Below are 55843 nucleotides of genomic sequence, written 5' to 3' on the forward strand. Positions count from 1 at the left end.
CGATCTCCCTGACCGCCGACAACATCAAGGACACGGTCGTCAAGGACGGCATGTACACGATCGATCAGATCTGCACGCCCAAGTACAAAGCCGCTTGTGAGAGGGCGGGACTCACCACGTAAACGCGGTCTACGCGTTCACCTCAAGACCTCTAGCGGTAGAGGGTCTGACCTCTAGCGCTAGAGGTCCCGACGCGCCCCAAGTTGGGGCCCTCTCTGGGACCTCTGTGGGACCTCTGACAACGACCGGCAACGACCAACGACGACCACCAACAACCGCTCAGCCGCAGGTCAGTTGGGCCTGCACCTCTCTGACCAGGGCCGAAAAACGGGCCCGCCAGACTCAGGGCAAGAAGAAGTAAGGACGAAGATCAGGCCTCTGAGCTGCGCTTACGGTGCAGATCGGGGGCCTTCGTTCAGGAAGGCCACGCGGCGAGAAGATCCGTCGGCCCGTATGCGGCATCGAGCCCCGTGCAGTCGGTTCCGCCGCGCGAGACCGCGACCACGGGCACCGGCTCGGGCGTGAGCGCCGCGCGATGGTGGTGCAGCGCGGCGAGATCGTGGCGGTCGAAGGGGGAATTCTCCAGCCACTTCACCGAGCCGACGAACAGCAACTCCTTGGCAATGGGCCCGCGGTCGGCCCCCACGATGTCGATCTCCACGTCGTTGGTGCGGGTCCAGTAGGCGCCGATTGCGGGTGCTGCGGGCAGCTTCGCATCAGGCAGTAGGCGCGCCAGGGCCTCACGTACGAGAGGTTCGACGGCCCGGCCGCGCCAACTGGTCCAGTTCTCGCGGATACGGCCCAGCGTCAGGTCTCCCCGGCCTCGTTCGATCTCCTCCATCGCCGGGCCGAGGAACCTCAGCCAGAAACGGAGGTAGGGATCCGCGACCCGGTAACGGCGGTCCTTCGAGGGGCGTGTGGACACGGGGAGTTCGGCCGCGATCACTCTCTTGTCCGTGAGTATCCCCAGCGAGCGCTGGAGGGGGGTCGCTCCGAGGCCGCCGGCTGCGCGGGCGATGTTGGTGAAGGTCCGCTCCCCGCTGCCGATCGCCGACAGCACCGCGCGCGCCTGCACCTGCTGCGGGAACTCCGCGGCAAGTGACCGCTCCGCCGAGACCAGCAGGGCCGATACCGGATCTCTGAGGGCCGCTGACAGGAAATCCCCCATCCCGCCGCCGTGCGGCCACTCCGCGCAGATCAAGGGCAGCCCGCCGGTGATCAGTGCCGCGTCGAATGCCGAGGCTGCATCGAGGCCCAGCATTCCGCCCACCTCGGCCGGATTGAGAGGGCCGAGTACCATCTCCCGTCCGCGCTGGTGGAACGGACGGCCATAGCTGTTCAGCGCCTCCATCATCGACAGGTCCGAGCCGATGAGGATCAGCAGAACCGGCTTGGTCTCCAGCGCCCTGTCCCAGGCCCGCTGCAACGTGCCCTCGAACGCACCCTCCGCATCCATCACGTAGGGCACTTCGTCCATGACCACCACGCTTGCCCGATCATTCGGCAGAGCCGCCGCCAGCACATCGAAGGCTGCATCCCAGCTTTCCGGGCGGGCCGAGGCCAGCAGGCCGGCCAGCGGCAGGCTCGATGACCGTGCGTCCTGACTGAGGCGCTCGAGATCAGCCCTCGGCGACGCTCCGGTGGCGGCGTAGAAGAGAAAAGGCGCGCCTGACCGCTCGGCGAAGCGCTCGACCAGCCGTGACTTCCCCACGCGGCGGCGCCCCCGGAGCATCACGCACCGCCCCGGCCGTTCCCCGTCGAGACCCGCTACCACCTTGTCCAACTCGCGGTCCAACGTCTGGAGTTCGCGTGTCCTGCCCACGAATTCGCCCACAGTGGTGTCCTCCATACGTCGCCACACCCAAGGAGATACGAGAGACTAACAACGATGTTACCAACATCAATGTTAGTAACTTGCTGGAGCTCCTCTCACGCGGTCATTCCGCCACGGCTATGTCGCCGTAGCGCCGCGCGACCTCGTGGAATGCCTCCTTGGGTTTGGACGCACCGTCGCCGGTCACCGCCATGACCCCGAAGCCGGCCTTGTCGAGGTCGAGACGAGGGTCGTCGTGATGCGGGAAGTCGGGCATGGCGAAGGTGAAGACGAAGCAGCCGTGCACGCCCTCCGTGTCGTACTGGTCGATGAGTTCACCGAGGTAGCGGGCCTGGACGGCCTCGTTGCGGGGGTGGTCGCCGCGGATGCGTGGGGGTGTGGCGAACCAGTTGACGATCCAGAAGGCACCGGCTCCCCGCTGGTCGGCTCCGGTGAAGGCACCGCACCCGAACTCGGTGATGACGACGGGCTTGTCGTGGTCGCGAACCAGGCTGCGCAGGCGGTCGATGTAGGTGGGGTGGTTACGGCCGGAGCGGTAGAGGCTGACGCCGACCAGGTCGAACAGCGACCAGTCGACGTGTTCCCACCCGGCCGCGGAGTAGGTGACCGGCCCGCCGAAGCGGCGCCGCGCGGTGGTCACGGCGGTGGTGAGCAGCTGGTGGAGCCGCCGGTCGATCCTGCGCCGCAGCACGCGGTGGAAACGCACGATGAGCTTCAGGCGCAGGAACGACCGAGGTCCGGGGACGATGCCGGGCACGGTGTGGGAGAACTCGCTTCCGACCAGGAGCGTCACCCGGTCCGGGTGTTCCAGGCGAAGTTCTTCGGCAGCCTCGGCGACTGTGTCCAGGTGCTCCAGGAGCTTCGGCTGAGGCAGTTCGGGAACGCTGGGCCGGATGTAGACGCTGAGACCGGTCTTGAGGGCGGTTCGGGCGGCATCGATCAACCGCTTCCCGTCGCCGCCGATGAGCATCACCGTGGTGCAATGCAGATTCCGGGCGATGACCTCCAGGTCCCGCCGCACATCATCGGTGCTTGCCTCGCCGACCAGGTAGGAGATGCCGCGGACGGTCAGCATGCGCTCGGCTCCTGTCGACGCGGGCGGTTGGCGGCCATGAGGAGAAGGGCGGCGACATCACGGAGCATCGCGGCGATGACCGCGTACCGCGGCAATGCGGCAGGAGCGGATAGTGCGGGCATGCGGATCCTTAGCGTGGCGGTTTGACGATCCGGGTCGTCATCGGTCCGTTCGACGCTAGAGACGCAGCCGACGGTCGGGCATCCGTCTTCCGTCCAGGAGCGCACGACTTCCGGCTAATAGTCCGCGGCACCCGTCGGCGCGCGACCTGACGTCTGGTCATGCCTGAGCAGCACAACGGCTCAGGCGAGCGAGTCGCTCGGCTCGACGCCGAGGCTCGTTAAGGCACTGGCGGCTGTGCCTGCCCCGCCGGACGTACGGGCTCAAGGCGCCGCCGTGGCCAGGCGGTGGAACGCCTGGGTGGTGTGGGGGTGGGCGAGTTCGTCCAGGAGGTGCCGCCACTCGGGGTCGGTGGCGGTGGGATGCGCCAGTTCCCAGGCCGTGAGCAGCGCGGTGAGGTCGCTCTCGCAGGGGGTCGCGGCCGGGGCGTCCTGAGCGGTGCTCGTCTGTGTGGACAGCGGCGCCTTCATGGGAGTTTCCTTCCGGCTGGGAGCTGTGAACCTCTGGGATTCGCTGGGTTCAACCATCCCGTTGCCCGCCTGCCGGAACCATGGAGCGCTCTACCGGATCGGGGGTGCAGGTGGCCGCACCCCGAGAGGGTCGTTCTCCCCCCTCTCACACCTCCAGCGGCACCGGATGGATCTCGTCGGCCTTGTGGCCGGTGCGTTCGTGGATGCGTTGGACCGCTTCGGCGGTGGGGGCCTCGGAGAGGCAATAGACCGTGCCGGACTCGGGGTCCGCCCACGCCTTCTCGAAGTGCACGTTCTCTTCTTGCTCTATGGCGAGGTCCGCCTGGTGGGCCTGCCTCAGCTGTTCCGCCGTGATGCCCTGCATTCCGTGGTGGACGTCCATGAAATGAGCCATGGCCTCGCACCTCCCTGCGCTGACGAGTTCGCCCGCCCCCTCTCCTCCATGCTGCGCCCGGACGGCCACGCGGGCGACCGCTCACGGAGGTCGTACGACGACCCGGACACCAGGCCGTCGTACGAACCGTACAAACTCAACCGCACTGGCAAGGACTGCCCGACTGGCAGCCGCACCTGCACCCCGCCCCGCAGCCGCACGCGGCGACGAGCGGGAGGCTGGTGATCTCGGCGGGCTGTTCCGTCTCGCGCTCCCGGGTGGGGTCTGGGGTGGTGGTGGGGGATTCGGCCATGGTCCCTCCTCGAAGGCTGATGCCTACGCCCATTGCAGGCCCCCACCGCCCGGCGCATCAACGGCGCACCGAGGCTCCCACGCATCGACCACGAATCCGTACGCCCGTGCCACAACCCCGTACGCCCGTGCCACAATCCCGCACGCCCCGCGAAACCCGACCCGCACGCCCCTACGCCCCGCAGCGGAGCGCTTACGCCCCCTCAACCCCCGTAGCCGGCTGGACGTCCGCCTGCAGCTCGTCCGCGTGCTCCCCCGTCACCAGGTACACCACCCGGTTCGCCACCGACACCGCGTGGTCCGCGAAGCGCTCGTAGTATCGGCCCAGCAGCGTGACGTCGACGGCCGTCTCGATGCCGTGCTTCCAGCGGTCGTCCATGAGGTGCTGGAAGAGGGCGCGGTGCAAGGTGTCCATCGCGTCGTCGTCCTGCTCCAGCTGAAGCGCGAGGTCGACGTCCTTCGTGACGATGACCTCCGCCGCCTTCGCCATCAGGCGCTGCGCGAGCTGGCCCATCTCGAGGATCGTGGCGTGCAGGTCGTGCGGGACCGCGCGCTCCGGGAAGCGGAGGCGGGCGAGCTTCGCGACATGCTGGGCGAGGTCCCCCGAGCGCTCGAGGTCCGCGCTCATCCGCAGGGACGTGACCACGATCCGCAGGTCCGTCGCCACCGGCTGCTGCCGCGCCAGCAGGGCTATCGCCCGCGCCTCGAGCTCGTGCTGGAGATCGTCGACCTTCTGGTCGCCCGCGATCACGGTCTCCGCCAGCTTCAGGTCGGAGTCGAGGATCGCCGTCGTGGCGCGCCCGATCGCCGACCCGACGAGCCGGGCCATCTCGACCAGGCCCTCGCCGATCGAGTCAAGTTCCTCGTGGTACGCGTCGCGCATCAGGATGTCCCTCTCTTACGTCAGCTTCCGGATCCCGTACACGGATCCCCGTACATGGGTTCCCATGCACGATTCCCCTGCGGGATTCCAAGGGGCTCGCGTACCCCACGCTCCCACGGTCCGGCTTGAACGCGTCCGTTTCCGCCCCCTCAAATGAACCATCCCTATCACCCAGGTGAACTATGAGCGACATGACCCCTCCCTGCGGGCATGCTTCCGGCGACTCCGCTCGGGGCAAGTGAACCGCCACGGTCTCCACGGTGAACTCTGGGCGACGAGTGTTCGAGCTGACAGTCTGGGCGCTGTAAGGGGGGCGTACGTCATGCCTAACCTGGAGCCATGGACGTGAACGCGGCGGTCGCCGCAGCGGCAGCGATCGCCGGTGTACTCACCGGCGTCATCGCCATGCTGGCGTTCCGCTGGAGCGAGCGCGAGCAGAAGCGGCCGACGCGCACGTCGCTGCACACGGACCCGGTGCTTCCGCCGGGCGTCGACACGGTCCTGTCCGTGCTCCGCTCCTCCGCCGTCGTGCTCGACGAGGCCGACGCCGTGGTCAAGGCCAGCTCCGCCGCGTACGCCCTCGGCCTCGTACGCGGCGGCAAACTCGCCGTCGAGCCCATGCTGCAGATGGCCCGCGACACCCGGCGCGACGGTGAGATACGGCAGGTCGAGCTGGACCTGCCACGCCGCGGCACCGGCCGCGGCGAAGCCCTCGCGGTGTCCGCCCGCGTCGCCCCGCTGGGCTCCCGCCTCGTACTCCTCCTCGTCGAGGACCTCACCGAGGCCCGCCGCATCGAGGCCGTACGCCGCGACTTCGTCGCCAACGTCAGCCACGAGCTCAAGACCCCCGTCGGCGCGCTCAGCCTCCTCTCCGAGGCGGTCATGGACGCCGCCGACGACCCGGAGGCCGTGGAACGCTTCGCCGGACGCATGCAGATAGAGGCCACCCGCCTCACCAACCTCGTCCAGGAACTCATCGACCTCTCCCGGGTCCAGAACGACGACCCCCTCGAGGACGCCGAAGCCGTACGCGTGGACGAACTCGTCGCCGAGGCCATCGACCGCTGCCGCCACCAGGCCGGCACCAAGCAGATCACCATGGCCGCAAATGTGGGGGGCGGGCCCGTAGGCACCTCGGATGAGGGTGGTGGTGGGCGACGGGCGGGAACCGCCGACCTGCAGATCTGGGGCAACCGCGGCCAGCTGGCCGCCGCCCTCGGCAACCTCGTCGAGAACGCCGTGAACTACTCGCCCGCCCGTACGCGCGTGGGAATCGCCGCGCGCCGGGTCCCCGCGCCCGGCGGAGACCTCATAGAGGTCGCCGTCACGGACCAGGGCATCGGCATCTCCGAGAAGGACCGCGAGCGCATCTTCGAGCGCTTCTACCGCGTCGACCCGGCCCGCTCCCGCCACACCGGCGGTACGGGTCTTGGCCTGGCGATCGTCAAGCACGTGGCCGCCTCGCACGGCGGGGAGGTCACGGTGTGGAGCTCCGAGGGTCAGGGCTCCACCTTCACCCTCCGGCTGCCGGAGGCGGGCGTGGCCCGCGACCGCGCGACCGACCACACGTCCGGACTCGCCGACGACGTCGACGCCGGGCAGCCCGACGGAACGACCACCGTCACATCCCCCACTACATCCCCGTACGAATCGCTTTCTGCCCCGGAGGTCCTTCCGTGACCCGAGTGCTCGTCGTCGAGGACGAGGAGTCCTTCAGCGACGCTCTGTCCTACATGCTCCGCAAGGAAGGCTTCGAGGTCGCCATCGCGACCACCGGGCCCGACGGCCTCGACGAGTTCGAGCGCAACGGCGCCGACCTCGTCCTGCTCGATCTGATGCTGCCCGGACTGCCCGGCACCGAGGTGTGCCGCCAGCTGCGCAGCCGCTCGAACGTCCCGGTGATCATGGTCACCGCCAAGGACAGCGAGATCGACAAGGTCGTCGGCCTGGAAATAGGAGCCGACGACTATGTGACTAAGCCCTTCTCCTCCCGCGAGCTGGTCGCCCGCATCCGCGCCGTACTGCGCCGCCGCGGCGAGCCCGAGGAGGTCACCCCCGCCGCACTGGAGGCCGGCCCGGTCCGCATGGACGTCGACCGCCACGTGGTCACCGTCTCCGGCTCCAAGGTCGACCTCCCCCTCAAGGAGTTCGACCTCCTGGAGATGCTGCTGCGCAACGCGGGCCGCGTCCTGACCCGTATGCAGCTCATCGACCGCGTCTGGGGCGCCGACTACGTCGGTGACACCAAGACGCTGGACGTCCACGTCAAGCGCCTCCGCGCCAAGATCGAGCCGGACCCGGGCGCGCCCCGGTACTTGGTGACGGTCAGAGGCCTTGGGTACAAGTTCGAGCCGTAGGCCGAACACCTCGCACGCTGAACACGACGAAGGGCGGGACCCCTGGAAAGCGGGGTCCCGCCCTTCGTGCATACGAGGATTCAGTACGTACGAGAATTCCGCAGCCCTACGCTGCTCAGTGCCCCGCGGCCGCGTCCCCGCCCCCCTCGGGAGCCGTGGGCGTCGCGCTCGGCGACGCGGCGTCCGTGGGGCTGCCCTGCCCGGTCCCGTCCGTACCGGCCTCACCGTTCCCCGGCTCGTTCGGCGTGGCGGAGGGGGACCCGCTGGGGCTCGGGCTACCGGACCCCTCGGAACCCGGCGCCTGAGGAGTCTCCGACGGGCCCCACTCGGCGTAGTAGCCCTCGGACGGGACGACGAACGCCCGCAGCTTCACCGCACCCGTCTCGCTGAAGGTGAAGGTGACCTGCTGCGCCTCACCGTCCTCCAGGGCCTCGCGGCCGCCGTTCAGTACGGCGGAGGCGTTGCCCTTGCCGCCGAGGATCACCGAGCCGTCGGCCGGCACCGTGATCGGGCCGGAACCCTCGGCGGGCCTGAGCGTGACGGGGTCCTTGACGCCCGCCACGCGGATCGACTCCAGCGTCTCGTCGCTGTTGCCGTTGTTGAACAGGGTCGCGGAGATCGCGGACGGGCCCGTCGACTCCGGGTCGGGCTGGGTGATCACCACGGCGTTCTGGATCTGGATGTCGCCCACGCTGGTCGCGGCGTTGTCCGGCCTGATCTCCAGCGACTGGGCGTTGCTTCCGGCGCCGCACGCGGCGAGCGAGGCGATCGAGAACGCGATGGCGGCGGCGGCGAGGGCGCCGCGTCGAAGGCTGCTGCTCACGGCGGCGGCAACTCCTTGAACGCAGGGGCGGCGGCCTTGTAAAGCCGCTCTAAGGTCGGTCAGCGGCCTCAGGTTACCGAGCCGCCCCCGCGCTCCCGCACCCGACCCGCCTCTACGGCTCTTCCGACGCCGCCGCGACCATCGCATCAGGGCGTGTTCTTCAGGCCACCGCGCAGCCGGCACCTCATGTCCCTCCGTGCACAAAGAGCACGCGACTCGATCTCAGCCACGTTGACAACATTTCCCATAAGGAATGCGATCGGGAGTCCGCAAGAGATCCGCCAGAGAATTGATCTTCAGCTTGTCGTGATCAATTCCGGAATCGTCTCGTACCCACCCCCGATCACCGAACGGAGTAGCCCAAGACTCACCTCCGGAAACCGACAAATCTGGACGTTCGGCCACGCGAGTAAGCCTTCGAAGGCTTGTAACGGGCGGGTTTCGCGCCCCGCGAGGAACGGCTCCGACCTGCGAATACCCCCTTGTCCCGCCCCCTCGAAGCACGTTCCTGTCGCTGTTGTCAAGCCCCGAGATGTGCCCTGACCTGCGAAAACGCCATTCAGAAGATGCGGTTCTCGTGTTACTCTGGATAGCCACGGAAGGGGTACCTGTCACATGACGTTCAAGGTTGGCGACACCGTGGTCTATCCCCATCACGGGGCCGCGCTGATCGAGGCTATCGAAACTCGTCAGATCAAAGGCGTGGACAAGACCTACTTGGTGCTGAAGGTCGCCCAGGGCGACCTGACGGTGCGTGTGCCAGCGGACAATGCGGAGTTCGTCGGCGTACGTGATGTGGTCGGTCAGGACGGGCTGGACCGGGTCTTCGAGGTGCTGCGCGCGCCGTATGCCGAGGAGCCCACAAACTGGTCGCGTCGTTACAAGGCAAATCTCGAGAAGCTCGCCTCCGGCGATGTCATCAAGGTCGCGGAAGTCGTCCGTGACCTGTGGCGTCGTGAGCGCGAGCGTGGACTCTCCGCCGGCGAGAAGCGCATGCTCGCCAAGGCTCGGCAGATCCTGGTGAGCGAGCTCGCCCTCGCGGAGAACACGAACGAGGACAAGGCCGAGGCCCTGCTCGACGAGGTCCTCGCGTCCTGACGCCCGTCACTCTCTGATCGCTTCCCGACCAGAGGCGAAGAAACGAGCGGTCCGGCGTAATTGATACTGCCGCGGTGCCCGATGACGTAGGTTCTGTCGCCGGGCGCTGCGGCATGCTCGTACCCAGAACACCGTACGACCGTAAGTCAGCGGCTGGGTAATGAATTTCCGGCCGCCGATACTGGGCGTGCCGGGCCCGGGCAGCTGGCTCAACCGGCTGTCACGGAAGGGTCCCCGGTCAAGGCGTCGCGCCCGGCACGCTGAGGCCATACCCATACGGGCCCGGTCGTCAAACCGGCGTCAACCGGCGGGTCAAACCGGTGCGTGCCGGGCGGCGTTCGCGAGCGCCGGATTGACGTCCGGCGGACGCCGGATCGACGACTGATGGGCGGCCGGGTCGAGGACCGGACCTGGCCGGGTACAACCGACAGGACCTGGCCGTACACAACCCGCACACACCCGTACGTACACACACCCGACAGGAACCGATGTCTGACGATTCACGCCGTTCCGGGGCCGGTACCGCGGCCGTGATTCCGGCCGCGGGCCGAGGCGTGCGCCTCGGGCCGGGCGCTCCCAAAGCGCTACGGGCGCTGAACGGCACTCCCATGCTCATTCACGCGGTACGCGCCATGGCCGCGTCGCGTGCCGTCTCGCTGGTCGTCGTCGTGGCGCCGCCCGACGGGGCCGCCGAGGTCAAGTCGCTCCTGGACTCGCATTCGCTGCCCGAGCGCACCGACTTCCTCGTCGTGCGCGGTGGCGAGACCCGGCAGGAGTCCGTGAAGCTCGGCCTCGATGTGCTGCCGCCCGGCATCGACATCGTGCTCGTGCACGACGCGGCCCGGCCGCTCGTACCCGTCGACACCGTCGACGCCGTCATCGAGGCGGTACGGGACGGAGCCCTCGCCGTCGTACCGGCGCTGCCTCTCGCGGACACCGTCAAGGAAGTCGAGCCGCGTACCGACGACTCGCCCGAGCCGGTCGTCGCCACTCCCGAGCGGGGGCGGCTACGGGCCGTACAGACTCCGCAGGGCTTTGACCGGGACACCCTGCTGCACGCCCACGAGACCGTGACGGACGGGGTCACCGACGACGCGAGCATGGTCGAGCAGTTGGGCAAGCCCGTCGTCGTCGTGCCGGGGCACGAGGAGGCGTTCAAGGTCACCCGGCCGCTCGATCTGGTGCTGGCCGAGGCGGTATTGGCGCGGCGGAGGGCGAAGGATGGCTTCTGAGACGCCGCCGCCGTTCGTGCTGCCGCAGGTCGGGATCGGTACCGACATTCACGCCTTCGAGGAGGGGCGGGAGTTGTGGTGTGCCGGGCTCAAGTGGGAGGGCGAAGGGGCCGGGCTTGCCGGGCACTCCGATGCGGACGTCGTCGCGCATGCCGCCTGCAACGCGTTGTTCTCCGCTGCCGGACTCGGTGATCTCGGGGCTCACTTCGGGACCGGGCGGCCCGAGTGGGCCGGGGCGTCCGGGGTTACGTTGCTCACCGAGGCGGCCCGGATCGTGCGTGCCGCCGGTTTCGCCATCGGTAACGTTGCCGTTCAGATCGTCGGGCCTCGGCCCAAGATCGGGAAACGGCGGGATGAGGCGCAGGAGTTGTTGTCCGGTGCGGTGGGGGCGCCCGTATCCGTCTCGGGCGCCACTACGGATGGGCTTGGGTTTCCGGGGCGTGGCGAGGGGTTGATGGCGGTCGCTACGGCGTTGGTCGTCCGCACTGGCTGAGCTGGGCGGTTTTCTTCCCCAGTCCCGCCGCTTCCCGAAACCGAGGGCTGCGCCCCCCGGGCCCCCTGCCTCCGGCGGGTGGGGCGCCATCCGCTCAAACCCCGAAGCGACACCCACTACCCTTGGACCCGTGACTATTCGCCTGTACGACACCAGCGCCCGGCAGATTCGTGACTTCGTCCCGCTCTCAGCGGGCTGTGTCTCGATCTACCTGTGCGGTGCCACCGTGCAGGCCGCGCCGCACATCGGGCACGTCAGGTCGAACCTGAACTTCGACATCATGCGCCGCTGGTTCGCGTACCGCGGCTACGACGTGACGTTCATCCGCAATGTCACGGACATCGACGACAAGATCATCAGGAAGGCCGCGGAGCAGAACAGGCCCTGGTGGTCGATCGGTTACGAGAACGAGCGGGCGTTCAACGACGGCTACGAAGCCCTCGGCTGCCTGCCGCCCACGTACGAACCCCGCGCCACCGGCCACATCACCGAGATGGTCGAGATGATGCGCACGCTCATCGAGCGCGGGCACGGTTACGAGGCCGAGGGCAGCGTCTACTTCGACGTCCGCTCCTGGCCCTCGTACCTGGAGCTGTCCAAGCAGGACCTGGACGAGATGCGACAGCCCGCCGAAGAGGGCATCACCGGCAAGCGGGATCCGCGCGACTTCGCCATGTGGAAGGCCAGCAAGCCCGGCGAGCCGGACTGGGAGACGCCGTGGGGCCGCGGCCGCCCCGGCTGGCACCTGGAGTGCTCGGCGATGGCCCACAAGTACCTGGGCTCGGCCTTCGACATCCACGGCGGCGGTCTGGACCTGATCTTCCCGCACCACGAGAACGAGATCGCCCAGGCCAAGGCCTACGGCGACGAGTTCGCCAAGTACTGGGTGCACAACGCCTGGGTCACCATGAGCGGCGAGAAGATGTCCAAGTCGCTCGGCAACTCCGTGCTCGTCAGCGAGATGGTCAAGCAGTGGCGGCCCATCGTGCTGCGCTACTACCTCGGCACCCCGCACTACCGCTCCACCATCGAGTACAGCGAAGAGGCCCTGCGCGAGGCCGAGTCGGCGTTCGCGCGCATCGAGGGCTTCCTCCAGCGGGTCATCGACATGGCGGGGCCGGTCGAGCCCGCGGCCGACGTGCCGCCCGCCTTCGCCGAGGCCATGGACGACGACATGGGAGTGCCACAGGCCCTCGCCGTCGTGCACACCACCGTCCGGCAGGGCAACAGCGCACTCGCCGCCGACGACAAGGACGCCGCCGTCGCCCGGCTCGCCGAGGTGCGTGCGATGCTCGGCGTCCTCGGCCTCGACCCGCTCGACGCGCAGTGGGCCGGCGGGAGTGACCAGGGCCAGGACCTGCACGGGGTTGTCGACAGCCTCGTACGACTGGTCCTCGAGCAGCGCGAGGCGGCCCGCGCCCGCAAGGACTGGACCACCGCCGACGCCATCCGCGACCAGCTGGGCCAGTCCGGCCTCGTCATCGAGGACAGCCCTCAAGGACCTCGCTGGACGCTCGGCCCGCGCTGATCCCGCGGCGCATTCCTTGATCGATTGTGCCGCCCGGCCTTCCGGGCGGCACACTTCATAGACGCACAGCGCATTCAGAGACGTACACGCACGCTTTCCCACAGAGACAGGTAGGTCATGGCCGCAAACAACCGCCGCATGTCCGGCAAGAAGGGCGCGCAGGTCGGCAGTGGCGGCCAGCGACGCCGGGGCCTGGAAGGCAAGGGACCCACCCCGCCCGCCGAGATGCGCAAGGGACACAAGAAGAACCGCGTCGCCACCGCCAAGACGAAGCAGACCGCCCGCCGCCCCGCCCCCAAGGGCCGCGGCGGCAAGTCCACCTCCGAACTCGTCGTCGGCCGCAACCCCGTTGTCGAGGCGCTGCGCGAGGGCGTGCCCGCGACCATGCTCTACGTCCAGCAGTTCATCGACAACGACGAGCGGGTGCGCGAGGCGCTCCAGCTCGTCGGCGAGCGCGGCGGCATCCACCTCATGGAAGCCCCCCGCCCCGAACTCGACCGCATGACCAACGGCCTCAACCACCAGGGCCTCGTCCTGCAGATCCCACCGTACGAGTACGCGCACCCCGAGGACCTCGCCGCCGCCGCGTACGACGCCGGCCAGGACCCGCTGATCGTCGTGCTCGACGGCGTGACCGACCCGCGCAACCTCGGCGCCGTCGTCCGCTCCGTCTCCGCCTTCGGCGGCCACGGCGTCGTCGTACCCGAGCGTCGCGCCGCCGGCATGACCGCCGGCGCCTGGAAGACCTCCGCCGGCGCCGCCGCCCGTACGCCCGTCGCCCGCGCCACCAACCTGACGCGCACCCTGGAGGCGTACAAGAAGGCGGGCATCATCGTCGTCGGCCTGGCCGCCGACGGCGACGGAGAGATCGGGGACCTGGAGGCCCTCGAAGGACCCGTCGTCATCGTCGTCGGCAGCGAGGGCAAGGGCCTGTCCCGGCTGGTCGGCGAGACCTGCGACTTCCGCGTACGGATCCCCATGCCGGGCGGCGCCGAGTCGCTGAACGCGGGTGTGGCGGCCGGAGTTGTGCTGTACGAGGCGGCTCGACGACGGGCCTGACGGCGGGCGGGGTGATCTTGACGGAGTCCGGACAGATCGGGGCGGTCAAGGCAGTGTCCTAACGACACGTCACTCGGTTAGATGAGTGTGGACACCAGAACACCCCGCACACCCACGGGGGACCGCACGTCGGGCTTCGACGACGCTCCCGCGCTGAGCATGGTGAAGGTGCCGAGCGATCCGGCGCAGGTCATCGTCAATCATGCGAGCTTCCGCGTGCAGCTGGGCACCGGCTCCCGTACGCAGTCCCCGCGCGTCGCACGCCACTTGAGCTCCGCCGACCCCTCACGCAGGCCCGCGACCGGCACCCTCCGCCGCGCCCCCGTCGTCTGGAGCGGGAGGTCCGCACCCGACGACACCGGCGCCACCCGCCTGCTGCAGGCCGCACGGAGCACCACCGTGCACCACGGCGCCCAGGATCCGACAGGCGACGCCGGCGCGACACAGGTCATCCCGCGCATCGACCACGACGGCGACGGATACGGCGACAGCGGCTACGACGGCAACGGCAACGGCTATCGCGGCGCCGGATACAGCGGCTATGGCGCATACGGCGGATACGACGCCGATAGCGATACGGATCCCGACGCCACCGTCGCGACCCCCACCATCGGCGGCCCCCGCAGCCCCCGAACTCCCCAGACTCCGATCCTTCCGCAGATGCGCACCTCGGGCAGCGTGGACGAGGAGTACGGCCAACACCCGTATGAGGAGGGCGAGTACGAGGCCGACGCGTACGACGACGAGACCGGCGAGGACGGCCAGCGCGGGCGCCACGCCGACCCCGTACGGCACGCGTACTACCCCGGCCGCCGGATGAACCTCGGCGTCGTCCTGCTCCCGCTGCGCCTCATCCTCGGCTTCATCTCCATCTACGCCGGCATGGGCAAGCTCTGCGACCCGCACTATTTCGACGGCGGCAAGCGCGGCTCCATGGTCAAGTGGCTCAACACCCTCCAACCGTGGGAAGTCGCCGAGCCACTACGCCAGTTCGCCCTCGAACACCCCGTCGGCTCCGGACTCCTCATCGCCTTCTTCCAGGTGATCGTCGGCGTCCTCACCGTCTTCGGCCTGTGGCAGCGGGCCGCCGCCGCCGTCGGCGCGCTGATGGCGGCCGCGCTCCTGATCACCGTCAGCTGGAAGAGCGCCCCCGCCTACGACGCGACCGACATCATCTACCTCGCCGCCTGGACCCCGCTGATCATCGCGGGCGCCCCCGTCTACTCCATCGACGGTCGCCTCGCGGGCGGCGCCTGGCGCAGGCTCGGGCCCCGCGCCCACATCTGGGACCTGCGCCGCTACGTCCTACGCCGCGGCGCCCTCATCGGCACCCTCGTCGTCGGGCTCACCCTGCTCGTCGGCTCCATGCTCGGCGGCGCCGTCCGCGACGCCGACCGCGTGGTCGTCCCCGGCCCCGGCGAGGCCCCGCGCAACGAACTCCCCGGCTCCCCGCTCCCCGAGGAGTCCGGCAACGACCGCCGCTCGGAGAGCCCCTCGGCCGGCAACTCGCCCACCCAGGGCGCCACTTCGGCCAGCCCCTCCGAGAAGGGCGACAAGAACACCCCCGGTGCGTCCCGCGAGTCCGCCACCGAGGGCGCGGGCCAGCCCAGCGAAACCCAGGGCACCGGCCAGGTCCCGCCCGCCCAGCAGCCGGCACCACCCGCCGAGGCGCCCAGCACCAGCGCGGGCCCGTCCTCCTCGGGCGGCGCCGGCACGGGCGGAACCGGGTCCCCCGGAGGCACCGGCGGCGGCAATGACTCGGGCGACGGCTCGGGTGGCAGCTCCGGCGGTTCCGGCGGCGGCTCGGACGAGGGCAGCCTGGTGGGCGGTCTGCTCGGGTAACGGTTCCGGCCAACAGCCCTTCGCTGGTGCGCAGTTGGGGCCCCGCACTCGTGAAACTCTCGCGAGTGCGGGGCCCCATTGACGTTCGTAAAGCAGACGTACGTACAGCTGACGTGACCTACGTACAACTGGCGTACGCACAGCCGCGAGGCTCAACGCCCCAGTGCCGCCAGCTCCTTCGCCGCCTCCGTCAGGTCCTTCGCGGTGTCGATGGCGCGCCAGTACGCGCCCTGCGGGATCGGGCAGCCGAACAGGCGGCGTTCGCGGGCCAGACGCGGGAACGTGGTGCGCTCGTGGTCGCCGAGGTCGGGCAGCATGTCGGTGAACTCGGGGGAGAAGACGTAGACGCCCGCGTTGATCTCGTACGACGTCGGCGGGGACTCGATGAAGTCCGTGATGTGACCGAAGTCGTCGGTCTCGACGGCGCCCCACGGGATGCGGGGGCGAGCCAGCGCGAGGGTCGCCACCGCGTCGCGCTCGGTGTGGAAGTCCGCCATGTCGCGCAGCGAGAAACGGGTCCAGATGTCACCGTTCGTCGCGAACCAGGGGCGGTCCGGGTGGGGGAGGTGCTTGGCGGCGAACTTGAGGCCGCCGCCGCGGCCCAGGGGCTCCTTCTCGACCACGGTGGTGACGCGGACGGGGAGTTCGGCCGAATCCAGCCACTGCTGGAGGACCTCGGCGAGATGGCCGCACGAGATGACCACGTCCGTCACGCCCTCCTCGGCGAGCCAGGCCAGCTGATGGCCGATGATCGGGGTCCCGGTGCCGGGGATCTCGACCATCGGCTTGGGCCGGTCGTCGGTGTAGGGACGCAGCCGCGAGCCCTGGCCGCCGGCCAGGACAACGGCTTGAACGGGGCGCGACGCGGCGCTCGGATGCTTCATGACCGGCACTGTACGTCGCGCCCCGCTCGGGGCTTCTACGGGGCTTCTACGGGGCTTGTCCGGGGCTTGTGTCGGCCGTCGGGCCGGTGTCACCCGGCCGGTCAGCCGGCCGCCCCTCAGCCCTGCCCGCCGACGCCGGCGACGCCCGTGGCGAAGGACGTGTCGCAGACGGGGCGGGAGAACGACTGCGCACGGGACGGGCCGTACTTGTTCACGGCGGCACGGCCCAGCGCGCGGGCGATGGAGGCGCAGTGCCTCGCGAGCGACGGGCGGCCGTTCACCGCCTCCTGGAGATGCGTGAGCGCCACCCCCGCGTCCTTCTCCTGCAGCTCGAGCAGGAGCTGGTCGCGCAGCACGTCCTGCGGGGCGCGGGAGGCGGGACGCGAGGACGCCTTCTCGGCGGAGGCGGCGAGCACCGAGCCCGAGGAGCCGCTCCTCGACCAGGGGACCGTGGCGACCGCGAGAGTCCCGGAGAGCACCAGGACGACGGGCAGGACGAGGGCGAGAGTACGGCCGATTCGGTGGGCAGGACCGCGGCTGTGCCGCGTCGGGCGGCCGGCGGGGCGACGGCCGTGCCGCTTCGAGGGACTGGTCGAGGGGTTAGTGGAGTGCTTCACGCGAGTGAGGGTAGCGCGGGGTAATGATTTGGCGACATTTGGTAATCAGTTCGAGCGACGGTCAACGCTCAAATTCAGGCGCGAAGTTGACGTACGCGGGTCGATATGACCGTTCTGCCGGGGTATTTGTCGACAACGAAACACCGACCAAAACCCGGCAAAAAGGGGCCCCGCAGCAAGCTGCGGGGCCCCTTCCGTCAACATGGGCGAATTCACCCGGTACGGGCGCCTTCAGTGAAGGTGCCCAGCCGCGTGCCTCGGTCGCGTGCCTCAGTCGGTGAGACGCTCACCCGTGGACGTCGAGAACACGTGGGTCTCGCCCGGCCGCGGCACGACGTGCAGCGTGGCGCCCTTCTCCGGGACCGCGCGGCCGCTGACGCGGACGACCAGGTCCTTGGTGTCGTCGCCGACCTTGGCGCTGCCGTAGACGTAACCGTCGGCGCCCAGCTCCTCGACCACGTTCACCGAGACGGCGAGGCCCGCCGGAGCGTCCTCGCTCTCCTTGGTCAGGGCCTTCGCGGCGCCGCCGTTCTGCTCGACGATGTCGAAGTGCTCCGGACGGACGCCGACCGTGACGGTGCGGTCGCCGCGGTCCGAGGCGGCCGACAGAGCCTCGCGGTTGACCGGCACCACGCTGTTGCCGAACTTCACGCCGCCGTCCGTGATCGGGACCTCGACGAGGTTCATGGCCGGCGAGCCGATGAACCCGGCGACGAACAGGTTCGCCGGCCGGTCGTACATGTTCCGCGGCGAGTCGACCTGCTGGAGCAGACCGTCCTTCAGTACGGCCACCCGGTCACCCATCGTCATGGCCTCGACCTGGTCGTGGGTCACGTACACGGTGGTGATGCCGAGACGGCGCTGGAGGCTCGCGATCTGCGTACGCGTGGACACACGCAGCTTGGCGTCGAGGTTCGACAGCGGCTCGTCCATGAGGAACACCTGCGGCTCACGCACGATCGCGCGACCCATCGCGACACGCTGCCGCTGACCACCGGAGAGCGCCTTCGGCTTACGCGCCAGGTAGTCGGTGAGGTCCAGGATCTTCGCCGCGTCCTCCACCTTCTGGCGGATCTCGGCCTTGTTGACGCCCGCGATCTTGAGCGCGAAGCCCATGTTGTCGGCGACCGTCATGTGCGGGTACAGCGCGTAGTTCTGGAACACCATGGCGATGTCCCGGTCCTTCGGCGGCAGATGCGTGACGTCGCGGTCACCGATGTGGATCGAGCCGGCGTTGACGTCCTCAAGACCCGCGAGCATGCGCAGGGAGGTGGACTTTCCGCAGCCGGAGGGACCGACGAGGACGAGGAACTCGCCGTCCGCGACATCGAGCTCGAGCTGGTCGACGGCGGGCTTGTCGCCACCCGGATAGATGCGAGTCGCCTTGTTGAACGAGACAGTGGCCATGGTGATGGGCCCCCTTCTACCGGCAGGAACGTGCCGGACGATCCGTTGTGGAAGGTGGTGCCACTACGGGTGATTCCGTTGTGGTGTTGTGGTTCAGTCCACACAGGGCGGACTGGGTCAGGACGGTACCTGGCGGTTGGCTGGTCTGTCAGTAGTCGGGGGGCTGTGGACTTCGCGGAAATTTTCGACAGGAAGAGCACCCCACTTTTGGCCACGCCCCGGTCAGGCCAGAGCGACGCACTTTTGACCATGCCTCGGGCAAGGCAAGAGCACGTGACTTTTGACCATGTCTCAAAGCTTCCTGCTTCGTCGCCCACTGCCGACCGCACACAGCCCTAGTGAGCTGCGCACGCCCGGTCTCACGCGGACTCCACAGGCATTCCGGCCGACGGCCCGTCGGTCCGTACTGCACCGGCCACTCCTACGCGGCCAGCAAACACTTCTCCAGCTCCGACGCCTTGATCACCGTCGGCGTCTTCTTCCCTGGTGGCAGTCCGGCTGCCACCAGCCAGTACAGCCGCATCCCCTCATCCCGGAGATTCACGGCGGCATTCACATCACGATCATGGACCACGCCACACTCCGTGCAGGTCCACTCCCGGACCGAGACGTCCATCCTCGGTCCCTTGGCGTGACAGGCCGAACACCGCCGGGTCGAGGGAAAGAAGCGGTCGACGATCACCAGCGTCCGGCCGTACCACTCGCACTTGTACCGCAGCTGCCGCAACAGCTCACCCCACGAGGCATCGGTGATCGCTTCGTTCAGCCTCGCCTTACGACGCTTCCCCCTGCCGCGCGCTGACCGCAGCAAGGTCACGACGGACAAGTCCTCCACCACAAGCACTTGGTTCTCGCGCACGAGGCGGGTCGTGAACTGGTCCAGCATGTCCCGGCGTACGTCACTGATGAGCGCGTAAAGACGTGCGATCTTCTGCTTGACCTTCTGCCGGTTCCGGGAACCCTTCACCTTCTTGTGCAGCTCCCGCTGCAACCGCGCCAGCTTCTCCGCGTACCGCTTCAGCAGCCGCGGGTGATCAATCTTCGTCCCGTCGTCCAGAGTGACGAGCGACGCCAGACCCAGATCCAGCCCCACCGCCTTCGGGGCCCGCGAACCCGGCACGAACACGGCGGGCAGCGGCGCTATTCGCTCCTCCACCAACGTGGACACGAAATACCGGCCCGCCCGATCCCGCATCACCGACAACCGCACCGGGACCGCCCCCGCAGGCAGCGCCCTCGACCAGCGGATGTCCAGCGGCCGCGACTGCTTGGCGAGCGTGATCAGCCCCGTACCAGGCCGCTCAGAATCCTCGACCCACTTGAAGCCCGTACGCACATAAGTCGCCGAATCCCGAGACCGCCCCTTCCTCTTCCGCTGCGGATACTTCGCCTCACCCTTGATGAACCGGCTGAACGCCTGCTCAAGATGCCGCAACGACTGCTGCAGCACCGTCGACGACACCTCCTTCAACCACGCCAACTTCTCGGCCTGCTTCCAGCCGGTCAGCGCTCGACACGTCTCTGCGAAGCCCACATTCACGCGGTGCCGCTCCCAGGCCCCGGACCGCAGAGCCAGCCCCTCGTTGTAGACCCACCGACACGCACCGAACGTTCGCGCCAACTGCTCGGCCTGCTCTTCCGTCGGATAAAAGCGGAACCGGTACAGGCGATGGTGAGTGTCGGGCTCCTTGACATGCCCCTTCAGCGGAGTCGCCTTGCGCGCGTGGTGCTTGCGGCGGTCACCGATACCGAGCGCCTCACGCTTGATGCGCTGGGCCTCCTCGCCCTTCACCGCTTTCGGCTTCGAGTTCTCCGCCGACTCCCCCATGATCCGCTCCCCAGCGATCCGATCTCCACAACAGCACGTCAGACCGATCAACGAACGGGTGCACGGATGGTTACGCACCGTCTTTGGATCGCGTGGAGGGGGGAACTTCGTGGCTTGGGGAAACGGGCTCTGTGTACAGTGGAGCCGCCTTCGTGCACGGCGTTGAAGTGCGCGATGCCTCCTTAGCTCAGTCCGGCCCAGAGCAGCTCACTTGTAATGAGCAGGTCGTCGGTTCGAATCCGACAGGGGGCTCCATGGATATGGACAACCTGCCTGCGGGGCCCGTGAGTTCGTAGCTTCATCTACGGTCGCGGTCCCGCGGCGGGGGCGGTCAGCCGGCCCTCGCGGGCGAGCCGTATGCCGCTCTCCTCGACGCGTGAGTACAACGCGACCACGCCTGCGTATGGATGAGGTCCGCGGGGCCTGCGAGTTCCGAGACGATATCGGCGTCCGCGACCTCGATCAGCCGGTCCACCAGCTCCGGCGGCAGGGCGGTATTGGCGGCGAGCCCGCACAGGACATGGTTGACAGGGGGCCTCCTGCCGGAGGCGTGGCGGCTGGCGCTGCGCCTGAACCGCCTGGGTGGCGAACCGGACAAGCCGGCTTTCGCCACCGTACCGCCGACGGGCATGTGCACGTCGAGCAAGGCGCGGGCCTGCCTGTACGACAGCCGGACCAGATCGAGGTCCGGGCATACGTCGCGCGGGCTGACGAGTCGTGCTCCGTGGGCCAACGTGTATGCGGCCACTTCGCCTCCTCTGGCGTGGAGTGTTTCGCGTCGCTGCATTGTTTGGTCGAGTAGTCCCCGGGCTGGAGAGAGCCCCGGTTGTACGGCCCGGGGTCGGCGGGCCGTACATCAGGAGCGGCGATGATGGCCTTACGGAAGGGGGATGGCGAGCACCTTGAATTCCGCGGCCGGATTGCCGACGTTGGAGAAGTTGGCGTCGACCACGTAGAGACGGCAGCCGAACGCCTTGGCCGCGGTCGGCCATGCGGCGTCCGGCACCTGGGTCGCGCCAAGGCCCCGTCCGGCGGTCAGCGACCGGGAGAGCTTGATCTCGGTCACGCCCTGGGGGCTGGCCGCGTACAGGGTCTGCCCGATCAGCTGCAGACCGTCGGCCCCCTCCCAGGTGCTGTGCAGGGTGATCCGTCGGGCGTCGACCGTCCCGGCGGTGCCGGTGGGCACCAGGTAGAGGGCCGAGCCTCCCTCGGTGGTCTCGGACTGGGCCACGATCAGGTGCCTGCCGTCGGGTGTGGCGGCGATGCCGTTGGCGTTGAAGCCGGTGCTGGTGGGGGCCCAGTCGCCGCTCAGTACCACCTTCTGGGGCGCACCGATTTTGCCGTTGTTCTTGAGCGGTACCCGGATGAGGGCGGGGCCGCGGCTGTCGGTGAGCCCGGCCGCGTTGTGGGTTACGGTCACGTCGTGAGGTAGGCGGCGTCGGGGACGGTGATGTCGGCCGGCAGCGTGCCGGACTGCGTGTCGTACACCCGGAAGCCGGGGATGGTGCCGGGGACGAAGGCGTCGCCACCGCCGGCTACCCACAGTCGGCCGAAGCGGTCGATGGCCATGCCGGAGGCCATCTTGTGCGGGCCGGGTGATGGGGCGAATTGTTTGGCGACGCCGGTCTTCAGGTCGATGCGTTGGATCGAGCCGTCGACCAGCGAGCCGGTGTAGGCCGCGCCGTTGTGGATGGCGAGGCCTTCGGGGGAGAACCCGTTCGGCAGCCGCATCACCTGGGGGATGGGCTTCGCCGAGTCCATGGCGAGGACCGGCCTGGACCGGTCCGCCGCGGGGAGCGTTCCGGCCGATGCCGGAACGGCGGACAGACCGGCGATCACCAGCGCGGTCAGGACGGGAGCCAGGACCTGTGGCAGGGACTTCTTCCGCCTGCGTCCCGTGGAGTTGTTCTGCGAGCCGGACGGCTCGTGCTGCTGGCCCTCGTCCTCGCGGCACTCCTGCCCAGGACGCCGCGCGCCGCGCTGGACGACCACGAGACCAGCCATCACCAAGGCGCCCCCGCCTGATCCCGCAGGTCAGCCGCCGCGTCCGGCGCCCTGATCCGGTCTGGCTGGCTCGGGCCCAGCCTTCCGCGTCCCTGTTCGTCGCAGCGCCAGGTGGTCGGTCCCGCCGAGGACTTGAGCCGACGCGAGATCGAGGTCGTACGGCTGCTGGCCGAGGGCCTGAGCAACCGTGTCATCGCGTCGGCGCTGTTCCTCAGTGAGGCGACGGTCAAGACCCATCTCGTACGCATCTACCGCAAGCTGAGCGCGGACAACGGAGCGGCGGCGGTGTCGGAGGGTGGGCCGCCGGGGGCTGCTTGAACTTACCTAGTTTATGCGTCAGTTCATGCGTCTTGTATGTCGTCGAGTGTGATGGCGGCGGCCGGGCAGACGGCGGCCGCTTCCCGGACGGTGGAGTGGTGGTCCTGGGGTGGTTCTGGGTCGAGCAGGGTGACGATGCCGTCGTCGTCGCGTTGGTCGAAGACGTCGGGGGCGATCAGGGCGCATTGGCCGGCGCCGCAGCATTTGGTCTCGTCCACGCTGATCTTCACGTTCCTTGGCCTCCTTCCTGCGCTACCAGCGCACGGGGACCTCGCGGAGGCCGCCGACCAGTAGGCCTTCTACGCGCTGTAGTTCGTCGGTGGGGACGGCCAGGGCGAGGGTGGGGAGTTTGTGGAGGAGGGTTTCGAGGACGACTTGGAGTTCGGTGCGGGCCAGGGATTGGCCGAGGCAGGAGTGGGGGCCGGCGCCGAAGGTCAGGTGGGGGTTGGGGGTGCGGGTGAGGTCCATTTCGTCTGGGTTGGTGAAGGTGTTCTTGTCGCGGTTGGCGGAGGGCAGGGCGCAGAAGACGGTGGTGCCGCTCGGGAGTAGTTCTCCGTTGATGTTGGTGTCTTCGGTGAGGTAGCGGCGGATGCCGAAGCCGCCGAGGTTGGCGTCGTAGCGGAGTGCTTCGTCGACCGCGGTGCGGATCAGGGAGGGGTCGGCCAGTAGGCGTTCCCAGCGGGAGCGGTCCGCGAGGAGCATGGCGATCATCTTGCCGATCATGTTGGCGGTGGTCTCGTGGCCGGCGACCAGGAGGCCCATCCCGGTGCTCAGCAGTTCGGGGTCGGTCATTCCCTCGCCTTCTGCCTCGCTCTCCTTGATCAGCATGCTGAGGAGGTCTTCGCCGGGCTCGGCGCGCTTGGCCGCGATGAGGTCGGTCATGTACTGGATGAACTCGGCGTGCGCGGCCCGGGTTTCGTCCTTCGAGAAGCGGGTGACGTTCAGGAAGGCGTCGGACCAGTAGGAGAAGCGCTCGCGGTCCTCGGCGGGGGCGCCGAGCAGGTCGCAGATGACGTAGACCGGGAGGGGGAAGCCGAGGGCTGCCTTGAGGTCGCCGGGCCGGCCGCGGTCGACCATGTCGTCGATGAGGCTTTCGGCCGTCTTCGTCATGCCGGTGCGCAGTGCCCTCATGCGTTTGGCGGTGAAGTACTTGCCTACCTGTCGCCGCCACCTGAGGTGGGGTTCGCCGTTTTCGGGGATGGCCAGTTCGTAGTCGCCGGTGGCGGCGGAGCCACCTGCACCTTCGGGGGCGACCCTGGCGCCGTTGTCCGTGGTGGTGGGTCGGGCGAAGCGGGGGTCGGTGAGGAGGTTTCTGACGTCGTCGTAACGGGTGAGGAGCTTGCCGGTGTCTCCGCTGGGGAGTTCGACGGTGGCCACCGGGCATTGGCCGCGCAGCCGTTCCCATTCGGCCGGTGGCTCCAGTGGTCCGTCGGTGGGCATCGGCAGATGGATGACCTGGTCGTTCTGGCTCATCTGGCGTCTCCTCGTGGGGGGAGGTGTTGTGCGACAGCGGTGCCGACGGTGCCGATGACGCCGACGACGGCGACGACGGCTCGTTCACGGTGCTGCACGATACGTACGTCGTGCATGATGCATCAATAGTGCATCATGCACTTTCCATGCATGGCGCATTATCGACGTAGGGTGGAGATACGGTGACGCGGGCAAGCGCACCTGTCGCCAACGTTTGTGCAGGCAAGGGAGATCGGCGTGGATGCCCGAGAGGCGGGGGAGCGCATCGAGCGGGAGCTGCTGATCCTGACGCGGAACCGGGAGTCGTCGACACCGCGTGGCGTACGCGGCGGGGGCGCCCTGGACCGTAGCGCCTACGCGCTGCTCAGCAGGCTGGAAGTCCAGGGACCGATGTCGATCCCGGACTTCGTCGAGGCGTTCGGGCTCGCCGCTTCCACGTTCACCCGGCAGACCTCGGCGCTGCTGCGGGAGGGCCTGGTGGAGCGGACGCTGGATCCGGACGGCGGGGTGGCCCGGAAGTTCCGGCTCACCGAAGAGGGCATGAAGCGCCTTGCCGCGCAGCGCGAGGAGATCATCGACGGCCTGACCCAGGTCGTCGCCGAGTGGCAGCCCGAGCGTTTGCAGCGCTTTGTCGCCGACCTGCGGCAGTTCAACACCGACATCGAACGGATCACGGGCCGCTCCTGGCCGCGACCGACGCCTCAGGGCACCGACGAGCAGCACACGCGTGACTGACTCGTAGCCGGTTCCTCGCGCCCGGGTGGGTTCGGCCACTGTGGACCCGCCTGGCATCGCACGGCAGCGCCCTCGGGCGGCCACCGGTGTTCTCCGGCGGGCCGTCCGAGGGCCGACGCGTCAGGCTGTCTGCCGGTCAGGAGGTAGGGGACCACCACATGGCAAGGGCGAGGACGGCCACGGTGGAGGCGATGGTGCTGAAGTCGTACCGCCCTTGCGGGGCGGCCGGCGCCACACCGGTGCCGTCGAGTCGCCGCTGGAGGTTTTCGCCGATCACCTGCCAGTTGGTCACCAGGCCCACGTCGGAGTCATCGAAGCGGTATCCCCAGTCGTCGGTCCAGCCGTTGATGATCCGGTCGGAGATGGCGTGGAACCGGGCACCCTCGGCGATGGCTTCCACGAACCACAGGAGCGCTCCGGCCCTGGCGCGGTCTGCGGCATTCCTGTCGTTGCCTGCGACTGGCGGGTTGTTGAGCGCGTTCGCGTTGTCCCGGAGATCGCGGGTGGAGAACATCGGCGTCGTTCTGGTCTGGCCGGCGTAGCCGGGCAGGCCATTGCTGGCGGTGTAACTGCCCGAGAACGGGAGCACCTCTGCGGAGTTCGGTTCCGTGGACGAAGACGGCAGCCAGTTCACGTTCTGGAGGGTCGCGTCCGAGGTGTAGCGGTAGGTGCGGTCGCGGGGATTGTAGTAGCCCTGCACGTACAGATTGTGGGCGTTCATGACGATCCGGGTCAGCAGGTTCGGCCCGTCGTACACGTTGACGAGGAAGAAGTCGTCGGTGGCCTTCTCGGTGGCCCACACCGTCTGTGCGCCGTTGCCGTAGATCGCCTGCTCGTTGACTCGGCCGCGGACATCGTTGATCATCTGCTGGTAGCTGCTCCGGCCTCCGCTGATGTCCCAGTTGATGTCCTCCGGGTCGTCGATCGCGAAGGCCTTGGACGCACCGAGGGGGCTGAGCAGGGCCAGGAGCAGCGCGAGCAGTACCGCGCCGGCGGTGGCGATGGTCGTTCTGGTGCGTCGGCCGCCCGGAGGGCTGCCTACAACGATGTCAGGACTCATGTGCTTCTCCTTGTGTGCAATGAGCGTCGTGCCTGACCGACGCTTGCAACCGGAGCGTTGATTGGCACGTCCCTTCCACCAGGGCAATCAACCTCGTGGACAGCACTGGATTGTTTGCCGGACCGTTTCGTCGCCGGTGTCAACGGCCGATGTCACATCGGGAAAGGGTTCACGCCCGAGCGGTGCGGTCCGTACGTTTGCCGCCCTGAACGGCGTTTTCGCCAGCCATACAGCCACGTACGGCCATAGCGCGTACGGACAACAGACATGCACTGCCATAGCCACGTACTGCCACAGGAAAGGGGACGGCTTCGTGGGACGTCCCGAAAGAACGGTGGATCCGGCTGCCGGTCCGGTGCAGCGCCTCGCCCACGAGTTGCGGGAGCTGCGCAAGGCCGCCGGCTGCCCGTCGTACCGGACCATGGCCCAGGCGGCCGGGTTCTCGGCGACGACGTTGTCCCAGGCGGCGGCCGGGCAGCGGCTGCCGTCGCTGGCCGTGGTCCTGGGGTACGTACGAGCCTGTGGCGGCGAACCCGGGGAGTGGGAGCCGCGGTGGAAGGCGGCCGAGGCGGAGGCCGCGGAGATCCCCGTGGACGAGCAGACGGACGAGGACGCGGCGCCGCCGTACCGGGGTCTCGCGCGCTTCGAGCCCGCCGACCGTGACCTGTTCTTCGGCCGGGACCGGCTGGTCCACGAGCTGTGCGAGCTGGTGTCCGAGCAGCGGTTCGCGGTGGTGTTCGGGGCGTCCGGGAGCGGGAAGTCCTCGCTGCTGCGGGCCGGGCTGATCCCGCGTCTTCAGGAGGAGATCGCGGAGCTGGGGAGTCCGGCGGTGCTGCGGATCCTCACTCCGGGGAACCGGCCCGCCGCCCGGTACGAGCACCTGCTGGCCCCGGCCGAGGACGAGCCGGAGAGCTGGGTCGTGGTGGACCAGTTCGAGGAGGTCTTCACCCTGTGCCGGGACAAGGCCGAGCGGGCCCGCTTCATCGACCTGCTGCTGGCCGCCCGGAAGCCGGACAGCCGGTTGCGGGTGCTGATCGCGGTGCGGGCCGACTTCTACGCCCGGTGCGCCGAGCATCGGGAGCTTGCGGACATGCTGCGCGGCGCCGCGCTGCTGGTCGGGCCGATGACGGCGGACGAGCTGCGGGAGACGGTCGTCAAACCGGCGCAGGCGGCTGGTCTGCTGGTGGAGCGGGAGCTGACCGCCCGGATCGTCGAGGAGGTCCTGGACCGGCCCGGCGCGCTGCCGATGCTCTCGCACGCCCTGCTGGAGACCTGGCGGCGGCGCCGCGGCCGGCTGCTGACCCTGGCCTCGTACGAGGCGGCCGGCGGGGTGGGCGGCGCGATCGCGGCCAGTGCCGAGGAGGTGTACGGGCAGCTGACCGCGGACCAGGCGGATGCCGCCCGGCGCCTGCTGCTGCGGATGGTCGAGCCGGGGCGCGGCACCCCCGACACCCGGCGCCCGCTGAACCGGGCCGAACTCGACGCCTTGGCGTGCCCCTACGTGCCGGTGGTGGTGGAGCGGCTGGCCCGCGCCCGACTGCTCACCGCCGACGAGGTGGACGTGCACCTGGCCCACGAGGCGCTGATCACCCGCTGGCCCCGGCTGCACGGCTGGATCGAGGAGCACCGCGAGCGGCTGCGCCACCACCGGGCGCTGACCGAGGCGGCCCGCGCCTGGCTGGAGCACGAACGTGACCCGGGCACGCTGTACCGGGGCGTCCGGCTGGCCCGCGCGGAGGAACTGTTCCCTGACCCCGCGCGGGACCCTGAACTGACCGCGGCGGAGCGGGAGTTCCTCGTCGCCGCCTTCGAGGCCCGCGACGCGGAACGCCAGGCCGCCGCCCGCTCGGCGCATCGGGCACGGGCCGCGGTGGGTGTGCTGTCGGCCGTACTCGCGGTGGCGCTCGTCGCCGGACTGGTCGCGTTGCTGGAGCACCGCGACAACCAGCGGCGGCGCACCGACGAGGCGGCCCGCCGTATCGCCGCCGTCACGGAGTCCCTGCGTACGACCGATCCCCGCACCGCACAGCTCCTGGGTGTCGCCGCCTGGCGCGCGGCCCACCTCCCGGAGACTAGGCGGGCCTTGCTGGGCTCACTCGGCCAGCCAGAACCCGACTCCTTCAACGACCCGGCGCCCGGCGACGGTCCCAGCCGCTTTCTGACCCACTCGGGCCGCAGGCTGCTCAGCGTCGAGGGACGAGTGTGGCGAACCTGGGACGTGGTCCGGCATCGACAGCTTGCCTCGGGTCGCCTGCCGGAGGGCGGCAAGGTGGTCGGCGCCGCTTCGGACGGGCGGTTGCTGTCGATCGTCGGGGACGACGGGAAGCGGCTGTGGGACACGGCCGCCGGGCGGTGGCGCGGCGACCGGTTGCCTTCCTCGGCCTTCGTGGACTTCTCCGGGACCAGTTACCTCGTGGGCGACACGAGCGACTCCAAGGTGCAGGTGCGCTCGTCCGCAGACGACGGCCTGCGGTTCCAGACGCAGGCGGCGAGTACGACGGTGGTGGCGCCGAGCACGGACGGCCGGCTGGTCGCGTCCTGCCCTGACGGGTCTTCGGCGGCCCAGGTGCGGGACTTGAAGGAGGGGCGCACGCTGCCCGGGAGCTGGGAACGGGACGGCGAGATCTGCGGCCAGGACCGGTCGCAGCTCGTGCTCGACGGCGGGCAGCGTTTCGCCGCGGTCACCTGGACCGGGGTGCACGTCTTCGATGTCCGGTCGGGGCGAGGGCTGGCAGACCTCGTGGATCCGGGGGTGAAGTACGTCTCCTTCAGTAAGGACGGGAAGTTCCTGGCGACCGCCGACGGGGAGGAGGTCAGGGTGTGGCGCCTCACCGGCGACACGTCGGCCCCGGTGTTCCGGCACTCCCTGAACAACCAGCACCCGTCCGGCGGCCTGGCCTGGGATCCGGACCGCCCCGTCCTGCGGTACCTGGAGGGCGGTACGGTTCATTCCCTCGACGTCGCGCAGGCCGTGACGCCCGCCTGGCGCGATCAGTCACTGGACGCGGTACGCCTCAGCCCGGACGGCCGCACCCTCGCCACCGCCCGCCGCAGCGGCGACCGCTTCCGCTTCGAACTGCGCGACACGGGCAACGGCAAGCTGCTGCGGACGCTGCCGTCCGCGCCGCTCCCCGTCTCCCGCGACCCCGAGGAGCCGGTGAACCTGGGAGACACCTCACCACTGCTGGCGTTCGGCCCCGACGGCAAGACGCTCGCGTACGGAATCTCGGAGCCCGGCACCGTGGCGTCCTCGCGGCCCGTCACGATCTGGGACGTCGCGAAGGGCCGGGCCCGCACCACGCTGGACCTGGGGACGAGGACATCGGCATCCCCGGTGCTCACGCTCGCCCTGGGCCCGGACGCCCGCACGCTCTACGCCACCCGCGCCCCGGGCATCGGCGAGCTGAGCAACGAGGTCTGGGACACGGCGGCCCACCGTAGAACGGCGGTCCTGCCGGCCCTGTCCAGCAGCAACCTGGCCGTACGCCCCGACGGCCGGCTCCTGGTCGGCGACAACCGTACGGCGGAACTGCCGGACGGCAAGATCGCCGGACAGGACCTGGTCCAGGGCAACGGGATCGGCGCCCTCGCCTTCGCCGCGGACGGTTCCCGGCTGGTGGCCGGGGACCAGACGGGCCGGGTGGCGCTGTGGGACGGCGAGGTCCGGGAGCGAGCCGGGCTCCTGCGGAACGTCTTCCCGGCCCCGGTCAGCGTGGAGTCCGCTGACGACTCCGCCGGCGACCTCCTCGGCGACAGCTCGGAAGCCGTGAGCGCCCTCGCCGTCAGCCCCGACGGGCGCACCATCGCCGTGGGCGGCGAGGCGGGCACGCTCCAGCTCTGGGACCTCGACACCCAACAACCCCTCGGCGGCCCGCTGACGACGCCGGGCGAGAAGATCGACACGGTGGCGTTCAGCGCCCACAGCGGCACGGTGTACGCGGGGAGCGCGCACGTCCCGCTCCAGCGGTACACCATCGCACCGTCGAAGGCGGTCGAGACGGTGTGCGCGAGGATGGCGGAGGGTGGCGGCGACCCGGGCGGTCTGACGCGGGCGCAGTGGAAGACGTACGTGGGGGATGTGCCGTATCGGAAGGTGTGCGGGGGCTGACGCACCCGGCAGGCGCTGACCGACCTCCGGCGATTGATTGCCCTGATGGAGCGGCTGGCTGATCAATTCCCAGGCGCTGAGGATCGAACCGTCGCTGTCCCGGTCATCCCCCTCTTCCCCCCTCCGACCGGGACAGCGGCCATAACACCCGACGAGGGTGTCGAACGATCCGACGGGAGAACCCATCCATGAAGGCTCTCAAGACCGGCCGCCGTCGCCTAGCCATGCTGACGCCCGCCCTGGCCCTCCTCCTGGTCCCCTTCTCCACGGGGACGGCCAACGCCAACACCAGCCCCGGCTGGGGCGACGACAAACCCGACGTGATCTGGGACTGCAACAACGACAACGCCGACTCCTGCCAGTACCGCGAGGTCAACGCGTGGACCGAGCTGGGCGAGCGGCGTCAGGTCGGCAACGCGGTGTACAACTGCGCGGGCAGTGCCGACCTGGGCTACGACCGCATCTTCAGGATCGACCGCACCACCGAGTACTCCTTCAGTCAGACGACCTCGGTGGAGGTGAAGGCCGGTTTCTCGGACGTCCTCGAAGGCGGCATGTCCGCCGGCGTGTCACAGGAGGAGACCTGGAAAGCGGGCGACACGGTCAGCGCCAGCACCACCCTCAAGGGGATCATCAAGCCCGGTGAGGCGGGCGGCTACTGGTTCGCGCCGTACGAGCGGAACTCCCAGGGCTGGCTCGAGGTCCACTACGGCAAGCGCAAGAACGGCCACTACCACTGGTACTACCCGGGCCAGGGCTCCACGGGCGTCCACATCAAGACGCCGGTGCTGTGGCCGGACGGCACGATGAAGGGCAAGTGGTACTGGGCGACCTGGAAGTGCTGACGCCCTCCGGATCTGTTCCTTGAGAGTCTCATTCTCAAGAGTTCTCAAGAGTTCTCACGAGTTCTTACGAGACCCTTGCGCACCGCTTACGAGACCCTGACGCGGGCCCGGAACCGGTTCGTCTCACGTCCCCCACTGGTCACTCTTGTGCTGTTCCGCAGGGCGCGGACGTGGGGGACGAGAGACCGAGGAGCCGGGCGTGGGCACGTACGACAGGAATGGCCGTCGCAGTGGGCACAAGCATGGGCACCAGAGTGGGCACCGGGCGAAGTCCAAGTCGCGGCGGGTCATGATCGGGGCCGGAGTGCTCGCCTCGGTGGGGGCGGTGACGGCGGCGGTGTCCGTGGCCAATGCCGGGCAGTACGCGCGCACCACGTCGGCCGGAGCCGATCAGGCGGTGTTCGTGCAGGGCAACGAGCTGAACGGGAACATGATCCATGTGTTCGCGCGGGCCGACGACGGAAAGCTGTCGCCGGCAGGGGAGTTCGCGACCGGCGGCAAGGGCGGCGACCAGGTCGACGCGCCCACCGACTCCCTCGCCTCGCAGGGCTCGCTCGTTTACGACGACGCCTCCGGGATGCTCCTCGCCGTCAACGCGGGCAGCGGCACGGTGACCTCGTTCCGCGTCGAGGGGACCGAGCTGAAGGCTCCGAAGCAGGTGGACTCGGGCGGGGAGTTCCCGGCGAGCATCGCGGTGCGCGGGAAGGTGGCGTACGTGATGAATGCGGGCGGAGCGGGCAGCGTCCAGGGCTTCACGATCACCAAGAAGGGGCTCAAGCCGCTGAAGGGCTCGCACCGTTCGCTGGGGCTGGACAACGAGAATGTGCCGCGCTTCGACACCTCGCCCGGCGAGGTCGAGTTCACTCCGGACGGCCGCAACCTGGTGGTCACCACCAAGGCCGCCAACACGGTCGAGGTGTTCCCGCTGAAGCGGAACGGGCTGCCCGCCGTCGACGAGCCGGTCGTCAACAAGTCCGCGGGCGGTGTCCCGTTCGCGATCAGCTTCGACAAGTCGGGCAAGCGGATGCTGGTCGCGGAGGCCGAGAAGTCGACGGTGACGGCGTATCAGGTGAAGCGCAACGGCAAGCTGAAGGTCCTGCAGAAGCCGCTGGCCAACGGCCAGGAGACGCTGTGCTGGCTGGTGCGCGCCGGCAACTACTTCTACGGCGGCAACACCGGGAACTCGACGGTCAGCGGCTACCGCATGGCCAAGAGCGGCAAGCTCGCCCTCACCAACGACGTGGGCATCGCCACCCCGCCCTCCGCCAACTCCCAAGGCGTGATCGACCTCGCCGTGACCGAGGACGAGAAATTCGTCTACGTGCAGAACGCGGTCTCCGGCACCGTCGACGGCTTCCGTGTCGAGAAGAACGGCGCGCTTACGAAGGTGACGACCGCCGAGGACCTGCCGGTCTTCAAGGAGGCGGGCATGGAGGGCATCGCCGCGAAGTGACGTCGGGCGATGGGCTGTTGGTGCATAGGTCAGCTGTCAGCCGTTGACCTGGGCCCTTCTGTCACGGCTGTCGAGCTCAGGCACCGTCAGTCCCGCCGCCGACGCGATGACGCGGGCGGTGCGGAGCCCTTCCTCGTACGGAGTGCCGCCGAGGACGGGCCGGCAGCGGCCCAGCTCCGGGGCGTACTCGGCCATGACCGCGCCCGCGTGGTCCGTGGTGAGTTCGGTGAGCGGAGCCGGGCGGCCGCAGTCGGCGAGGACCGACTGGAACTCGAGGGCGTTGTTGAAGTCGCAGACCCTGTCGGCCGTGCCGTGGACCAGGTGGATCGGCAGGGGCGGCGCGGTGGCGCAGACAGCCATGGGGGAGGGGAGACCGAGGAGGGGTTCGGGCTGGTTGTAGCGGGCGGCGATGCCGACGACCGCCGCCGGGCGCCAGCCCTCCGGAGGGTCGGGCCGAAGGGCGGTGGCCATGGCGGCCCGGCCGCCGAGGGACCAGCCGACGAGGACGACACGGGCGGGATCCGGTACGTAGTCCCAGGTGAAGCGGAGGGAGGCCGCGAGGTGGGGCCGCCCCCCGTCGGCGGCGTCGGGCCGCCAGTCGGGGACGATGACGGTGGCGCCGAGGCGGGCGACGGTGCTGGCGAGGGCGCCGAGGACATCGCGCTCGGCGGGACCGCGCCCGTGCCAGAGGAGGACGGCCGGCGCGTCCGGGTCGGCACCCTGGTGGATGTCGAGGAGCTGGCCGTCGGCCGAGTACCGGATGGTGTCGACGATGGTGGTGTCCATATGTGTGTGCCCCCTGCCTCAGCGGCCCGCGACCCGGTCGGCGATACGTGCCAGCCGGGACGACTGCGCGGCCTGCGTGCCCCGTTCACGGCGATCGGCGGCTCGATACGTCGCGTACATGCCGTGTACCCCGATCCAGCGCAACGGCTCGGGTTCCCACTTGCGGACCTTGTGACCGACCCAGGGCAGTGTGGTGAGTTCGGTCGCGCCGGACTGCCCGGAGTCCTGCTGGATCAGGTCGCACAGGGTACGGGCGGCGAGGTTGGTGGTGGCGACCCCGGAGCCGACGTAGCCGCCGGCCCAGCCGAGGCCGGTGGAGCGGTCGAGGGTGACGGTGGCACACCAGTCGCGGGGCACACCGAGGACGCCGGACCAGGCGTGGGCCACTTCCACCCCGGTGAGCTGCGGGAAGAGACGGAGAAGGAGCTCCCGTAGCGCCTCGACGGTCGCCGGCTGCGTACGGCCGTCGTTGTCCGTGCGCGACCCGAAGCGGTACGGGACGCCGCGGCCTCCGAGCGCGATACGGCCGTCGGCGGTGCGCTGGGCGTACATGTACGCGTGCGCCATGTCGCCGAGGGTTTCGCGGCCCTCCCAGCCCACCGACTCCCACTGCTCGGGCGTGAGCGGTTCGGTGGCGATCATCGACGAGTTCATGGGGAGCCAGGTGCGTCTCTGTCCCTTCAACGAGGCGGTGAAGCCCTCGGTGCAGCGCAGGACGTAGGGGGCGCGGACGGTGCCGTACGGAGTGACCGCGTGCTTCGGCCGGATCTCGGTGACGGGCGTCGACTCGTGGATGGTGACGCCGAGTGCTTCGACGGCACGCGCGAGTCCCTGGACGAGCTTGACGGGGTTAAGGCGGGCGCCGTGCGGAGTCCAGGTGGAGCCGACGGCGTCGGCGACGCGAACGCGCTCGGCGGTCTCGCGGGCGCCGTACAGCTCGCGGTCCTTCTCCCCGTACGACAGCTCTGCCTCATGGAAGGCCTTCAGGCGAGCCAACTGAGCGGGCGTACAGGCGACTTCGAGTACGCCTCCCTGGTGGATGTCCGCGTCGATGCCCTCCGCCTCGGCGACCCGGACGACCTCCGCCACCGTCTCGTTCATCGCCTTCTGGAGGCGTACGGCGGCCTCGTGGCCGTGCACGCGCGCGTGGCGGTCGCGTCCGGCGATGCCGTTGTAGAGCCAGCCGCCGTTGCGGCCGGAGGCGCCGTAGCCGCAGAACTTCTGTTCAAGGACGGTGATACGGAGGAAGGGGGCGGCCTTTTTCAGGTAGTACGCGGTCCACAGGCCGGTGAAGCCGCCGCCGACGATGACGACGTCCGCGGCGGCGTCCGAGGGGAGGGGTTCGCGGGGCGCGGGGAGTCCCTCTTGCGCGTACCAGAACGATATGCCGCCGTTGATGACGGTGCGGGCGGTGTGTCCGGCCGTGCTGCCCGTGTGCCCCGGGCCGCCCACGCTCTCCGTGCTGCTCATGCGCCGGACGTTAGCGTCTGAGGGCCGTGGGTGTCTCCTCCGGATTCCGTTGTGGAGTCCGGTTTTTCAGGTACCCGGATCCGGTTTCTCAGGGCTCGGGTTTTCTCAGAACTCGGGTTTCTCAGGGCTCCAGGACCACTTTGCCGATCGTCCCCCGGTTCTCCAGTGCCCGGTGCGCGGCTGCCGCCTCGGCGAGGGGGAAGCGCTGGACGGCCGGGTTGAGGCGGCCGGCGGCGGCCTCGGTGAGGGCGCGGAGTTCCAGGGTGCGTACGGGGTTGGGGCCGCCCGCTTTCTGCATCATCACCGGGCCGAGGACCTGCTCGGACACGCCCTCGACGATGAGCGGGCTGCCGTCGTGCAGGCCCTCGCCGGACCAGCCGAAGACGATGTGCTTGCCGCCGGGGCCGAGGAAGTCGACGGCCGTACGGGCCACTTCGCCTCCCACGCCGTCGAAGACGACCGTGGCCTTCCGGCCCCAGAGGAAGTACTTGACCTCGTCGGGCCAGGCCGGGTCCTTGTAGTCGACGGCGAGATCGGCACCGTTCTTCTCCACGCGGGCCACCTTCTCCGGGCCGCCCGCGAGGCCGATGACGGTGGCGCCGGCGTGCTTGGCGTACTGCACGAGGAGGGTGCCGATGCCGCCCGCGGCGGCTGGGATCACGGCCACGGAGCCGGGGCCGAGCTCGGCGAACTGGAGGATCCCCATCGTCGTACGCCCCGTGCCGATCATGGCGACTGCCTGCGCGAAGTCCAGGTTCTCCGGGATCTCGTGAAGGCGGTCGGCGTCGGTGACGGCCAGTTCGGCGTACCCGCCCGGGGCGAAGCCCAGATGCGCCACGACCCGCTTGCCGAGCCAGAGTTGGGCGACACCCTCGCCGAGTGACTCGACGGTGCCGGCGACCTCGCGGCCGGGGACGGTGGGCAGGTCGGGCAGCTGGGGCAGCGGCCCCTGCACGCCGTCACGGATCGCGGTGTCGAGGAGATGAACGCCTGCCGCGGCGACGGCGATACGGACCTGGCCCGGGCCCGGCTCCGGGTCCTCGACCTGCTCGTACGTGAGGTTCTCGGCAGGGCCGAAGGCGTGCAGGCGGATGGCGTGCATGGGGAAACTCCTCGGGTCTGTGCGCATCCGTTCGCCCTTGGTGCTCGGCAACTTGGTGCGCTGTCGTGCCCTCAACCCTCGTACCTCAAGCTTGCTTGAGGTCAAGCCCCGCCCTGCGCGGGATGTCGAAGGCGAGGGACACGGCCGTCAGGGCGCTGTTGAAGGACACCTCGGAGAGCACGCCGGGCGCCGCGACCTGGTCGCCCGCGAGGTAGACGCCGTCGCCGCGGTCGACGGCCGGCCGGTCGCGCCAGCTGGTGCCGGGGAAGTCCACGGCACCGGTACGGCCGTCGGCGATGGCCTCGCTGCGCCAGGTCACACGCTCGCGCCAGCCCGGGAAGGCGAGGTCGAGCAGCTCCTCGGCGCGGGCGATGCCGACGGCCCGCGACTCGTGGGGCGCGATCGGGATCTGCCCCTGGATGAGCTGTTCGCCGGCCGGGGCGAGCGTACGGTCCTGGGCGGTGAACCGCTCGATCCAGCCCGCCGCGTCCAGGTCGGACACGGCGAACGCGTCGCCCCGGCGGGTGCGTACGGCCAGATCGATCAGAGCCGTACGACCGCTCGCCCAGGTCAGCGAGTCGTCGCGGAGGAGACGGCGGGCGGCGGCGAGTGAGGTGGCGACGATGACGGGCCCGCGCCCGCCGAGCTCGTCGAGGCTGTCGACACGGGCGAGCGTCTCCATGCGTACGCCCAGGTTCCAGGCGCGGGCCGCCATCCGGTCGACGACGCTGGCCCAGCCGCCGCGCGGGTAGTGCGCCTCCGGGGGCAGCTTCGTGGCGCGCCGCAGCCGTTCCTGCACGAAGGCGGCGGAGAGGGCGCCCGGGTCGTGGTGGAAGAGGGCGACGGCGGAGTAGTAGGCGGCCGCCTTCGCGCCCTCTTCTCCGGCGATGTCTGTGGCCCACGTCCTGAAGTCGACGTCTACAGGCGCCTGTTGGGCCGTACGTCGCAGAAGCTTGAGCATCGCGAAGGGCGGGGTCCGTCGGAGGGTGCCCTTGTGGCGGAGGCGTAGCCGGGCCGCTTCGAGCGGCGGGAGCGGGGCGAGTTCGCCGATCAGCCCGCGCTGTTTGAGCCAGGTCCAGTGCGGGCCGCCCTTATAGAGGGCGTGGGGGCCTTCGTTGGTCTTGTACGGCCCCTCCGCGGTGCGGGCACGCCCGCCGAGGGTGTGATGGGCCTCGTACATGGTGACCTTGGCGCCCGCCTCGGCGGCGGTGATGGCCGCGGTCAGTCCGGCAAAGCCGCCGCCGACGACGGTGATGCGGTGCATGGCTGGGGGTCTCCCTACTGGCTACTGGCTACTGGTCTGGTGCGTGCGTGTGCTGGGCGCGCGTGAGTGGGTGACTCGTAGGTATGACTCTTTGAGGGGCCCGGAGTGTGACATCGGGGGCGTTTATGCAGGTCAGGAGGTTTGTCAGTGGTGGGGTGCAGGATGGGGGCATGGCGAGAAGAGCGGCGGGCGGTACGGGTGTGAGTGGTGCTGGTGCGGGTGTGAAGGGGGCGCGACGACCGGAGGTGCGACTGCCGCCACTGGAGCCGCACGGGGGCGGCGAGTTGGAACCCGACGGGGACTACGACGGCCTGGAGTTCCGGGACGCGGACTTGGCCGGGCAGGACGGCGCGGGCGCCCGCTTCATGGACTGCGCACTGACGAGCTGCGCGCTGGACGAGACCCGCCTGCGCCATGTCCGTGTCCTGGACTCGGTCCTCACGGACATACGAGGCGTCGGCACCGACCTCGCCGAGGCGGCCTTGCGGGATGTGGAGATCCTCGACCCGCGCCTGGGCGGCGTACAGCTGCACGGTGCAGTCCTGGAACGGGTCCTGATCCGCGGCGGCAAGATCGACTACCTGAACTTGCGCACGGCGAGGCTGAGAGACGTCGTATTCGAGGGCTGCGTGCTGGTCGAGCCGGACTTCGGCGGCGCCCGCCTGGAGCGGGTGGAGTTCGTCGACTGCGTACTGAGGGAGGCGGACTTCAACGCGGCGACCCTGACGGACGTGGACCTGCGCAGAGCCGCCACGCTGGAGATCGCACGGGGGGTGGACCGGCTGGCGGGGGCAGTGATCAGTACGGCGCAACTGGTGGATCTGGCGCCGGTGTTCGCGGGGGCGTTGGGGATTCGGGTGGAGGAATGACCCAGGGGCTCAGAGCTGCTCGTACCAGCCGAAGCTGCCCGCTTCCTCAGAGGAGTCATAGGACTGGTGCAGCCCTATGAGGGCGTTGACCAGCCGGGGATCCAACTCCTGCGTCAACACTTGGTAGTCCTCGTCCACCGCACGGAAGACAATGTGGGCCCGGTGGGAGGCGTCGCGCCAGATGATCCGCCGAGGCGGACGGATCCCACCGTCGCCCTCGCCCAGGAGGGACGTGATCAGCCACACCAGACTGACGGGCAGCCCGAAGGGCCACCACAGCGTCCACCACACGAGACGGCCCTGATACCCGTGCAGAACCGGCCCCCCGACCTGCTCCACGGACCATCGCATCCGGCCGATCCGGAAAGCGCGGCGCCGCTGCCAGGTGATCCGCCCCAGCGGCGCGCCGTACGGGTCCAGGACGTGGTAGACGGCGGGGCGTCCGCTCAGGCGCGAGCCCAGGGGCTGCTCCGTGACGACCCGGGCTACGGGCGTCTGGTCCTCGGCGAGGAGGTGGAAGGCGCGGAGCGAGCGATACCGGTCCGGTGCGGGGCTGTCGGCGTCTCGGGAGAGCCGGACGACCGTGTCCACCTGCTGCGGTCCGCCTCCGCCGACGACCGCCGGCGGAGACACCCTGTAGTCCAGCTTGTAGGTCACACGCCCCCTGCTCACGCTCTCCCACTTCCCGTGTCACGTTACGTCAAGGGGTGATGCTCTCACCGTGGTGAGCGGGGCCCGTCACGGGACCCTGGGGAAGCGCGCCTGGAGGGTCCAGATCGCTGGGTTCTCCGCCAGGTCCTCGTGCATGTCCGTGAGGTCAGCGATCAGATCGTGCAAGAAGTCCCGCGCCTCACGCCGGAGTTCGGCATGCGAGAAGGTCAGCGCAGGCTCCTCCACTGGCATCCAGTCGGCCTCGATGTCCACCCACCCGAAGCGCCGCTCGAAGAGCAGACGATCCGTGGACTCGGTGAAGTCCAGTTCGGCCCGCTGCGGACGCGAGGCCCGCGACCCCGCCGGATCCCGGTCGATCCGCTCCACGATGTCGCACAGCGCCCAGGCGAAGTCGAGTACCGGCACCCATCCCCAGGCTGTGGACAGTTCCCGGTCCGCCTTGGTGTCGGCGAGATAGACGTCGCCGCAGAACAGATCGTGCCGCAAGGCGCGGATGTCCGCCCGGCAGTAGTCGGTCTGCGGAGGATCCGGGAAGCGGGCGGAGAGGGCGTAGCCGATGTCGAGCACGTACGTGATGGTGTCACGCTCGCGTGGGCCCTGACGTGCCCCGATCCCGGTCCTGATGCCGGTCCGATCTCAGCGCCGTCCTCGCCCCGACCCAGTCCCGATCGCTTTAGGATCGCGAACGTGCCCCTACCCGCCCGCCTCGTACCGGCCGTCGCGTCCGCCCTCGCACTCGCCCTGACCGCGTGCGGTGGCGGCAGCGCGCGGGACACGACCGGCGCCCCCGGCCTGAGCGACCCGTACTTCCCGAAGGCGGGCAACGGCGGCTACGACGTAACCCACTACGCCCTCACCCTGACCTACGACCCCAACTCCCGCCGCCTGACAGGAACGGCAGAGATCGAGGCGCGGGCGAAGCAGGACCTCACCTCGTTCAACCTCGACCTCAAGGGCCTGAAGGTCACCGCGGCCGAAGTGGACGACGCGTCCGCCCGCTTCCACCGCGGCGGCGACCACGAACTGACCATCCGCCCGCCCGACGCCCTCGACAGAAACGCCACCTTCCGCACCACCGTCCACTACTCCGGCCGCCCCGACACGATCACCGACCCGGACGATTCGCAGGAGGGCTGGCTGAGGACGGCGGACGGCGCCCTCGCCCTCGGCGAGCCCACCGGCTCGATGGCCTGGTTCCCCGGCAACCACCACCCGAGCGACAAGGCGACGTACGACATCACGATCACCGTCCCCGAGGGCCTGAAGGCGGTGTCCAACGGCGAGTTGAGGCGCGAGGAATCGAAGAGAGGCCGCACGACCTTCGCCTGGCACGTAGGCGAGCCGATGGCGTCGTACGTGACGACGGTCGCGATCGGCGAGTACGACGTACGACGCTCGAAGTCCGCGAACGGCCTGCCGGTGTACGTGGCCGTCGACCCCGACGAGTCGAAGGCAAGCGCCCAGGTCCTCGCCCGTATCCCCGAGATCATGCGGTGGTCGGAGGAGAACTTCGGCCCGTACCCCTTCTCCTCCACCGGCGCGATCGTCGACCGCGCCGGCGACGCGGGCTACGCCCTGGAGACCCAGAACCGCCCCGTCTTCCCCGGCGCCCCCGACACCGCCCTCCTCGTCCACGAACTGACCCACCAGTGGTACGGCAACTCCGTCACCCCCGCGACCTGGCGCGACATGTGGCTCAACGAGGGCTTCGCGACATACGCGGAGTGGCTCTGGCAGGAGGACCACGGCGGCGACACGGCGCAGGAGACCTTCGACGAGCTGTACGACCACGGCGAGGACGCCTACGAGGACCTATGGTCCTTCCCGCCCGCAAGCCCCACGAGCGCCGCGCACATCTCCGACGACCCCGTCTACCAACGCGGCGCCATGGTCCTCCACAAGATCCGCGAAACAACCGGCGACGCCACCTTCCACGCCATCCTCCGCGGCTGGCCGGCCACCCACCGCCACGGCAACGCGAACACATCCGACTTCACGGCGTACGTGGAACAGCAGGCACCGGACGAGGACCTCACCACGATCTGGGACGACTGGCTGTACGGGAACGGAAAGCCGGACCACGCCTGAGCGCACCGGCGTCCGCACCACGTCAGGGCTCACTTCCGAGATCCCGGCGCATGGCGGCCTGCGCCAACTTGACCGCAATCCGGTGTGCCGCCTGGGCCTCTTGGAACGCTGCTGAGCGGAGGCCGTTTCCCGCGGCGAGGACGTCCATCAGCCGTCGCAGGCTGTAGAACGCGTCGTCGATCGCGGCGACGATCCCCGGAGCGGCGAAGAGGGCCGCCGCGTCCCGCGCTTCGTTGCACCCCGATGCCCGGAGTGCCTCCCGCACCGCCGCGTCCAGTCCCGTCGCCTCCCACTGCCGGTCCCCGAAGGCCACGGCGCGCATCGTCTCGTGCGCCTGCCGGAAGGAGGTCAGGCAGGCGACGTAGATCTCCTTGCGCTCCTGCCGGGCCCGTTCGGCCGCCTCGCGGCGCCACCGCGCCCGTTCGGCGAGCAGCGTCGCACCGACGCCGACGAGCGCGCCGAGTGCCGTACCGGCCAAGGTCATCCATTCCACACACGGTGTTTGCCCCCTGCACCCCTGTGCGTCACGCCTCTCGCCCGTCCAACTCCGTGAGCAGCCGCGGCAGTTCGGGCGGCCACACGGACTCCGCTGCGTCGGCCAACTCCTTCCGGGTCCACCACTTCCAGCCCAGCATGCCCTCCTCGCTGCGCAAGGCGCGGATGCGGTCGTCGCCGTCCGGCTCGCGGCGCGGCCCGTACGCCACGTAGATGTGCTCGTGCTGGCGGACGGGGACATTCATGCGCGTGAAGTCGTGCTCCCAGGTGCACAGCAAGGGCCCGGGGGTGACGTCGGCCCAGCCGGTCTCCTCACGGAGTTCGCGCAGGGCGCCTTCGCGTGGGCTCTCGCCGGGTTCGAGACCGCCGCCGGGCATGGCCCAGTGGATGCCGACCTCATCGTTGTCGTACCGGAAGAGGAAGACCGCTCCCTCCGGGTCGAGTACGGCGATACGGGCGGCCGGGCGCGGGGTGCGCGGTTCGAGGGACATGTCCGCAGGTTAGAACGAGTCCTGGTCGATCGTGGCTGGGTAATTTCGTTTGCGTCGGCCGCGCCGTCCGGGATGGCATAGGCAGGTGAAGAACGCATCCCAACCTGACCTGCTGCGCTGGCAGTTCGAGCTGACCTGGTCGCTTTTCGAGTACCACCTGGAGCGGCTGGAGCCGGAGGACTTCCTGTGGGAGCCCACGCCTTACTGCTGGACGGTGCGCCCGAACCAAGACGGGACATGGGTGCCGGACTGGGCGGAAACCGAGCCCGACCCCGTCCCGGTCCCCACCATCGGCTGGCTGAGCTGGCATATCGGCTGGTGGTGGACCGTGAGCATCGACCACGCACAGGGACGTATGCCTCGGGAGCGGACCGAGATCACATGGCCGGGCGACGGTACGGCGGCCATCGAGTGGCTGCGCGGCCTCCGCGCCGACTGGCTGGCGGTACTGGACCACCTCACCGACACCGACCTGGACGCCACAGCCCCGTTCCCCTGGCAGAACGACCCCGACCACACCATCGCCCACATGCTCGCCTGGGTGAACGCGGAACTGATGAAGAACGTCACTGAGATCGGCCAACTCCGCTTGCTGCGCGCCGCGTCCGCGGCTTGAGCGGTGGGACGAGGCGGGGTCGGCCCTGTGGGTGCTGGTGCACGTTTTCCGTGAGCACTTTGCGCCGCGGTGCTCACCAGGAGCTCGTTTGAGCGCATGGTGAGCAAACTCCCGCTGAGTGTTCACGTTTTTGCGCGGTAGGGGTGGGGAGCCCGCGAACAGTCATCGCTCCAGCGGCACGCTAGGGCTTTGAAAGCTCGAACCAAACCCGTTTGCCGTTGCGGCCGGTGTTGTACGCCGGGCCGATGCCCCAAGTGTGCGCGAGTGCTCCACCTTCGCTCTCCTGTGCGGCTTCGGAAGGGACCCTTGGGACCGATCATCTAGTTGGACGGTGCCAGGGTGCGCATGACGTCGAACTCGTTGCCCTCGGGGTCGGCCATGACTACCCAGCTCCGGTCGGGGCCCTGGCCCACGTCCACCTTGGCGGCGCCGAGGCCGAGCAGCCTGGCCACCTCGTCGTTGGTACTGCAGTCGATCGGGCTGACATCTAGGTGGAGCCGGTTCTTCACGGTCTTGCCCTCGGGCACCCGGATGAACATCAGAGTGGGCGGCATCTGGCTGGCCCGGACCTCCTCGACGGTCGGCTCCCAGGAGCCGATCTCAACCTTGCCCTCGCTCCGATCGATCACCTTGAAGTCCAGGACCGCGCACCAGAAGGCTGCGAGCCGCTCCGGATCGTGGCAGTCGACAACCAACTCGGTGAACCTACTGGTCATGGCTCCCCCAAACAGTGCGGCCGGAGGCTCAGTCTATGGAGCCGTGCCGCCCGTCCGGCAAGTCCCCAAGCCGTCATCCCTCCAGCGGCACGCTCGGGCTTTGAAGCTCGAACCAGACGTGTTTGCCGTTCCGGCCGGCGTCGTACCCCGGGCCAACGCCCCATGTGTGAGCGAGGGCTTGCACGAGCAGTAACCCGCGCCCGCCTTCGCTGTCCTGCGCGGCTTCGGAGGGGAGCAGCAGTCCTGCGGGCCCGTCGTCGTACACGGCCACGCGTACGCCGTCCGCCAGAACCGCCGTCTCCAGCTTGATGGTTGGCGTACCGGTGTGCCGTACGGCATTGGTGACGACCTCGGAGACGAGGGTGCGGGCGGTGTCGGCGAGGTGCGGGGCGTGGCTGTTCGCGGCGAGGAGTATGGCGACGGTGTCTCGGCAGATCTTCGGGCTGAGGGGTGAGTTGGGGGTGGTGAGGTAGTACGTCGGCGGGTCGGTGTTGGCGTTCATGGCTTTCAACTCTCCGTCTGCGTCGAGGGGTTGCGCGGCGAGGGCACCACCGTGGCTCGGGCACCGGTAGGCGTCGGTGACTGCACTGCGGGTTTACTGGCGCGCCGCGCACTGACGGGTTCGAAAGTAGGGGCAACCTTGCAGTGGAGCAAGATTGCCCCGGAAGTTTCACTCGAGCGAGTGGACCCTGCTTGTTGTGACACGGCAGACTCGGACGCCGAGAGGAACGGAACCCATGCCACTGAGAGAAAACCCCTCCGCTCGCCAGGTCCGACTCGGTACGGAACTGCGGAAGTTGAGGGAGTCCGCAGGTAGGACGGCCCGTGAAGCCGCAGGTCTGCTGTCGACCGATCAGGCCAAGATCAGCCATATCGAGGCGGGTCGGCTGGGCATCAGCGAGGAACGGATCCGGCGGCTGGCGGTGTTCTATGCGTGCGATGACGCCAAACTCATCGACGCGTTGTGCGTGATCGCCCGGGAGTCTCGTGGGCAGGGCTGGTGGGATGCGTACCGCGGGATCCTTGCCCCAGGTTTCCTGGACGTGGCTGAACTGGAGCACCACGCAACGTACTTGCGCGCCCTCCAGCCGATGACGCTCCCCGGCGTCTTCCAGACGGAGGACTACGCGCGGGCGATCTACGGCGGCAACATCCCTCCCCTCCCTGCCGAGGAGGTGGACGTCCGGGTGGAGTTCAGGCTGAAGCGCCGCCAGATCTTCGAGGGTGACGCTCCGCCGCCGTTCACCGTCGTGATCCACGAGGCGGCCCTGAGGATGCGGATCGGCGGGCGCAAGGTCGCGCAGGCGCAGCTCGGCCACCTGCTGGAGGTCTCAGAGTGGCCCACCGTGACGCTGAAGGTCATTCCCTTCACGAGTGAAGAGTTCGTCGAGGCCACACAGCCGGTCTTCTACGCCGGGGGAGTTGTCCCGCAGCTGGACACGGTCCAGGTGGACAGCGCCGTGGGCGGCGTCTTCCTCAGCATCGCCACCCAGCTCAAGAAGTACGGCACCCTGCTGGACCTCGCGGAGCGAGCAGTACTCGACGCCGAGCGCTCCAGACGCTTCGTCCATGACATCGCGCGAGAATTGTGAGAGCCCACACCATGCCTGTGAACTGGCAGAAGTCCTCCTTCTCCGGGGCCGGCGGCGAGAACTGCATCGAACTCGCCCGCACCGCCCCCCACGTCCTCCTCCGCGAAAGCGACACCCCCACCCACGTACTCGCCCTACCCCCAAAAGGCTTGCTGGCCCTGATACGCAGCTTGAAAGGAAGGTCGGCCAGCCTGACGAGACCGTCAGCGTGTCTCCCCCAGCCGCCGGCGGCGCATCGCCAGCGTGCCCAGGAGGAACGCGGCGGACAGGCAAATGGCGGCCAGGTCTGATCGGTTAGTCTCCATCCACTCGACCAGCTCGTCGCGCCGCCACACCATCAGGACCAGCCCCCAGCCTCCACAGAGCAGCCACAGCAGCGGGACCAGTTGACTGTCGCGACTCGCGGCCAGCTCCGCGAGGAACAACAGTCCTCCCGAGAGCAACGCCATGGCAGCGAGAAGGATCTCGCCTTCCATGCCACCGACGAGCATCGCCTCACCGAGGAGCAGGGAGACGGTGGCCACGAGAGCCTTCAGCCCGGCCCGCCCGTCGTTGGGAAGCACCATTACGGCCGTCGTCTGCGCCTCTATGACAACAGCGATGGCCCACGTGGCGTCCATGTCTTGTTCCCCCCTCGCTCGTGCGTCGGCCAGGCGGCCAGACACCCAGCATCAGCGGAGGAGTCCGGGACGGGTCCCGGGGTGGCGCCCCGCCCACCCCGGGTTCGGCTCGTCAGGAGGCCCTGCGCACAAGGGCGGAGCCCCCGGTCACCAAGTGACCGGGGGCTCCGAAAAAACAGGCGTGCCGAACCTCAGACGTTCACGCCGAAGTCCTGGGCGATGCCCACGAGGCCCGAGGCGTAGCCCTGGCCCACCGCGCGGAACTTCCACTCGGCGCCGTTGCGGTAGAGCTCGCCGAAGACCATCGCCGTCTCGGTGGCGGCGTCCTCGGACAGGTCGTAGCGGGCGATCTCCGTGCCGCCGGCCTGGTTGACGATGCGGATGTAGGCGTTGCGGACCTGGCCGAAGTTCTGGGAGCGGGTCTCGGCGTCGTAGATGGAGACCGGGAAGACGATCTTGTCGATGTCGGCGGGCAGGCCCGCCAGGTTGACGTTGATCGCCTCGTCGTCGCCCGCGCCCTCACCCGTGCGGTTGTCGCCGGTGTGGACGATGGTCTGGTCCGGGGTCTGCTTGTTGTTGAAGAAGATGAAGTGACCGTCCGAGTAGACCTTGCCCTCGGGGTTGACCGCGATGGCCGAGGCGTCCAGGTCGAAGTCGGTCCCCGTGGTGCTGCGGACGTCCCAGCCGAGGCCCACGGTGACAGCGGTCAGGCCCGGAGCCTCCTTGGTGAGCGAGACGTTGCCACCCTTGGACAGGCTTACAGCCATTGTTGGGAGTCCTTCCATCGTTGACGTACGTGCGACAAGTGCGGTGCGTTGAACTCGGTGCTTCGTACGGGGACGAAGCTACCGTCACCCCTATGAACGTCGCGGGGGGTCCCCCAGGTTCCGCCCACTTTACTTTCTTTACCCGAGCGGCCGAGCCCCCGGATTCGAGGCCCGACTCGAGGCTGGCGGACCCCGGGCCCGTGCCCCGGGCTCTGGAAAAGCGCGTGACGTGGACCGGACACACGCGCGACCATGGAGCCATGCCTGGTCCCTACGTCATCCGCGGCTCCGTCTCCCTCCCCGAGGCCGAGCTGACGTGGCGTTTCTCGCGTTCCTCGGGGCCCGGTGGCCAGCATGTCAACACGAGCGACTCGCAGGTGGAGCTGCGGTTCGACCTCGCGAAGACGGAAGCCCTGCCCGAGGTGTGGAAGGCCCGCGCCCTCGAACGGCTCGCCCCGAAGCTCGTCGACGGAGTCATCAGCGTACGAGCCTCCGAACACCGCTCCCAGTGGCGCAACCGCGAGACCGCCGCCGTCCGCCTCGCCGCCCTGCTCGCCGAAGCCACCGCCCCGCCGCCCAAGCCCCGCCGGGCCACCCGCATCCCCCGCGGCATCAACGAACGCCGGCTGCGGCAGAAGAAGCAGCGCTCCGAGACCAAGCGCGGACGCTCCGGCCGCGATTGGTGACCGGCCCGTAAGCGTCAGCGTCGTCCCGCTCGCCAATTGCCAATGAGAGGGCGGCCTACCCCAACTGCCGGTACCGCCCCTTGAAGTACGTCAGCGGCCCCCCGTCCGCACTCGGCACCGAGGCCGTCAGCACCCGCCCTATCACCAGCGTGTGATCGCCCGCGGGCACCCGCTGCTCGGTCCGGCATTCCAGGGTCGCCAGGGCGCCGCGCACGAGCAGCGCCCCGGAGGCCTCTCCGCGTACGTACGGAATGTCCTCGAAGAGGAGGCGGTCGGAGATACGGCCCTTCATGGCGAACCGGCCCGCGATGTGGCGCTGACTCTCGGAGAGGACCGAGACCGCCCACAGGGGCTGCTCGTCGAGCAGGTCGTCCATGCGGGAACCGTCGCGCAGGCTGACCAGGACCAGGGGCGGGTCCAGGGATACGGACATGAAGGCGGTCGCCGTCATCCCGACGTCCTCACCGCCCGGCCCCTCGGGATCCAGCGCGGACTCGTGCGCGGTCACCAGCACCACGCCCGCGGCCAGCCGGGACATGGCGGCGCGGAACTCGTCGTCACTCACCCCCACAGCATGCCCGTCAGCGGTGGGGTTGAGGGGCGCGCGTGGGGCAGGAGGAGTCGTCAGCACGCTCACGACGCTAGTCTCCCCGCTCCGGTCCGCGCATCGGACCAGCGCCCGAGACGGGTCCTAGGACCGGGGCCCGACCGCCGTCCGGCCACCCGCGTCCGGCCGACGATCGCCCTGCGTCCGGTAACCTCTCAGGCTCCACATATTCGCGTTCAGTAAACGCACGGTGAAAAAGCAGAAACTCTACTCAACTGCTCATCTTTAGCTGTGACTTGAGTCACAAGGGCCATATTTTGTTGACCCTGTGTACCGAGTGGGCAGCGCGCTGTGATTCAGTGGCGGGGAACGCTGCAATCGATAGGCGATCCAGGGATCGGCCCGGCGATCAGTAAGCGACCAGTCCACCATCGGTAGTCGATCAGTACAGAACGAGAAGACAGGCGAGAAGCCCGGACAACTCTGGAGTTGCTGTCGAGGTCTCGGGGAGAGCGAGCATGGAGACCGAGTCGGAGCCGTACGTCCGTCTTGCGACCCTGCGGCAGCTGCATCAGGTCATGGCCGACATGAACACGGCACGCAGCCTGGCCGACACGCTGCAGACCGTCGCCGACGGAGTCGTGACGGGACTGGGCTACGAAATCGCCGCCGTCAATCTCGTACGCCCCGACGGGGACCTCGTCGTCGCCGCCTTCGCCGGGAACTCCGCCGCCGAGGCGCTCATCACCGGCCGTGTCGGCTCCCGCGCCTCCTGGGAGCGCCGGCTGAACATGGGCGAGGCCTGGGGCGACCTGCGTTTCATACCCCACACCGAGGGCTGGGTCCTCGACGAGGACGACGTCCCGCAGTGGTACACCGACGGCCCGCCGCCCCGCTTCGAGGACGAGTGGCACCCCTCCGACCGCCTCTTCGCGCCCATGTACACGCCGGGCGTGCCCGGCGGCGCCTGCGGTGAGCTGATCGGAGTGCTCTCCGTCGATCGCCCGCGCAACGGACGGATTCCCGGCGCCTGGGGGCGCGAGGCCCTGCAGATGTACGCGTTCCAGGCGGCCATCGCGATCAGCAACGCCCGGCTCAGGGCCAACATGCAGCGCGCCCTCGTCCGCCTGGAGCGGGAGCAGCAGGCCCTGCGCGCCAGCGAGGAAAGCTTCCGCCAGGCCTTCGAGTACGCCCCCTCCGGCATGGCCATCGCCGAGATGGGCGGCGACCAGCACGGGCGCATCCTGCGGACCAACGACGCACTGTGCCGCCTCCTCGGCCGCCCCGCCTCCGCGATGCGCCGCTACTCCTTCTCCGACCTCGTCCACCCCGAGGACATCGGCACCCTGCTGCGTACGTCCGCGGAAGGCGGGCGCGCCGAGCTGCGGCTCGGGCGCCGCGACGGGACGTACGTCTGGGTCTCCCTGCGTAACAGCGTGGTCGCGGACGCCGCCGACGGGCCGCGCTTCCTGCTCACCCACGTCGAGGACATAGAAGAGCGCAAGCGCCGCGAGCTCCAGCTCGCCCACCGCGCCTCGCACGACTCGCTCACCGGACTGCCGAACTCCGCCGAACTGCGCGCCCGGCTCTCCGCCCGCCTGTGCAGCCGCCCCGCGGCCGTGGCACCAGGACCGGTGGACACGCTGGACGCGGCCTTCGCGCAGCACGGCGAATACGGAGACCAGGGTGAGCACGGCGGGGCGCCCGCGTACGACGGGAACGGGCACGGGTTCGACTTCCGGCCGGCCCTCGAGGCCTTCGACGCGTACGACCACCACGTGCACACCGTCGCACCGCAGGGCGAGACGGACGACGGTACGAAGGGGCTCGCGGTGCTCTTCTGCGACCTCGACGGCTTCAAGTCGATCAACGACCGCTTCGGGCACAACTCCGGTGACGCGGTGCTGATCGAGGTCGCGCGCCGGCTGAGCAGCGGCGTACGGGACGGGGACACGGTCGCGCGGCTCGGCGGCGACGAGTTCGTGGTCCTCGCCGACGGGCTCGGCCGGGCCGACGCCCAGGACCTCGCGGTCCGGCTGCGCAACGAGATCATCCAGCCGATCCGGGTCGACGGCCGCGCGATGCGGGTCGGCGCGAGCTTCGGCATCGGATGGGCACATTGCGGCATGACCGCGGACGAAGTGTTGAAGTCCGCTGACGAGCGGATGTACGTAGAGAAACGGTCTCGTCCCAAAGCGCATCGGCGTGCGGGCTGAGGCGCAGGTCAGCGGTGGTGTGCGAGCTGAATCACCCGTTTGGGGCCTGTGGAGCGGGTAGGCTCGCCCTTCTATTCACCCATCGCATCTGCACCACACCCGTTGAGGAGACCAAGGGATGACGCCCGGCAACAACGGCGCGAGCACGCCCGAGGACGACGACCCGTTCGGCTATCTGTACGCCGACGGTCAGGCCGCCGGAGCCACGCCGCCAGACGGAGGCGGCGGCTACGGCTACCCCGGTTCGGTCAACCGGGTGCGGGCGGTCGGCGAGCGCCAGTACGGCCAGCAGGCCCAGCAGTCACAGCAGGCTTCCCAGACGGCGCCGACCGCGCAGTACGCGCAGGCTCCGGCCCAGCAGGGGCAGGGAACGTACGGCCAGTCCCACTACCAGGCCCCGGAGACGTTCGGCGGCGCGTCCACGACCCGTACGCCCCTGCCGGGCAGCGGCATGGGTGGCGGTGGCGGCCGTGGTCGTGGTCCCAACACCAAGGGCCTCCTGATCGGCGCGATCGCCGTGGTCGCGGCGGTCGTGATCGGCATCGGGGTCGCGATGATGGGCGGCGACGAAGATCCCGGGGGCAACGAGGCGGGGGGTTCGACGCCGTCGGCTGATCAGAACACCGAGCCGAGCGCGCCGGCTTCGAAGCCGGCTAAGGATGAGGCCGAGCTGCCGAAGATCGACGCGAAAACCCTGCGTCTGGAGGGCGGCACGACCGTCGACACCCAGTTCGATGGCGCCGAGGCGGGCGGCGGTGTCTATGTGACGGGCTTCAACAAGGTCGGCGCCAAGGTCGTGTGGGCCGTCAAGGACATCGAGAAGGCCGGCACCTACCGGCTGGATGTGCGCTTCGGCATCCCCGGTGTCGACGCCGACGCGACCGTCGTGGTCAACGGCAAGCCGAACACCTCGCCGCTGAACATGGAGAACTTCATCGGTGAGAAGCGGGCCCCGAAGGGCGACTGGGAGAAGGGCTGGCAGACGACCTGGGCACCAGTCAACCTGACCAAGGGCTCCAACGTCATCGAGATCGCCTGCGCCGAGGGCAACCAGTGTGACGCGGTGCTCGACCAACTGTCGCTGAGCAGGGGCTAGCAGCAAGCTCAAGTCAAACGAGCGGCAGCGTGGCGACAGGCGAAGGCCGGCAACGAGTGGCCGAGCGGGGTCAGCCGAGAGATGTCGTCAGCGCCCTCAGGAGGCGTACGACGCCCGCCGGGCCGTCCACCACCAGGTCCGCCCGCTTCTCCAGCTCTGTCACCTCGCTGCTGCCGCTGCACACCAGCAGGCCGGGCACGCCGTTCGAGCGGAGTTCCTCGACCGCGGCGAACGCCGGGAGGTCGCCCAGGTCGTCGCCTGCGTATGCCACCGCCCCGGCGCCGATCTCGCGTACGTACTCGCGGAGCGCTACGCCCTTGTCCATGCCCGGCGGGCGGAGTTCCAGGACCATGCGGCCGGGTTCGACGACCAGACCGTGGCGGCTGGCGAGGTCGGTGAGGGGCTCGCGCAGGGCGTCGAATGCGGCCTGCGGGTCCTCGGCGCGGCGGGTGTGGACGGCGACGGCGCGGCCCTTCTCCTCGATCCAGGTGCCCTGTCCGGCGCCGGAGCGGTCGAGGATGCCGGGCAGTTCGGCGCGGACGGCGGCGACGCCGGGGTGGGGCGGGGGCGCCGTGACGGTGCCGGTGAGCGCGTCCCAGCGTTCGGCGCCGTAGTGGCCGAGGACGACGAGGTGTTCCAGGCCGGGTACGTCCGCGAAGCCGCCGTGGCGTACCGCGACGTCGGCCGGGCGGCCGGTGACGACGGCGACGGAGGCGACTTTCGGGGCGAGGGCGGCGAGCGCCGGGACCGCGTCGGGGTGGGCGCGGGCCTGCTCGGGGTCGGGGACGATCGGCGCGAGGGTACCGTCGAAGTCGAAGGCGAGGACGGCCCGGCCGGGCCGCGCGAGGATGGCGTCGAGGCCGTCACGTCCCGCCGGGGTCGCGGGAGTCGGCAATGGCGTCGGGGTCTTTGAGGGGTCCGCTTGGCTGCCCATACGGCGACCCTATCCGTCAGCGATCTGTCAGCGCTCGGCCCGGCGGGCGTCCCGTATTCGGCGCAGCCGGTTCACGGTCACCGGGTCATGGGCCAGAGCACGCGGCGCGTCGAGCAGGGCGTTCAGCAACTGGTAGTACCGAACCGGCACCATCCCCAACTCTTCCCGTATGGCCCGCTCCTTGGCCCCGGGCGAAGCCCAGCCACGCCGCTCCAGTGCAAGGACGTCACGCTCCAGCGGGGTGAGCTCTTCTGCCATGCGTCGACGCTACCGCGCTCCGAGAGGGCCGCAGGCCCCGTAAGGGCCTGCGAAACCAGCGCGACTATTCCGAACTCTCAGCGGCCGAAGCCGCTTGCTGCAGCGACCCGAGAACCGCCGAGGGCCGCGCATTCGGCCCCACCGCCTTGCCGATCTGCTGCTTGATGTCCGCGCTGACCTGCGCCCAGGACGTCTTGGCGACGGGATACAGCTCGGCGTTCTCCAGCTCGGACAGGAACGGGTCGAGATCCTTGTCGTTCTTGTCCGCGGCCATCGCCTCGGAGGCGGACGTGGTCACGGGCAGCAGGTTGTACTCGTGGGAGAACTCGAGCACGTTCTTCTTGCTGTAGACGAAGTCGAGGAACTCGCCGATCTCCTCGCCGTTGCCGTTCTCCTTGAACGCCATCATCCAGTCGGCGACGCCCATCGTGGCCTTGGCCCTGCCGTCGACGCCGGGCATCGGCACCATGCCGTACTCCACGCCCCTCTTCTCGGCGGCCTGCATCAGCGAGGGGTGACCGTTCAGCATGCCGACCTCGCCGCGGGTGAACGCCTCGAAGGCGTCGGCGCGGTTGAGCTTGCCGGGCGGCGTCGGCCCGGTGAGGCCCTTGCCCACCAGGTCGTTCTTGAGCCAGTTGAAGGTCGCGATGTTCTGGTCGGAGTCGAGGCCGTACGAGCCGATCGTGCCGGTGTAGCCGTCGCCGCCGCTCAGCAGCCACATCATGGTCTCGGCCTGGGCCTCCTCGGGTCCGAGGGGCAGCGCGTACGGCGTCTCGACGCCGCGGGACTTCAGGGTCCGGGCGGCGGCGGCCAGTTCGCTCCAGCTTCGCGGCGGGGTGAGGCCGGCCTCGTCGAAGAGTTCCTTGTTGTAGAACAGCAGCCGCGTGGAGGAGGCGAACGGCATGCCGTACTGCACCCGGCCCACCTCGCCCGCCTCGGCGAGTCTCGAGACGAAGTCGGCCTGGACGGGTATGGAGAGCAGCTGGTTGACCTCGTACAGCTGCCCCTTCGCGGCGTAGTCGGCGTACGCGCCGATCTGCGCCATGTCGGGCGCCTCACCGTCGGCGACCATCTGTTTGACCTTGGCGTCGACCTCGTTCCACGAGTAGACGCTGACGTCGATCTCGATGCCGGGGTTCTTCTTCTCGTACTCCTTGACCAGCTTGTCCCAGTACTTCTGGGAACTGTTCGCCTCGGAGTCGCCGTAGTCGGCGGCCACCAGCTTGAGCGTGGCGTTCGGGGTGGCCGCGGTGCCGCCGGAGCAGCCGCCGAGTGCCGCCGTCACGCCCATTGCGGACACCATCGAGATGAAAACCGTCACTCGTCGCCGCACCGCTGATTTCCCCATCTGTCGTACTCGTCACGGTAGTTGAAGTCCGGATAACCGGAATGCCAAGGTCTATAGTACGCGAGTGGACTAGACCTCTCGTGGGGTCAGGGGCGAGACTGTATCCCGTGAAACACGTCATCGCCCTCGATGTGGGCGGCACCGGGATGAAAGCCGCCCTCGTGGGGGCGGACGGCGCACTGCTGCACCAGGCCCGCCGCGCCACGGGCCGGGAGCGCGGACCCGACGCCGTGGTGGAGTCGATCCTCGGCTTCGCCGCCGAGCTGCGCGCACACGGCGAGCGCCACTTCGGCGAGCCCGCGTCCGCCGCCGGCATCGCCGTCCCCGGCATCGTGGACGCCGAACGGGGCCTCGCGGTCTACGCGGCCAACCTCGGCTGGCGGAACGTACCCCTGCGGGATCTGCTCGGCGAGCGGCTGTACGGCGTCCCGGTCGCCCTCGGACACGACGTGCGCACCGGTGGCCTCGCCGAAGGGCGACTCGGGGCGGGGCGGGGAGCCGACCGCTTCCTGTTCGTGCCGCTCGGCACCGGCATCGCGGGCGCGATCGGCATCGACGGCCGGGTGGAGGCGGGCGCGCACGGCTTCGCAGGCGAGATCGGCCACATCGTCGTACGACCCGGGGGCACCCCGTGTCCGTGCGGACAGCGCGGCTGCCTGGAGCGGTACGCGTCCGCGTCGGCGGTGAGCGCGGCCTGGGCCGAGGCGTCCGGTGATCCGAAGGCGGACGCGGCGGACTGCGCGCAGGCCGTGCGGTCCGGGGACCCCCGGGCGCAGGCGGTCTGGCAGGAGGCGGTGGACGCGTTCGCGGACGGCCTCGTCACCGCGCTCACCCTGCTGGACCCGCGCACGCTGATCATCGGTGGCGGCCTGGCCGAGGCCGGGGAAACCTTGTTCACACCGCTACGGACGGCGGTCGAGCGCCGGGTGACGTTCCAGAAGCTGCCCAGCATCGTCCCGGCGGCACTCGGGGACACGGCCGGCTGCCTGGGCGCGGGCCTCCTGGCCTGGGATGTGCTCGACACCACACCTACGAAGCCGGAGGAAACCACGGTGACGGCAACGCTCCTAGGGGCGCGAGACGAGACATCATGCGGCTCCGCCACGGCGGGGGCGCGACCAGCCAAAACGGACCCGCAGCCCAAAACCGGCAAGGAGCCCGTCGTGCTCGCCGGTGCCAAGGTGGTGCTGCCCACCGGGATCGTGGACGACGGCCGCGTGATCGTCGACGGCACGCGTATCGCCGGGAGCGCACCCGATGACGCAACCAGGGTCGACCTGCGAGGCCACTGGCTGGTGCCCGGTTTCGTCGACATCCACAACCACGGCGGCGGAGGCGCCTCCTTCACCTCCGGCACGGTCGACGACATCCTCAAGGGCGTCCACACGCACCGCCTGCACGGCACCACGACGATCGTCGCGTCGACCGTCACCGGCGATATGGACGTGCTGGCCCAGCGCGCCGGGCTGCTCTCCGAGCTGGCCGAGCAGGGCGACCTCGCGGGCATCCACTTCGAGGGGCCGTTCATCTCGCCGTGCCGCAAGGGCGCGCACTCCGAGGAACTGCTGCGCCACCCGGACCCGGCGGAGGTGCGCAAGCTGATCGACGCGGCACGCGGCCAGGCCAGGATGGTGACGCTCGCCACGGAACTGCCGGGCGGCATCGACTCCGTACGCCTCCTCGCGGAGCACGGGGTGATCGCGGCGATCGGGCACACGGACGCGACGTACGAGCAGACGGTGGAGGCCATCGAGGCGGGCGCCACCGTGGCGACACACCTCTACAACGCGATGCCCGTCCTCGGCCACCGCGCTCCCGGCCCGATCGCCGCGCTCCTGGAGGACGAGCGGATCACGGTCGAGCTGATCAACGACGGTACGCATCTGCATCCGGCGTCGCTTCAGCTGGCGTTCCGTCACGCGGGCGCGGACCGGGTGGCGTTGATCACGGACGCGATGGACGCGGCCGGTTTCGGCGACGGCCGTTACATGCTCGGCCCGCTGGAGGTCGAGGTCAGCGAGGGTGTGGCGCGGCTGGTGGAGGGCGGCTCCATCGCGGGCTCGACCCTGACCCTCGACCGTGCCTTCAAGCGGGCCGTCACCGTGGACGGGCTGTCCGTCGAGGACGTGGTCGCCGCCATCTCCGCCACCCCGGCCCGGCTGCTGGGCCTGTACGACCGGGTGGGCTCGCTGGAACCGGGCAAGGACGCGGACCTGGTGATCCTGGACGCCGACTTCGCCCTCAAGGGCGTGATGCGCCGCGGAGAATGGGTGGTTGAGCCCCAACTGGGCTGATTCGGCCGCACGTTGGGCCCGGGCGGGCCGACCTGCGGAGCTGTGCCGACCGCCGTACCTTTGGCATGATCTGGCATCCGGACAAGCAGCGCCCACTCGCACGCGGGGGAGGTCGGCCCAGGTGATCCTCACGGTCACGCTGAACACCGCTCTCGACATCACCTATCGCGTACCGGCCCTGCGCCCGCACACCTCGCACCGCGTCACCGAGGTCACCGAACGCCCCGGCGGCAAGGGCCTGAACGTGGCCCGGGTGCTGGCGGCGCTCGGCCACGCGGTGACGGTGACGGGTTTCGTGGGCGGGGCGACCGGGCGCGCCCTGAAGGGCCAACTCACGTCCACAGAGGGCGTCGTGGACGCGCTGGTCCCGGTGGCGGGCCCGACCCGCCGCACGATCGCGGTGGTCGACGCGGCGACCGGTGACACGACTCAGCTCAACGAGCCGGGCCCGCTCGTCTCTCCCGCGGAGTGGCGGGCGTTCCAGGACGCGTACGAGGACCTGCTGCCCGCCGCCTCCGCGGTAGCCCTGTGCGGCAGCCTCCCGCCCGGCGTCCCGGTAGGCGCGTACGCCCAACTGGTCCGCACGGCCCGGTCCGCGTCGGTCCCGGTCCTCCTCGACACGAGCGGCGAACCCCTCCGCCGGGGCGTAGCCGCCCGCCCCGACCTCGTCAAACCGAACACCGAC

The 55843-nt window shown here is 69.5% G+C and carries 55 protein-coding genes, 1 tRNA gene and 4 pseudogenes (1 of these 60 cut by a window edge); 26 read left to right on the top strand and 34 right to left on the bottom strand.

Annotation, left to right across the window (positions count from 1 at the left end; translation table 11 throughout):
- Positions 1-122, top strand: a pseudogene (locus G6048_RS49400) (ABC transporter substrate-binding protein); the annotation flags it as partial.
- Positions 123-415: 293 nt separating this feature from the next.
- Here G6048_RS49400 and G6048_RS11805 read toward each other — a convergent pair.
- From G6048_RS11805 to phoU, 7 genes are all read right to left on the bottom strand, one after another.
- Entirely contained in the window at positions 416-1849 is a 1434-nt protein-coding gene (locus G6048_RS11805; protein ID WP_206341496.1) for an ATP-binding protein, read from the bottom strand.
- Between the two features lie 88 nt (positions 1850-1937).
- Positions 1938-2909, bottom strand: a complete 972-nt coding sequence (locus G6048_RS11810; protein ID WP_165339447.1) for a glycoside hydrolase family 113 — start codon at positions 2907-2909, stop codon at positions 1938-1940.
- Entirely contained in the window at positions 2903-3031 is a 129-nt protein-coding gene (locus G6048_RS50885) for a hypothetical protein (RefSeq protein WP_268978729.1), read from the bottom strand. Before G6048_RS50885 ends, G6048_RS11810 begins: the two co-directional genes overlap by 7 nt.
- Positions 3032-3292: 261 nt before the next feature.
- Positions 3293-3499 (bottom strand): hypothetical protein, encoded by a 207-nt coding sequence (locus G6048_RS11815; RefSeq protein WP_165339448.1) that lies wholly within the window; start codon positions 3497-3499, stop codon positions 3293-3295.
- A gap of 145 nt (positions 3500-3644) precedes the next feature.
- Positions 3645-3893, bottom strand: a complete 249-nt coding sequence (locus tag G6048_RS11820; protein ID WP_165339449.1) for an SCO4226 family nickel-binding protein — start codon at positions 3891-3893, stop codon at positions 3645-3647.
- Between the two features lie 136 nt (positions 3894-4029).
- A complete protein-coding gene (locus tag G6048_RS11825; RefSeq protein WP_165339450.1) occupies positions 4030-4185 on the bottom strand; it encodes a hypothetical protein in 156 nt (51 codons plus the stop codon).
- A 192-nt stretch (positions 4186-4377) separates the two neighbouring features.
- On the bottom strand, positions 4378-5067 hold the full coding sequence (phoU, locus tag G6048_RS11830) for a phosphate signaling complex protein PhoU (protein WP_165339451.1): 690 nt from the start codon (positions 5065-5067) through the stop codon (positions 4378-4380).
- 339 nt (positions 5068-5406) lie between these two features.
- On the opposite strand from phoU, the gene G6048_RS11835 reads away from it, so the two are divergent.
- Both G6048_RS11835 and G6048_RS11840 read left to right on the top strand, forming a co-directional pair.
- Entirely contained in the window at positions 5407-6747 is a 1341-nt protein-coding gene (locus G6048_RS11835) for a sensor histidine kinase (protein WP_165339452.1), read from the top strand.
- Positions 6744-7424 (top strand): response regulator transcription factor, encoded by a 681-nt coding sequence (locus G6048_RS11840; protein WP_033322296.1) that lies wholly within the window; start codon positions 6744-6746, stop codon positions 7422-7424. The genes G6048_RS11835 and G6048_RS11840 overlap by 4 nt, the downstream gene beginning before the upstream one ends.
- A gap of 115 nt (positions 7425-7539) precedes the next feature.
- Here G6048_RS11840 and G6048_RS11845 read toward each other — a convergent pair whose 3' ends face one another.
- On the bottom strand, positions 7540-8247 hold the full coding sequence (locus G6048_RS11845; protein ID WP_165339453.1) for a copper chaperone PCu(A)C: 708 nt from the start codon (positions 8245-8247) through the stop codon (positions 7540-7542).
- Positions 8248-8862: 615 nt separating this feature from the next.
- Between G6048_RS11845 and G6048_RS11855 the strand changes: the two genes are divergently transcribed.
- The 6 genes from G6048_RS11855 to G6048_RS11880 all read left to right on the top strand — a co-directional run bounded on the left by G6048_RS11855 (position 8863) and on the right by G6048_RS11880 (position 15499).
- Positions 8863-9345, top strand: a complete 483-nt coding sequence (locus G6048_RS11855) for a CarD family transcriptional regulator (RefSeq protein ID WP_003953493.1) — start codon at positions 8863-8865, stop codon at positions 9343-9345.
- Positions 9346-9833: 488 nt separating this feature from the next.
- Positions 9834-10577, top strand: coding sequence for a 2-C-methyl-D-erythritol 4-phosphate cytidylyltransferase (gene ispD / locus G6048_RS11860; protein ID WP_165339454.1), 744 nt, complete (start codon positions 9834-9836; stop codon positions 10575-10577).
- Positions 10567-11070: a 2-C-methyl-D-erythritol 2,4-cyclodiphosphate synthase gene (gene ispF, locus G6048_RS11865; protein ID WP_165339455.1), complete on the top strand. Its 504-nt coding sequence runs from the start codon at positions 10567-10569 to the stop codon at positions 11068-11070. The genes ispD and ispF overlap by 11 nt, the downstream gene beginning before the upstream one ends.
- Positions 11071-11200: 130 nt before the next feature.
- Positions 11201-12598 carry a cysteine--tRNA ligase gene (gene cysS, locus G6048_RS11870; protein ID WP_165339456.1) on the top strand — a complete coding sequence of 466 codons (1398 nt, stop codon included), beginning with the start codon at positions 11201-11203 and terminating at the stop codon, positions 12596-12598.
- A 117-nt stretch (positions 12599-12715) separates the two neighbouring features.
- A complete protein-coding gene (gene rlmB / locus G6048_RS11875; RefSeq protein WP_165339457.1) occupies positions 12716-13657 on the top strand; it encodes a 23S rRNA (guanosine(2251)-2'-O)-methyltransferase RlmB in 942 nt (313 codons plus the stop codon).
- Positions 13658-13738: 81 nt separating this feature from the next.
- Positions 13739-15499 carry a DoxX family protein gene (locus tag G6048_RS11880; RefSeq protein ID WP_165339458.1) on the top strand — a complete coding sequence of 587 codons (1761 nt, stop codon included), beginning with the start codon at positions 13739-13741 and terminating at the stop codon, positions 15497-15499.
- 152 nt (positions 15500-15651) lie between these two features.
- On the opposite strand, the gene G6048_RS11885 is transcribed toward G6048_RS11880, so the two are convergent.
- The 4 genes from G6048_RS11885 to G6048_RS11900 all read right to left on the bottom strand — a co-directional run bounded on the left by G6048_RS11885 (position 15652) and on the right by G6048_RS11900 (position 20235).
- Positions 15652-16383, bottom strand: a complete 732-nt coding sequence (locus G6048_RS11885; RefSeq protein WP_165339459.1) for a nucleotidyltransferase family protein — start codon at positions 16381-16383, stop codon at positions 15652-15654.
- A gap of 116 nt (positions 16384-16499) precedes the next feature.
- The gene (locus G6048_RS11890; RefSeq protein WP_408056130.1) at positions 16500-17000 is read right to left on the bottom strand and encodes a hypothetical protein; all 501 of its coding nucleotides are present in this window, start codon (positions 16998-17000) and stop codon (positions 16500-16502) included.
- A gap of 270 nt (positions 17001-17270) precedes the next feature.
- Positions 17271-18407: an ABC transporter ATP-binding protein gene (locus tag G6048_RS11895; RefSeq protein ID WP_165339460.1), complete on the bottom strand. Its 1137-nt coding sequence runs from the start codon at positions 18405-18407 to the stop codon at positions 17271-17273.
- A gap of 421 nt (positions 18408-18828) precedes the next feature.
- Entirely contained in the window at positions 18829-20235 is a 1407-nt protein-coding gene (locus G6048_RS11900; RefSeq protein WP_165339461.1) for an RNA-guided endonuclease InsQ/TnpB family protein, read from the bottom strand.
- A gap of 176 nt (positions 20236-20411) precedes the next feature.
- Between G6048_RS11900 and G6048_RS11905 the strand changes: the two genes are divergently transcribed.
- Positions 20412-20490 (top strand) — tRNA-Thr (locus G6048_RS11905).
- 76 nt (positions 20491-20566) lie between these two features.
- Here G6048_RS11905 and G6048_RS51785 read toward each other — a convergent pair.
- The 3 genes from G6048_RS51785 to G6048_RS11925 all read right to left on the bottom strand — a co-directional run bounded on the left by G6048_RS51785 (position 20567) and on the right by G6048_RS11925 (position 22239).
- Positions 20567-20983: a hypothetical protein gene (locus tag G6048_RS51785; RefSeq protein WP_408056131.1), complete on the bottom strand. Its 417-nt coding sequence runs from the start codon at positions 20981-20983 to the stop codon at positions 20567-20569.
- 129 nt (positions 20984-21112) lie between these two features.
- Positions 21113-21655 carry an SMP-30/gluconolactonase/LRE family protein gene (locus G6048_RS11920; protein ID WP_165339462.1) on the bottom strand — a complete coding sequence of 181 codons (543 nt, stop codon included), beginning with the start codon at positions 21653-21655 and terminating at the stop codon, positions 21113-21115.
- Positions 21652-22239, bottom strand: a complete 588-nt coding sequence (locus G6048_RS11925) for an NHL repeat-containing protein (protein WP_165339463.1) — start codon at positions 22237-22239, stop codon at positions 21652-21654. Before G6048_RS11925 ends, G6048_RS11920 begins: the two co-directional genes overlap by 4 nt.
- Before the next feature lie 120 nt (positions 22240-22359).
- On the opposite strand from G6048_RS11925, the pseudogene G6048_RS11930 reads away from it, so the two are divergent.
- A pseudogene (locus tag G6048_RS11930) lies at positions 22360-22567 on the top strand (LuxR C-terminal-related transcriptional regulator); the annotation flags it as partial.
- 13 nt (positions 22568-22580) lie between these two features.
- Here the strand turns inward: G6048_RS11930 and G6048_RS11935 are convergent.
- Positions 22581-22787, bottom strand: a complete 207-nt coding sequence (locus G6048_RS11935; RefSeq protein ID WP_165339464.1) for a ferredoxin — start codon at positions 22785-22787, stop codon at positions 22581-22583.
- A gap of 22 nt (positions 22788-22809) precedes the next feature.
- A complete protein-coding gene (locus tag G6048_RS11940; protein WP_165339465.1) occupies positions 22810-24030 on the bottom strand; it encodes a cytochrome P450 in 1221 nt (406 codons plus the stop codon).
- A 237-nt stretch (positions 24031-24267) separates the two neighbouring features.
- Here G6048_RS11940 and G6048_RS11945 point away from each other — a divergent pair, with 237 nt between their 5' ends.
- Positions 24268-24765 carry a MarR family winged helix-turn-helix transcriptional regulator gene (locus G6048_RS11945; RefSeq protein ID WP_165339466.1) on the top strand — a complete coding sequence of 166 codons (498 nt, stop codon included), beginning with the start codon at positions 24268-24270 and terminating at the stop codon, positions 24763-24765.
- A gap of 136 nt (positions 24766-24901) precedes the next feature.
- Here G6048_RS11945 and G6048_RS11950 read toward each other — a convergent pair whose 3' ends face one another.
- The gene (locus tag G6048_RS11950; protein WP_165339467.1) at positions 24902-25825 is read right to left on the bottom strand and encodes a ribosome-inactivating family protein; all 924 of its coding nucleotides are present in this window, start codon (positions 25823-25825) and stop codon (positions 24902-24904) included.
- A 313-nt stretch (positions 25826-26138) separates the two neighbouring features.
- Here G6048_RS11950 and G6048_RS11955 point away from each other — a divergent pair, with 313 nt between their 5' ends.
- From G6048_RS11955 to G6048_RS11965, 3 genes are all read left to right on the top strand, one after another.
- Positions 26139-29933 carry an nSTAND1 domain-containing NTPase gene (locus tag G6048_RS11955; RefSeq protein WP_165339468.1) on the top strand — a complete coding sequence of 1265 codons (3795 nt, stop codon included), beginning with the start codon at positions 26139-26141 and terminating at the stop codon, positions 29931-29933.
- A gap of 188 nt (positions 29934-30121) precedes the next feature.
- On the top strand, positions 30122-30778 hold the full coding sequence (locus G6048_RS11960; RefSeq protein WP_165339469.1) for a hypothetical protein: 657 nt from the start codon (positions 30122-30124) through the stop codon (positions 30776-30778).
- Between the two features lie 199 nt (positions 30779-30977).
- Positions 30978-32231 carry a lactonase family protein gene (locus G6048_RS11965; RefSeq protein ID WP_328825749.1) on the top strand — a complete coding sequence of 418 codons (1254 nt, stop codon included), beginning with the start codon at positions 30978-30980 and terminating at the stop codon, positions 32229-32231.
- A 36-nt stretch (positions 32232-32267) separates the two neighbouring features.
- On the opposite strand, the gene G6048_RS11970 is transcribed toward G6048_RS11965, so the two are convergent.
- The 4 genes from G6048_RS11970 to G6048_RS11985 all read right to left on the bottom strand — a co-directional run bounded on the left by G6048_RS11970 (position 32268) and on the right by G6048_RS11985 (position 36853).
- Positions 32268-33017, bottom strand: coding sequence for an alpha/beta hydrolase (locus G6048_RS11970; protein WP_165339470.1), 750 nt, complete (start codon positions 33015-33017; stop codon positions 32268-32270).
- A gap of 18 nt (positions 33018-33035) precedes the next feature.
- Positions 33036-34487 carry an NAD(P)/FAD-dependent oxidoreductase gene (locus tag G6048_RS11975; protein ID WP_165339471.1) on the bottom strand — a complete coding sequence of 484 codons (1452 nt, stop codon included), beginning with the start codon at positions 34485-34487 and terminating at the stop codon, positions 33036-33038.
- Positions 34488-34608: 121 nt separating this feature from the next.
- The gene (locus tag G6048_RS11980; protein ID WP_165339472.1) at positions 34609-35589 is read right to left on the bottom strand and encodes a zinc-binding dehydrogenase; all 981 of its coding nucleotides are present in this window, start codon (positions 35587-35589) and stop codon (positions 34609-34611) included.
- Positions 35590-35674: 85 nt separating this feature from the next.
- The gene (locus G6048_RS11985) at positions 35675-36853 is read right to left on the bottom strand and encodes an NAD(P)-binding protein (RefSeq protein ID WP_165339473.1); all 1179 of its coding nucleotides are present in this window, start codon (positions 36851-36853) and stop codon (positions 35675-35677) included.
- Positions 36854-37023: 170 nt separating this feature from the next.
- Here G6048_RS11985 and G6048_RS11990 point away from each other — a divergent pair, with 170 nt between their 5' ends.
- Positions 37024-37722, top strand: a complete 699-nt coding sequence (locus G6048_RS11990; RefSeq protein WP_235989625.1) for a pentapeptide repeat-containing protein — start codon at positions 37024-37026, stop codon at positions 37720-37722.
- A 9-nt stretch (positions 37723-37731) separates the two neighbouring features.
- Here G6048_RS11990 and G6048_RS11995 read toward each other — a convergent pair whose 3' ends face one another.
- Both G6048_RS11995 and G6048_RS12000 read right to left on the bottom strand, forming a co-directional pair.
- The gene (locus G6048_RS11995) at positions 37732-38379 is read right to left on the bottom strand and encodes a hypothetical protein (RefSeq protein ID WP_165339475.1); all 648 of its coding nucleotides are present in this window, start codon (positions 38377-38379) and stop codon (positions 37732-37734) included.
- Positions 38380-38460: 81 nt separating this feature from the next.
- Positions 38461-38961, bottom strand: coding sequence for a hypothetical protein (locus G6048_RS12000; protein WP_165339476.1), 501 nt, complete (start codon positions 38959-38961; stop codon positions 38461-38463).
- A 120-nt stretch (positions 38962-39081) separates the two neighbouring features.
- On the opposite strand from G6048_RS12000, the gene G6048_RS12005 reads away from it, so the two are divergent.
- The gene (locus tag G6048_RS12005) at positions 39082-40482 is read left to right on the top strand and encodes a M1 family metallopeptidase (RefSeq protein ID WP_165339477.1); all 1401 of its coding nucleotides are present in this window, start codon (positions 39082-39084) and stop codon (positions 40480-40482) included.
- A gap of 22 nt (positions 40483-40504) precedes the next feature.
- Here the strand turns inward: G6048_RS12005 and G6048_RS12010 are convergent, their stop codons facing one another.
- Positions 40505-40966 carry a hypothetical protein gene (locus tag G6048_RS12010; protein WP_165339478.1) on the bottom strand — a complete coding sequence of 154 codons (462 nt, stop codon included), beginning with the start codon at positions 40964-40966 and terminating at the stop codon, positions 40505-40507.
- Between the two features lie 40 nt (positions 40967-41006).
- A pseudogene (locus G6048_RS12015) lies at positions 41007-41456 on the bottom strand (NUDIX hydrolase); the annotation flags it as partial.
- Between the two features lie 97 nt (positions 41457-41553).
- Between G6048_RS12015 and G6048_RS12020 the strand changes: the two are divergent.
- Positions 41554-42084 (top strand): DinB family protein, encoded by a 531-nt coding sequence (locus G6048_RS12020; protein WP_165339480.1) that lies wholly within the window; start codon positions 41554-41556, stop codon positions 42082-42084.
- A 320-nt stretch (positions 42085-42404) separates the two neighbouring features.
- Here G6048_RS12020 and G6048_RS12025 read toward each other — a convergent pair whose 3' ends face one another.
- On the bottom strand, positions 42405-42800 hold the full coding sequence (locus G6048_RS12025; RefSeq protein WP_165339481.1) for a VOC family protein: 396 nt from the start codon (positions 42798-42800) through the stop codon (positions 42405-42407).
- A gap of 73 nt (positions 42801-42873) precedes the next feature.
- Complete coding sequence (locus tag G6048_RS12030) at positions 42874-43302, bottom strand: ATP-binding protein (RefSeq protein ID WP_165339482.1); 429 nt, start codon at positions 43300-43302, stop codon at positions 42874-42876.
- A gap of 235 nt (positions 43303-43537) precedes the next feature.
- On the opposite strand from G6048_RS12030, the gene G6048_RS12035 reads away from it, so the two are divergent.
- Entirely contained in the window at positions 43538-44392 is an 855-nt protein-coding gene (locus G6048_RS12035; RefSeq protein WP_165339483.1) for a helix-turn-helix domain-containing protein, read from the top strand.
- Positions 44393-44403: 11 nt separating this feature from the next.
- The gene (locus G6048_RS51335; RefSeq protein WP_165339484.1) at positions 44404-44682 is read left to right on the top strand and encodes a DUF397 domain-containing protein; all 279 of its coding nucleotides are present in this window, start codon (positions 44404-44406) and stop codon (positions 44680-44682) included.
- Here the strand turns inward: G6048_RS51335 and G6048_RS12045 are convergent.
- Both G6048_RS12045 and G6048_RS12050 read right to left on the bottom strand, forming a co-directional pair.
- Positions 44596-45012 (bottom strand): hypothetical protein, encoded by a 417-nt coding sequence (locus G6048_RS12045; protein WP_165339485.1) that lies wholly within the window; start codon positions 45010-45012, stop codon positions 44596-44598. The genes G6048_RS51335 and G6048_RS12045 overlap by 87 nt on opposite strands.
- Positions 45013-45203: 191 nt before the next feature.
- The gene (locus G6048_RS12050; RefSeq protein WP_165339486.1) at positions 45204-45779 is read right to left on the bottom strand and encodes a TerD family protein; all 576 of its coding nucleotides are present in this window, start codon (positions 45777-45779) and stop codon (positions 45204-45206) included.
- A gap of 260 nt (positions 45780-46039) precedes the next feature.
- On the opposite strand from G6048_RS12050, the gene arfB reads away from it, so the two are divergent.
- On the top strand, positions 46040-46465 hold the full coding sequence (gene arfB, locus G6048_RS12055; RefSeq protein WP_165339487.1) for an alternative ribosome rescue aminoacyl-tRNA hydrolase ArfB: 426 nt from the start codon (positions 46040-46042) through the stop codon (positions 46463-46465).
- A 55-nt stretch (positions 46466-46520) separates the two neighbouring features.
- Here arfB and G6048_RS12060 read toward each other — a convergent pair whose 3' ends face one another.
- Positions 46521-47003, bottom strand: coding sequence for a flavin reductase family protein (locus G6048_RS12060; RefSeq protein WP_165339504.1), 483 nt, complete (start codon positions 47001-47003; stop codon positions 46521-46523).
- A gap of 527 nt (positions 47004-47530) precedes the next feature.
- Here G6048_RS12060 and cdgB point away from each other — a divergent pair.
- Together cdgB and G6048_RS12070 are read left to right on the top strand one after the other, a co-directional pair.
- A complete protein-coding gene (cdgB, locus tag G6048_RS12065; protein WP_165339488.1) occupies positions 47531-49228 on the top strand; it encodes a diguanylate cyclase CdgB in 1698 nt (565 codons plus the stop codon).
- A gap of 118 nt (positions 49229-49346) precedes the next feature.
- The gene (locus G6048_RS12070) at positions 49347-50324 is read left to right on the top strand and encodes a CBM35 domain-containing protein (RefSeq protein ID WP_165339489.1); all 978 of its coding nucleotides are present in this window, start codon (positions 49347-49349) and stop codon (positions 50322-50324) included.
- Positions 50325-50394: 70 nt separating this feature from the next.
- On the opposite strand, the gene otsB is transcribed toward G6048_RS12070, so the two are convergent.
- The 3 genes from otsB to G6048_RS12085 all read right to left on the bottom strand — a co-directional run bounded on the left by otsB (position 50395) and on the right by G6048_RS12085 (position 52864).
- Positions 50395-51258 (bottom strand): trehalose-phosphatase, encoded by an 864-nt coding sequence (gene otsB, locus G6048_RS12075; RefSeq protein WP_165339490.1) that lies wholly within the window; start codon positions 51256-51258, stop codon positions 50395-50397.
- Between the two features lie 27 nt (positions 51259-51285).
- Positions 51286-51516, bottom strand: a complete 231-nt coding sequence (locus G6048_RS12080) for a DUF3263 domain-containing protein (protein WP_165339491.1) — start codon at positions 51514-51516, stop codon at positions 51286-51288.
- Between the two features lie 64 nt (positions 51517-51580).
- Complete coding sequence (locus G6048_RS12085) at positions 51581-52864, bottom strand: ABC transporter substrate-binding protein (protein ID WP_165339492.1); 1284 nt, start codon at positions 52862-52864, stop codon at positions 51581-51583.
- A 41-nt stretch (positions 52865-52905) separates the two neighbouring features.
- Here G6048_RS12085 and G6048_RS48640 point away from each other — a divergent pair.
- From G6048_RS48640 to G6048_RS12095, 3 genes and pseudogenes are all read left to right on the top strand, one after another.
- A pseudogene (locus G6048_RS48640) lies at positions 52906-53859 on the top strand (ROK family protein); the annotation flags it as partial.
- A 168-nt stretch (positions 53860-54027) separates the two neighbouring features.
- Positions 54028-55158: an N-acetylglucosamine-6-phosphate deacetylase gene (nagA, locus tag G6048_RS48645; RefSeq protein ID WP_328825750.1), complete on the top strand. Its 1131-nt coding sequence runs from the start codon at positions 54028-54030 to the stop codon at positions 55156-55158.
- Between the two features lie 121 nt (positions 55159-55279).
- Positions 55280-55843 carry the 5' portion of a 1-phosphofructokinase family hexose kinase gene (locus G6048_RS12095; protein ID WP_165339494.1) on the top strand. 366 nt of this gene lie beyond the right edge of the window, so the window shows 564 of its 930 coding nt (coding positions 1-564); the start codon lies at positions 55280-55282; the stop codon falls past the right edge of the window.

The sequence above is a fragment of the Streptomyces ureilyticus genome (genome assembly GCF_011045025.1).
GTDB lineage: Bacteria > Actinomycetota > Actinomycetes > Streptomycetales > Streptomycetaceae > Streptomyces > Streptomyces ureilyticus.

Bases quoted from the DNA above. Each gene is read 5' to 3' on its own strand.
- G6048_RS11805 (WP_206341496.1), bottom strand. From the start codon at position 1,849: ATGGAGGACACCACTGTGGGCGAATTCGTGGGCAGGACACGCGAACTC.
- G6048_RS11810 (WP_165339447.1), bottom strand. From the start codon at position 2,909: ATGCTGACCGTCCGCGGCATCTCCTACCTGGTCGGCGAGGCAAGCACC.
- G6048_RS50885 (WP_268978729.1), bottom strand. From the start codon at position 3,031: ATGCCCGCACTATCCGCTCCTGCCGCATTGCCGCGGTACGCGGTCATC.
- G6048_RS11815 (WP_165339448.1), bottom strand. From the start codon at position 3,499: ATGAAGGCGCCGCTGTCCACACAGACGAGCACCGCTCAGGACGCCCCG.
- G6048_RS11820 (WP_165339449.1), bottom strand. From the start codon at position 3,893: ATGGCTCATTTCATGGACGTCCACCACGGAATGCAGGGCATCACGGCG.
- G6048_RS11825 (WP_165339450.1), bottom strand. From the start codon at position 4,185: ATGGCCGAATCCCCCACCACCACCCCAGACCCCACCCGGGAGCGCGAG.
- phoU (WP_165339451.1), bottom strand. From the start codon at position 5,067: ATGCGCGACGCGTACCACGAGGAACTTGACTCGATCGGCGAGGGCCTG.
- G6048_RS11835 (WP_165339452.1), top strand. From the start codon at position 5,407: ATGGACGTGAACGCGGCGGTCGCCGCAGCGGCAGCGATCGCCGGTGTA.
- G6048_RS11855 (WP_003953493.1), top strand. From the start codon at position 8,863: ATGACGTTCAAGGTTGGCGACACCGTGGTCTATCCCCATCACGGGGCC.
- ispD (WP_165339454.1), top strand. From the start codon at position 9,834: ATGTCTGACGATTCACGCCGTTCCGGGGCCGGTACCGCGGCCGTGATT.
- ispF (WP_165339455.1), top strand. From the start codon at position 10,567: ATGGCTTCTGAGACGCCGCCGCCGTTCGTGCTGCCGCAGGTCGGGATC.
- rlmB (WP_165339457.1), top strand. From the start codon at position 12,716: ATGGCCGCAAACAACCGCCGCATGTCCGGCAAGAAGGGCGCGCAGGTC.
- G6048_RS11880 (WP_165339458.1), top strand. From the start codon at position 13,739: ATGAGTGTGGACACCAGAACACCCCGCACACCCACGGGGGACCGCACG.
- G6048_RS11885 (WP_165339459.1), bottom strand. From the start codon at position 16,383: ATGAAGCATCCGAGCGCCGCGTCGCGCCCCGTTCAAGCCGTTGTCCTG.
- G6048_RS11895 (WP_165339460.1), bottom strand. From the start codon at position 18,407: ATGGCCACTGTCTCGTTCAACAAGGCGACTCGCATCTATCCGGGTGGC.
- G6048_RS11900 (WP_165339461.1), bottom strand. From the start codon at position 20,235: ATGGGGGAGTCGGCGGAGAACTCGAAGCCGAAAGCGGTGAAGGGCGAG.
- G6048_RS11925 (WP_165339463.1), bottom strand. From the start codon at position 22,239: ATGGCTGGTCTCGTGGTCGTCCAGCGCGGCGCGCGGCGTCCTGGGCAG.
- G6048_RS11940 (WP_165339465.1), bottom strand. From the start codon at position 24,030: ATGAGCCAGAACGACCAGGTCATCCATCTGCCGATGCCCACCGACGGA.
- G6048_RS11950 (WP_165339467.1), bottom strand. From the start codon at position 25,825: ATGAGTCCTGACATCGTTGTAGGCAGCCCTCCGGGCGGCCGACGCACC.
- G6048_RS11960 (WP_165339469.1), top strand. From the start codon at position 30,122: ATGAAGGCTCTCAAGACCGGCCGCCGTCGCCTAGCCATGCTGACGCCC.
- G6048_RS11970 (WP_165339470.1), bottom strand. From the start codon at position 33,017: ATGGACACCACCATCGTCGACACCATCCGGTACTCGGCCGACGGCCAG.
- G6048_RS11975 (WP_165339471.1), bottom strand. From the start codon at position 34,487: ATGAGCAGCACGGAGAGCGTGGGCGGCCCGGGGCACACGGGCAGCACG.
- G6048_RS11980 (WP_165339472.1), bottom strand. From the start codon at position 35,589: ATGCACGCCATCCGCCTGCACGCCTTCGGCCCTGCCGAGAACCTCACG.
- G6048_RS11985 (WP_165339473.1), bottom strand. From the start codon at position 36,853: ATGCACCGCATCACCGTCGTCGGCGGCGGCTTTGCCGGACTGACCGCG.
- G6048_RS11990 (WP_235989625.1), top strand. From the start codon at position 37,024: ATGGCGAGAAGAGCGGCGGGCGGTACGGGTGTGAGTGGTGCTGGTGCG.
- G6048_RS12010 (WP_165339478.1), bottom strand. From the start codon at position 40,966: ATGACCTTGGCCGGTACGGCACTCGGCGCGCTCGTCGGCGTCGGTGCG.
- G6048_RS12025 (WP_165339481.1), bottom strand. From the start codon at position 42,800: ATGACCAGTAGGTTCACCGAGTTGGTTGTCGACTGCCACGATCCGGAG.
- G6048_RS12030 (WP_165339482.1), bottom strand. From the start codon at position 43,302: ATGAACGCCAACACCGACCCGCCGACGTACTACCTCACCACCCCCAAC.
- G6048_RS12035 (WP_165339483.1), top strand. From the start codon at position 43,538: ATGCCACTGAGAGAAAACCCCTCCGCTCGCCAGGTCCGACTCGGTACG.
- G6048_RS51335 (WP_165339484.1), top strand. From the start codon at position 44,404: ATGCCTGTGAACTGGCAGAAGTCCTCCTTCTCCGGGGCCGGCGGCGAG.
- G6048_RS12045 (WP_165339485.1), bottom strand. From the start codon at position 45,012: ATGGACGCCACGTGGGCCATCGCTGTTGTCATAGAGGCGCAGACGACG.
- G6048_RS12050 (WP_165339486.1), bottom strand. From the start codon at position 45,779: ATGGCTGTAAGCCTGTCCAAGGGTGGCAACGTCTCGCTCACCAAGGAG.
- arfB (WP_165339487.1), top strand. From the start codon at position 46,040: ATGCCTGGTCCCTACGTCATCCGCGGCTCCGTCTCCCTCCCCGAGGCC.
- G6048_RS12060 (WP_165339504.1), bottom strand. From the start codon at position 47,003: ATGTCCCGGCTGGCCGCGGGCGTGGTGCTGGTGACCGCGCACGAGTCC.
- cdgB (WP_165339488.1), top strand. From the start codon at position 47,531: ATGGAGACCGAGTCGGAGCCGTACGTCCGTCTTGCGACCCTGCGGCAG.
- G6048_RS12070 (WP_165339489.1), top strand. From the start codon at position 49,347: ATGACGCCCGGCAACAACGGCGCGAGCACGCCCGAGGACGACGACCCG.
- otsB (WP_165339490.1), bottom strand. From the start codon at position 51,258: ATGGGCAGCCAAGCGGACCCCTCAAAGACCCCGACGCCATTGCCGACT.
- G6048_RS12080 (WP_165339491.1), bottom strand. From the start codon at position 51,516: ATGGCAGAAGAGCTCACCCCGCTGGAGCGTGACGTCCTTGCACTGGAG.
- G6048_RS12085 (WP_165339492.1), bottom strand. From the start codon at position 52,864: ATGGGGAAATCAGCGGTGCGGCGACGAGTGACGGTTTTCATCTCGATG.